Raw genomic sequence first — 55359 nt, forward strand, 5'->3', positions numbered from 1 at the left:
CAAATGGATCGGAGATGAAGCATGTTCTTCGCTGAGGCCGAACTGGACTACCCGGCCACCCAGAAGCTCGGCTGGCTGGCTACCGTCGACGCAAACGGAGCACAGCAGAACAATCCGGTGTCCTTCCGCTGCAACGGCGGGCTCGGCGCCACCGACATCGGCGGACACGCCATGGGCGCCAGCCGGAAATTCCGGAATGTTCGAGCCAACGACAAGGTCGCCTTCGTCGTCGATGACATCGCCTCATTCCGCCCATGGTGCGTCCGGTGCGTCGAGATCCGTGGTCATGCCGAGGCGCTGTACGACCAGGAGCCGCCGACGCCGGGTTTCTCCGGCGAGATCATCCGCATCCACCCGCACCGGATCATCAGCTTCGGCCTCCAGGACGAGGACACGACAACATCCGAAGCCGGGCAGTGAGTTTCGGCCTTCCACCCACCATGAAGGGGAGTCCATGACCATCTTGATCACCGGAGCGCGCGGCAATGTCGGACGCCATGTCATCGAGGCGTTGCTCGCCGCAAATGTCCCGGTCCGCGCCGCCAGCCGCGATCCAGCCTCTACCCACCTGCCCGAACGGGTCGAGACGATCGCCGCCGACCTCACAAAACCAGAGACACTGCCAGCGGCCCTGAAGGGCATACGCAAGGTGTTCCTCTACGCCGAACCACAGGGCGTCGATGGGTTCGTCAACGCCGCCAAGGATGCCGGAGTCGAGCAGATCGTACTGCTGTCATCCTCATCGGTCGTATCGCCGAACGCCGCCTCGAACCCGATCGCCCAGCGGCACCTCGCGGTGGAACATCCCATCGCCGACTCCGGCATACCCTCAACATTCATCCGTCCCGGCGCCTTCGCCACCAACACGTTGCAGTGGTCGGCGGCCATCCGCGCCCACCGCGCGGTACACATTCCCTACCCCGGTGCCCACACCGCCCCGATCCACGAACGCGACATCGCCGCAGTGGCGGTGTGTACGCTGACCGATGCCCGCCATCAAGGCGCAAGCTACGTCCTGACCGGACCCGAATCGCTGTCCCAACAGCGGCAGGTGGATCTCATCGGCAAAGCGATTGGTGAGCCGATACGGTGCGAGGAACTCTCGCCGAAACAGGCACACGAGAAGATCCCCGATGCGCTGCTGAGGTACCTCGCCGCCACCGACGCACGACCTGTGCCCGTGAACACGACCGTACAGGAGATCACCGGCCAACCCGCACGCACCTTCGCACAGTGGGCACTCGACCACACCACAGACTTCCGTTAACCCCTCGAGCTGAAACCACGCCTCAGGAGGGGAGCGCGGTCACCTGATCCGTTCGGAATACATATCACTCAGGCGGCGTTCTCGGCTCGTCGCTCGACGAACGCTCCGCGTTCGAAGCGGGCGCCCGCGCGGACCAAGGCGGCAAGTTGGGGGGCGTTGACCGCGCGCCTGCGGGCCTGTGCGTACTTGATCAGCTTGAAGACCATGGCCAGCCCTGCGGCCCGACTGCCGGCACGGTTCGGCGGATGACCGCGCATGGAGACAGATCACCGACCTGCTCGGCCCCTCCACCGCCACTCAGCCGAAGCTACGGAGCGCGCTGTTCGCGGCAATGGCGAAGATTCCCGGCGTTGTCGCTGACATGATGTTGCCCCGGTCTTGTGGACACACGAACTGATCGCTCGGGACGATGGGTCCCGGGAGGGGTTCACAAGTGCCGATGTCACGACCGCCGTATCCGCGGGAGTACCAACGACAGTTGGTGGAGCTGGTGCGGGCCACCCAGTTCCGGATCGACTGGGCCGCCGAGTTCGAGCCGACGGCCCAGTCGATCCGGAACTGGGTGGCCCAAGCCGACCGCGATGACGGCCGCCGCAAGGACGGGCTCACCAGCGCTGAAAAGGACGAGCTCGCCCGGCTGCGCCGCGAGGTCCGTCAGCTCCGTGAGGTGCGGGAGATTCTGAAGAAGGCGGCGGTTTTCTTCGCGTGAATGCCACGATCGTGCCTGTTCCCGGTGGGTTCGCTCGTTTCTTTGCTGCCCCGGCAGGTGCTGGTGGCTTGTCCCGATGTGCGACCCGCCTGGGACAGTGTCATGGGTGCACATGTATGCATCAAGAAGTTACGCCAGGCCTCGAACCGTTCCTTCGCCGGAAATTCATCGCTATTAAACACAGCCTCAGCCAGCATGCCTTTACCTGCCCTCGGAATCTAGGTATATCGACCGCCTCACAGTCGCAAGGCGATGGTCCTACCGGCCTCCAGGGCGAGGGCGCGCATCAACAGCACGGCGTGGTCCTACAGTTCGCCGTTGCCTGTGGGCGCCCCTAATTCGGCCACCCCCATGCGACCATGACCAGCCCCCTTGAGCCGTCGGGCCGACCCCGGGAACCCAGCGCACCCCCTCTCCGTCCCTGGGTCAGCCCCTCCCCTCGGATGGGTTCAGCCGCCTGGTGTCGACACGTGCGGGTCCGCCGGAGCGGGGGCGGGGCCGGGTTCGTGGTGGATCCCCGCCTGGCGGAACGTCAGCTCGGTCTGCACCGCCCGGATCAGCACCTCGTCGCGGCGTGTGGCTGCGCGCAGGTAGGCGACCACATCGCCCAACTGGCCGACGGTCATGCCCCGGATCGGCGTACCCGCCCAGCGCGGCAATGCCGGCTCCTGGTTCTGGTCCACGGCATCCCCTCCCCCGGCTCTCGCGCCCAAGACCCCGAGGTACTTCACCACCGCCCGCCGCGAGACGGGAAGTCGTTCGACGAGCGTCGTCGCGGTGGCCTCGCCCTGTGCGGCGAGCAGATCAAGCAGCCGGCGTGGCACCCAGCGCTGCCGGCCGCCGCGACGACGCTACGACGTTCGCCCGTCATGCCGATGACTCTTCGGCGCGCTTCTTGAGCGCGTCGAACGACAAGGACCAGCCGCTGGTATTGAACTTCACCGCCTGGCGGCGCAGCTCCTCGGATCCGGCCAGCGACGCGAACCCGCTCTCGACGACGCGGATCCGCGTCTTGTCCCCTTCCAGGGACAACGTGAACTCCACCAGGGTGCTGTTTTCCTCGCGCAGCTCTTCCCCTGGAAACGCGCTGGCCCAGCGGTACGCCAGGTACGACGACGGATCGACCTTCTCCACCCGCACCGGGAAATCGCCGAACTCGGCGTTTCTCGCCACCACCGACTCGCCTTCTTTGGCCACCCTGCCGGGCAGGGTCGACTTGTCGGCTATCCAGAACCCGGGTTCGGCCACCAGCGACCAGACCCGCTCCAGAGATGCCGTGATCAAAATGTCGCGTTCGATTCGATCCTCGCTCATAAGGAGACTCCTTAACGGTTGACGTAAGACCAAGGGCGCAACCCCAGGGTTGCGCATCAATTCCTTCAAAAGCAACCCTAGAGTTGCACTCTGCTCCTGCGCTAATTCATCTGGCCGTACACTTCAAAGGCCGGTCGAACGGGCAACAAATTCCACGCATCCATCAACACACGCTGGCGCCGCGGGCGGGGTCGGCTCTGTCACGCGACCAGATGACTCAAGCGCCGCGAAGTGGTAGCGAAAGTTATGAGTCGAGTTCGGCGGCCCCCGAGGCCAGCACTCCCGCCTCCAGGACACATGCCCGCAACCGGCGGGCCACAACCTGCTTGGCGGGGAACTGCCGGGTCACCGGCAAACCTTTCGACATACGGGGTTGCGGATCCAGTGAATCGACTCGATGCCCCGCTGGTCTTGGGCGAACACGGCCAGGACGCCAGCATGTCGGACGGACAACGATGGCCTGTCAGGCCGAGAAGGTTCTGACTGGACACCTTGTCCCTGTCGAACTGAGAGGCCATCGCGCTGCCCGGCTGATACCTGTTCAGTCGACGATGATTCCGCCGGTCAAGTTGGCTACGGTACCCGTCATGGCGGCTGCCTGATCGGAGGCAATGAAAACGGCGACATCAGCGAGCTCCGCCAGTGTCGTCGCGCGCTTCCTGTGCGCCATACCGGAGACCGAGGCCGTGAATTGTTCTTGCGTGATCCCATGCGCCTTGGCATGAAGACCAAAAACGACGTCGATTGTCGATGTCTCCTCCATGCCCGTCGTGCGCAGGCAGACGGAACGGACGCCATACTGCGCGTACTCGGCCGAGAGCTCACGATTGAGCGCTTCAAGCGCCGCCCATGCCGGCCCCATGCCACCAAGCAACGGCACACCCAAACGGGCCGGCTCCGGCGTGTTCATCAAGATCACCCCACGCCGCTGCTCGATCATGCGGCGAGCGGCCGCCCTTGCGGTCACGAAATGAGCCTGTGAATAGGTGGTGATCGGCAGTGTGAAGCTTTCCACCGAGAGCTCGGTGAGAGGGATTCCCTGCATGCCCTGCTGCGGAATCCCGATGGCGTTGAACGAGACATCGATCGTCCCGGCCTTCTTCACCACGGCGTCAAGGTGACTCTCCACTGCATCCTCGTCGAGCGCGTCGACCTCGGCCGCCTCAGCCACTCCGCCGGCAGCGGAGATCTCCTTCGCGAGCGCGTCGACTGCGCCGAGGTCTCGTCCGGTCAGAAAGACACGTGCGCCATCGCAAGCGAAGGCGCGGGCCACGGCGCCACCGACCGCTCCTCCGGCTCCATAGATGATCGCGTTCTTATTTTCCAGAGACATTACGTTCTCCAATCACCGCCATGGCGGCCGTTATCCTTGACACTCAGCGTAGAATCGAATTTTCCTTCGGATACTGCGGTATGTATGCCCTCCTGTCCGCACTGCAGCGCGCGCATGCTCGACAGGGCACAGAAACAGGCATTGGCACCGGCCTGCTCCGAGGCGGCCACCGATCCTCGGCCTCTTGGCAGAAGTGGCCGCACCGTCCTCTTCCGGGCGGCGTGGGCGACCGCGTCGAGATCGGGAGTTGACCAGAGTTTCGGCGGCATCGAGACGACACTGGTCTGCTCTGCGTGACGCAGAAGGCGATAGATTTGATCGCCGCCCTGGCTCCGGCGCAGCCCGCACGGCCGCGCCGGTGCCATCGGCTTCTTTTTGCTTATGAGGCGGTGCGTGCCATTTTGGCGATCTCCGCGTACTGACGCTCGAGCGCCTTCGCTGCGCCGCTGCGCCAGCTCTCAGCCATGGTCTCAGCCATCGAATCGGGGAAGATGTCCTCCTCTTCCTTCTCCACCCCATCGAAGATTCCGCGGGCGACGGCCTCCGGCGATGCCTTCGGTATGTCGGCGTCCCGGCTCATATCGGTGTCCACGGGGCCGGTAAGGACGGCATGAACACTCACGCCCCGCTCGGCCAAGAGTGCACGCAGCGACTGCGTCAGGTTGAACAAAGCCGCCTTGGAGATCGAGTATGCCGGAATGACCGGGAAGGGAGCGAAGGCGTTGACCGACAGGTTGTTGACGATCACTCCCCCAGAACGTGTCAGCAACGGCAGGAACGCCTGGGTAACGTCGTAGGTGCCGAAAAGGTTGACGGCGAGGTGCTGCTCGAGGACGTGACGGTCGCTCAAGTCGTCGTAAAGCGCGATGCCGGCATTGTTGATGAGGATATCGAGAGACTCGACCGCATCCACAGCCAGCCGAATCTGGCCCCTGTCGGTCACGTCCAGGGTCACAGGCGTAACGCGCCCATCCGGATGGTCCACAGGGGTACGCGTACCGAGGTACACCCGGCTCGCGCCTCTCCTCAGGGCCTCCTCGACCAACGCCTGCCCAATACCGCGGTTACCGCCGGTAACGAGAACTGCCTTGTCTGCGATTGTCGCCATGATGACGATCTCCTTTTCCCATGCGGGGTATAGGCCGGACACGCCGGGATGACGCGCCTCGGCCGGGTGTTCCAACCCGAGGCCCCAATGAGCGGCGGAAGCCCCGCCTACATTGCAGCCCCGGTCTCCAATCCGAACGTGCATCCGCTAGTAACCACGGACACACCAGCCCTACGAGCAAGGACCTAGTTCCCCACTCGCGTAGCCGCCCGGTCTATGTCGCGAGTTCGGGCGCGAGCCCGAAGATTGGTACGAGGTCCGGATTCATGAACGCGGTGATGCGACTGATCCGGGTCCCGATCAGGGTCAGCACCTGGATGCCGTATGCCTCGTATTGGCCGTCGCCAGTGCGTTCGTAAATGACGAAGGCGGGTTGACCGTTGCCGCTCGTGGGGACCAGCCGCCACAGCTCCCTGCTCAGAACCCGGTTCGCGAGGAACCCGAGGACGGCGGGCCGGCCGGTGAACCAGGTCGGGATCGGCGGCATCTCCAGCTCGACGTCGGCGCGCAGCAGGTCCACCAGGGCGTCGGGGTCGGCGCGGGTGAACGCGTCGACGTAGTCGTCGAGGAGGGCCCGCCGGGCCGCCTCGTCCGGCTCCGCGAGGTCGTCCTGCACCGGTCCGGCCTCGGCCAGCCGAGCCCGGGCGCGGCGCAGGGCGCTGTCCACGGCCGCGGTCGTGGTGTCCAGCATTTCGGCGACCTCGTCGGTACGGAAGGCCAGCACGTCGCGCAACGTGAGTACGGCCCGTTGCCGGGCGGGCAGAAGCTGGAGCGCGGCGATGAAGGCAAGCCGCACTCCGGTCCGGCCGGCCACGATCGCCGCCGGGTCTCCGGCGGCGAACAGCGCGTCCGGTGCCGGCTGCAGCCACGCCACCGACGGCTCGCTTTCGGCCACAGCCACCCGGTGATCGTCCGAGGGTGGGCCGAGCCCCGACGGGAGCGGCCGCCGGGCGCGCTTCTCCAGCGCCGTCAGGCAGGCCATGGTGGCGATCTTGTACAGCCATCGCCGTACGGAGGAGCGGCCCTCGAACCGGCCGAACGCCCGCCACGCCCGCACGTACGTCTCCTGCACCAGGTCCTCGGCGTCATGGATCGAGCCGAGGATCCGGTAGCAGTGCGCGAGCAGCTCCGGCCGGAACGGCTCGGCCAGGGCGGCGAACTCGGCGTCCGACGGCATCGCGGATTCTCCCAGGGGTATGCTGCTGATCACGATAGGCAGGGGTCAGTCGAGCGGGCGCAGCCCGGCACCGGCGATCAGATAGGCCGGAGCGCTGTCGCGGTCGCCGGTGAGGTCCACAACCGTCTTAGCGACCTGCTCCGGGGTGAGGATCGGCTGCAGGCCACGGGTGAAGGTGTCCTGGTCAACGCCCTGACGGGCCGCATAGTTGGCGACCGCCTCCGCCCCGAGGCCGGTTGCCGGCGTCAGCTGCGGAAGCAGCGCGACGAAGCGGATGTCGAGCCCGGCCCTGTTCGACTCCTCGGCGGCGTAACCGCTGATGTACCGGATCGCGGCCTTGGCGCCGGCATACCCCCCGCTGAGCGGGGACCCGGCCACGACCGCCCCACTGGACATCGCGAGGACCACACTGCCGGGCGCTAGCGGCTCGAGCAGCGCCGCCCGGGTCCAGGTGAAGACGTGCCGGGTGTCGACGTGCCAGTTACCGCTGAAGGTCTCCCAGGTCTGCTCATGCACGGGCGCCATGTGCGGTCTGGCCCCGGCATTGAGGACGAGCAGGCCGGGGCGGTATTTGCGGATCACGCTCTGCGCGAGCGCCTCGTCGGTAGCGTCGGCGGCGACGGGGGTGAAGCCTTCTCCGAGTTCCTCACTTACGGCACGTAGTTCCCGCTCGTCGCGGGCGATGCCGACGACGCCGGTGCCCGTGGCGACGAGCGCGGCGGCGATCGCGCGCCCGAAGCCACGGCCGGCACCGGTCACGACGGCCATCTTGAAGGAATCGGACATCAGACGCTCCGAGTGTCGTGGTCGAGTTCAGTCGGTATCTAGACCAGCCGCTGATGGAGAATCCGTCGCCGCAACCCGCACCAGATGAGTGATGTGGGTCACAAAGACGCGGCCAGTTTGGATCCGACGCTCTCAGGGCGCCGCGGGTTCGGCCTTCCATGCGTGGGTGCAATATCCGTTGGAGTCACCCGCGTCCGCGGTGATCAGTAGCCGCCTCGCCTAAGGGCAGGTCGGCTGTTCTATGCCGTTCCACCAGCGGCGGATGGACTCGGTGGCGAACGCAGCGGTGGCGTGGTCGGCGCCGACGTTGCCCCAGCCGCTATCAGCGGTCAGGTCGTAGATGCCGTACGGGTGGCCTTGCCGAGTTGCGGGTCAGGGAATTCATGGGTGGCGACCGTGACCGCAACAGGTTGAAGAGCCCCATCGTGTGCTTCACCCGCGGTCAGGAACCGGGTGTTCTTGAGGACGTCTTGGGCGGAGGCCACGGCCGCTTCGTCGTCACGCGGCGGCGGGCGCCGATTCCGCAGTGGTCGTGAGTTGCATGGCGGTGCGACGGGTGATTCGGGGCGCCAGGGCACCCACTGCGAGAGCGGCGGCAGTGCCGGCGATCGCGCTGAACCACCACACCACCGCAGCGCCGGCCTTGGCGTAGACGATGGTCCCCACGGCCAAGGCGGTGAAGCGCGATATACCCCAGGTCCGTTGGAAACTGCCCTGGTAGCGGCCGCGGGCGTCCGCCGGGGCCAGACTCGCGCTTGAGTTCCGGCCGGATTGAAGACGTTCAGGTAGCCCGTCCGCAAGGCCGTCTCGGTGAGCATGTCCATCAAGGGCACGACGCCCCACCGGTCCCGGATCACCGCCTTCAACCGGCGCAGGTTCCGCGGCTCGGGAGCGACGTCCAGCGGCGTCAGCTGGATCGCGCCCGCATTCCTGCGTTCGGCGATCCTCAATCAGGTCAGGCTCTTGCCGCCGAGGGCGTCGTTCAGCGCCGACAGCCCGGCGTCCATCTCGGAGCGGAGCTGGGTCGACGAACACGCCGTCCGCCGCGCGATAGTCGCAGACTACCTCGTGCACAACGGACGGCCAGGCTCACCCGACGGTGACCACACCCTCATCGTTCACGCCTCCTGCCGGCGCGAGTACCACAATCGCCAGCACAGGAGACCAGCGCTTCGCCCTGAACCGCCCTCGCGGCTCGCTTGAGCTGCTTGCGGTGAAAGTCGCCCGAGCAGTTCTGAGGGGGACCGGCGGGGCAACCCGCCGGTCCTACCCGACTGACCCGGGAGGTGCTGGGGAGGGTGGCAAGCGGCCCCGACAAAGCCGGAACGTGTCAGATGGGGCGGGTCCGGCGAGCGAGACGGAGAGGTATACGCAAGGAACCGGTGTTTGAAGCCTCCTAAGGTGCCATCAGCTCGAACCTGGCGGATCTGGGCTATCGTCTGGAAGCGCAAGCGAGGACCGACCAACTGGCATGTCTTTACCTTCATCGCCGACAAACCGGTCGCGTCGTTGAAGCGGAAGATCAAGACACTGACCTAGACGTTGTCGCATCTCGATTACAAGATCGCGCTGATCCGGACCAACCAGATCCTGCGCAGCTGGGCCAACTACTTCAAACACGCGGTCGCCAAGCACACCATGGCCCGCCTGTACACCTTCGTCTGGTGGCGGATGGTCCGCTGGGTGATGCACCAGCACCGCATGACGTGGACGGCCATCCGGCGATGGCTCGGTACTGCGCAAGGACGCTGGAAGCCCATCACCCTGGATGGGATCACGCTGTTCGACCTGAACACGGTGCCGATCACTCGGTACCGCTACCGGGGCAACAGCGTCCCCTCTCCTTGGCCGGACGCCCTGACAGGCCCGATCCGAGCGGCATGATCTTGTGGAGAGCCCGGTGCGGGCAGATCCTAACCCGCTGCCCCGAGCTCGAAGCCGCCGCCGGACACGTCCGCGGCTTCGCCACGATGATGACCAACCGCCACGGTCACCTACTCGACCACTGGATCACCACGACCGCAGCCGGAGACTCACCCCACCTGGCCGCCTTCGCCACCGGTCTGCGCCGCGACCATGCCGCAGTCACCGCCGGCCTGGCCCTGCCCCACAGCAGCGGCACCGTCGAGGGCACCGTCAACAAAATCAAATTCCTGAAACGCCAGATGTTCGGCCGCGCCAACTTCGACCTCCTACGCGCCCGCGTACTCCACTACAACTGACCCGACACCACGCTCCGTCACCCGATCACCGAGATTGGGCCAGCGCCAGAAGAACCGGCGCTCTTCAAACTCGATCATCACCGGCCGTCCGCACGCCGCCAGATCCCGCAGAACGCGTACCGGCTGTGCACCCGAGCCGACGACACACCACACTCCGGACACGACTCCTCCTGTGTGGTGGTTCGCGCCGTGATCAGCACCGCGTCGCCGTGATCCTCGACGCCTTGGACGTGCAGGTCCTTGAGAGCTGGGAAGAGCAGGTGAACGCAGCAGGCTCCCTCGCCCGCCGTCGAATGCAGCACAATGACCCCACGGCCGCTCGTTGATGATCAGGTTCTCGACAGACCAGATCGTTACCGAGCGGCCGCTTCTATGAGCGGCCTGTTACGGAATCGCGGGGCGTGTCAGCAAGATCGTGTAAGTCCGTGATGTGCCAGGTTGGCGGGGGTCATCGCCCCCGTCGGCCGGACAGGAGATCACGTGACGGATGACGCGAACACCCCCGAGCAGGATGGGGTGGCCCCGGATCTGGTGGTCAAGGTCGCTGAGGAGCTGATGGCCTCCTCCGATGCCTCCGGCGCCCAGCTACTTGGCGAGGACGGGTTGTTGACCCAGGTCACCAAGGCGGTGCTGGAGCGGGCGCTGTCGGTGGAGATGACCGAGCACCTCGGCTAGTGCGCCACGAGGCGCTGGTTGACCTTGCAGCGGTGGGATTCCGCTGTCGGTGGCTCGTCGTAGCGGGCCGCTTGAAGCAGGAGGCAGCCTGATCTCGGAGACGCGGGTGAGGGTGGGAGCAGCCTTGACAAGGCCGGGACGTGCCAGGACTGCCAGATGGCTCGGGTCCGGTTTGCGAGATGGAACGGTGCACGTGAGGAACCGGTGTTGTAAAGCTTCTCAAGGTGATCACCAGGTCAAACCTGGCGGATATGGCCTGGGTTGGCGGTGCGTACCCGCTGCGTGTTGGCGTGGGTGGGGAACTCCTGGAGCCGGTCGTAGCCTTCCGGCCGGGAGGTTGCGGGGAAGGTCTACGGCGTACCCGCAGCGAGGCCGCAGGGGCAAAGCCGGGCACCTCCTCCATCGAGGGGTCGCCAGTGAACGTGGGAACGATTCGGCACTGCTCCGGTGTCCGGTCAGACAGGCCGGGGGGTGGGATAGGTGCGTCGTCGACCGAAGGTGCCGGGTCGGGCGGAGCCGTCGTAGTACTGCGAGGCCGGGAAAGCCGGTCACATGGGGAAGGACGGCAGCGAGTTCGTGCAGTAGAAGGACTGCAAGGCCAGGAGGTCGCCGGTGAATACCGGTGAACCGACCGATCCGGACCCGTATTGGGCGGAGCGGCGGGTACTGGGGATGCAGACGAAGCTGCACCGGTGGGCCGGCGAGGATCGTAATCGCCGGTTTGATGATTTGTTCAATCTGGTGACGGACCCGGATTTCCTGCTGATCGCGTGGGAACGGGTCCGCGGCAACACCGGGGCACGCACGGCCGGGATCGACGGGCGAACCGCCCGCGATATCGAGACCGATCCGGGCGTGTTGGCGTTCCTGGACGACTTGCGGGATCAACTACGGTCCCGCACGTTCCGGCCGGTGCCGGTCCGCGAACGGATGATCCCGAAATCGGGAGGGAAACTCCGGCGGCTCGGCATACCGACCATGGCGGACAGGGTCGTTCAGGCATCGCTGAAACTGGTCTTGGAACCCATTTTCGAACGCGACTTCCAGCCGTGTTCGTATGGGTTCCGGCCGAACCGGCGGGCGCACGATGCTCTGGCGGAGATTCACCACTTCGGCAGCCGCAAATATCACTGGGTGCTGGAGGGGGACATCGAAGCGTGCTTCGACACCATCGACCACGCGGCCCTCATGGACCGGGTGCGGCGCAGGATCGGAGACAAACGCGTGCTCGCGCTGGTGAAGGCGTTCTGCAAAGCCGGGATCCTCACCGAACTCGGCGAACGTCAGGAGACCAGGACCGGTACTCCCCAAGGAGGCATCCTGTCGCCGTTGCTGGCCAACATCGCCTTGTCCGTGCTGGACGACTACTTCGTCGGCGTGTGGCGGGCGAGCATGAAGGACGGCAACGCACGGTTCCGGCGTCGGCAGAAGGGACTGGCGAACTGGCGGCTGATCCGCTACGCGGACGATTGGGTCGTGATGGTCGCTGGAACCCGTAACGACGCCGAACAACTGCGGCAAGACATTGCCGATCTCTTGGCTCCGATGGGGCTACGGCTCTCGGAGGAAAAGACCAAGGTAGTCCACCTCGGGGAAGGGTTCGATTTCTTGGGCTATCACATCCGGTGGCGTCGCAAGAGGGGAACCAGCCAACGCCACGTCTACACCTACCCGTCGAAGAAGGCTCTGAGGAGCATCAAGACGAAGGTGCGGACGTTGACATGCCAGAAAGCCCATCCTGACCTTAAGGCCCTGCTCCTCCGGGTGAACTCGGTGGTGCGGGGCTGGTGTCACTACTTCAAGTACGGCAGTTCCAGCGGAACCTTCGGCTATCTCAACCACTATCTGTGGTGGCGAGTCGCTCGGTGGCTCCGTAAACGGCACGGCCGCTTGTCGTGGAAACAGATACGACGCAAGGTATTCACCGACGGATACCGGATCGTCGCGGAAGGGATCGAATTGTTCAACCCGGCAATGGTCGCCACCGTGCACCAACGCTGGCGGGGATACAACATCCCGACACCCTGGTCAGAACGAACAGCGTCCCCAGCGGCATGAACGCGTGGAGAGCCGGATGCGGTGAAAGCCGCACGTCCGGTTCGGGCGGGCGGTCTGGGGAAACGGACCGGTGGCAACACCGGCACCGCGCCCCAGGCCGACCCCACTGACAAGCACGACCCGGCCGGCAACAGCAGCGGGAACTCCCGGAACGGAACCTCGGGCAAGAAGGTCCTGACCGGTATCGGCGCCGTCGAGGTCGACGTGCCGCGAGACCGCAACGGGGACTTCACCCCGAAGATCGTGCCCAAGGGCGCCCGCAGGTTGTCGGGATTCAACGAACAGGTCCTGTCGCTATACGCACGCGGGATGAGCGTGCGTGACATCCGCTCCCACCTGGCCAAACTCTACGGAGTCGAGGTCAGCCCCGACCTGATCTCCAAGGTCACCGACGCGGTCACCGAGGAGATCACCACCTGGCAGAACCGGCCGCTGGAGGCGGTCTGGCCGGTCATCTACATCGACGCGCTATGGATCAAGATCAGAGACGGCCAGGTCGTCAACCGGCCGGTCTATGTCGCGGTCGGCGTCGACCTGGACGGGGCCAAGCACATCCTGGGGCTGTGGATCGGCAAGGACCCCGGCGAGGGCTCCCGCCAATGGCTCACCGTCTTGGGTGAGTTGAAGGCCCGCGGCATCGACGATGTGTGCATCTTGTGCTGCGACGGGCTCACCGGCCTGCCTGAGGCGGTCAACGCCGTCTGGCCTCGGGCGACTGTCCAGACGTGTGTCATCCATCGTGGCCGCCAAGAATCAACATGCTGGTTTTCCGGGGCCGGGATGCTCTGGGGGTGTGTTGGTCGAGGCGAGGAGGTCGGCGGCCGAGGTGTAGCGGTGGTCGGCGGGGGTGATGGCGGGGTGGTGGCTGTCGAGGATGGGCAGGACGTCTTTGATCGCGTTCCAGAGGGTGCTATTGGAGATGTCGAACAGTTCGGCGAGGGTGTTGAGGGTGCAGATTCGGCGTTGGTAGAGGATGGTGGCGAGGATCCGGTCGGCGTCGGTGATCTTCTGGCGGAAGACTCCGCCGCGGGTGCCGGGGCGTCGGTTTCCGCCGCGTTGGCGGTGGCGGCGCTGTTCGATCGCGGCGGCGTAGGGCACGATCAGTTTCTCGAGCAGGGTGTCCAGCGCGTCGCGGCTCATGCCGGTCAGACGTGGGTCGGTCAAGGCGTGGCGGGTCGGGTGCGCCGGGGGGTGCGCGGCAGGGTCGGTGCCGGTGGCCCAGGCGCGTAGGTCGTCTGCTCGGGTGAAGTAGCGGACGACTGTCGGGGTGATGCTGATCTTCTTCTCGTCCAGGAGCTGGCGGGTGGCTTTGATCGCCTGGCCGATCGTGACCGGGTTGATCCCGAGCAGGTCACACAGAACCTTCTGCGGGCAGAGCTGCCGCAGGTAGATGACGGTGATCAGGACCTCGTCGGAGTTCGAGAGCAGGGCTCGGCTGCGGCCGGTGGTGGCGACGCGTCGGCCGCCGCGCAGTACGTAGCGGTGTTGCTCGGCCCGGGCCTGCTGGGCCGGGGCGAGCCGTGAGCGCAGCGCGTGGAGTTCGTCGCTGCTCATGCCGGTCAGGCGGGGGTCGGCGAGCATCGCGAGGGTTTGGGCGCGGGCCGTGGCTCGCTGGTCTGCGCGCGGTGGGGCGGCGGTGCCGCCTGCCGGGGCGATGCTGTAGTTCCAGGCTCCGTGTTCGGGATGCGCGGTGATCGGCAGGGCCTGGAGTTGGTCGCGGCTGACTGCGATCCCGGTCGGGTAGGAGCCCGGGTCGAGGACGGCTTCGACCTTCAGGCCGGTCGAGGTGGTGGTCGCCGCGATCGTGCCCAGGACGACCTGATGGCTGGTCAACGGCCGTCCGCGCCAGTTCATGGTGATGTGGGAGAACAGCCGGTGCTCGATCTTGTTCCATTTCGAGGTGCCCGGCGGGAAATGGCAGACCGTGACCGTCAACCCGCTCTCGGCGGCGAACGCGGCCAGCTCGGCCTTCCAGAGCCGGTAGCGGTAGCTGTTCGACCCACCCGCGTCCGCGGTGATCAACAGACGGGAAGCGTCCGGGTAGTCCAAGCGTCCGCGTGCCTGCCACCAGCGGCGGATCGAGGCGACCGCGAACGCCGCGGTGTCGTGGTCGACCCCGACGTTCACCCAGCCGGTGTTGGAGGCCATGTCGTAGATCCCGTAGGGGACCACGGTCTCGACGTTCGGGCCGGCCCAGAAGCTGTGGTCCTCGACCTGCACCGGCCGGCCACGTGGCTGCCATTCCCGCCCGTTCATGGGCAACAGCCCGAGCTGCTCCTTCTTCTTCGCGTCCACGCTGATCACCGGCTCGCCCGCCGCTTGATGCTCCTTGACCTGCGCGTTTATATAGCGGAACTGTGCGTCTCGATCAGGATGCTGATCGCCTTCCAAAACCTTGGCGGTGCCCTGCAGGCTGAACCCGCTCTCCTTCAGCAGCCGGCCCACCGTCGGCGCGGCCACCCGATGCCCCCGGCGCGTGAGTTCGGCGGCCAGATGCCGCAGCGACTTCGTCGTCCACCGCAGCGGCGATTCGGGATCTCCGCGCTCGTCCGGCTCGACCAGTGCCATCAGCGACGGCAGCAGAAGCGGATCGACGGCCTCGGCCCGTAACCGGCCCCCGCCCGTCCGCCGGACTCGCCCATCGGGCAGCGGATCAGCCCCGGATTCGAGTTCGAACACGCCCTTGCGGACGGTGGTCTCGCTGACCCCGGCCACCCGCGCGACCAGCCGAACACCCCCATGCCCCAGCAGCCGGGCCTCGGTCGCCAATGCCAGACGCCGCTGACGCTCGTTCAGATGCGGCAACAACACCGCGAACCGCGCCACAAGCTGATCGCGGACCTCGCCCGGGATGGCCATACCGGCTCATCGAACCGGAAACCGAGAAGCACCGTGTTGTTTCCTTACAAGTCCATCTGATCCGGGCCTCGCTCCGGCTGGCCTCCAAGAAGGACCACTCCAAGCTGGTCCCGGCGCTGCGGGCGATCTACACCGCCCCGACCGAACAGGCCGCCGCCCAGGCACTCGAGGACCTGGCCGCCGGCGATCTGGGCCGGCGGTATCCGGCGATCGAACGGTCTTGGCGGGCGGCCTGGAGCGAGTTCACCCCGTATCTGGCGTTCCCACCGGAGATCAGGAAGGTGATCTACAGCACGAACATGATCGAGTCCATCAACGCCCGGCTGCGCAAAGTCACCCGCAACCGGGGCCATTTCCCGACCGAGCAGGCCGCCCTCAAAGTGCTCTACCTCGCGGTGACCGAGCTGATCGAGCCGAAGACCCGCGACCGCAACCATGTCGCGCCACACTGGAAGACGGCGTTGAACGCCTTCGCGTTGTACTTCGAAGACCGCCTCACCATTCAGTAGAACCAGGACTTACACAAGATCGCGGACACGCCCGAATCGCGATCAAGGAAGCGTCGGGTCAGACTCCCTGGACTCACACCGGGTCAACAAGGCACCGAGAGTGGGCCCGATCGGGTGAGGATTCGTCAGCGGGCAGCCGGCTGACTGTTGGTGGTGGGGCGGTCCTGACGTTGTGGCGTGGGTGTGGGGGTGTGTTTGACGGTCAAGATCGTGGCGATGGCGAAGGCTCCGGCGACGAGAGGGACGGCGAGGGGGCCGGAGAATCCGAGGGCGAGTCCGCCGACGGCGCCCGCCGTCGCGACGCCGAGGAATTGGGCGGAGAAGTGCAGGCCGAGGGCCAGCGAGCGCTGGTCGGGGGCGAGGGTGGCCAGGCGGGTCTGCTGGCTGATGCCACCAGACCACCAGGCCGCCCCGAAGACGAGCATGATCGGGAACGCGACGACGGTGCCGGCCGCAGTGTGCGCATGCAGGCCGGTCAGTACGGCGATGAGGGCGATCATCACGGTCACGATGAGCAGGGCGACCCGCAGCACCGGGGCCAGTGCGCCTCGGGCGAGGACGTGTCCGATCACGCGGCCGCCGATGAGTCCGCCGGCGCCGAAGACGACCATCAGGATGGCGACGCCGGTGCTGTCCGCCCCGGTCGCGGTCCCCATGACCGGCGACAAGTAGGTGTAGACGGTGTAGGAGGCCAGGAACAGTCCGAACGTGGTCGCGAGCGCCCACCGGATCGGCCGGTGCCCCAGCAGCGCGAGCCGGCCGCCGGTCCGAGCTGAGGACACCGGCACCTCGGGCAGGAACGCCCCCACCAGAAGCGCGCTGAGGATCGCCAGGCCGGTGACGAACAGGAACGAGGTCCGCCAGCCGAACGCGGACCCGATCACGGTGCCGATGGGCGCGCCCGCGGTCAACGCCAGCGCGTTGCCGGTGGCGGTGACCGAAATCGCCCGCGGCAGCAGTCCGGGAGGGGTGAGCGCGGCGGCCGCGGCGGCGGCCGGCGCGAGGAACAGGGCCGCACCGCCGGCGGCGAGGATCCGCGCGATGATCAGCACGGCGATGTCCGGCGCCAGCGCGGCGAGCAGGTTCGCCGCCGCGAAGAACACGGCGGCGCCGATCAGCAGCCGCTTCGGTGGGACATCGTGGAAAAGCCTGATCAATGGGGGTCCGCCCAGGGCGTACGCCACGGCGAAGATGGTGACCAACTGGCCGCACATGGCGACGGAGGTGTGCATGTCGCGGGCCACGGCGGGTAGCACTCCCGCGATCACATAGCCCTCCGTGCCAACGGTGAAGGTACCCAGCGCGAGGAGGTAGATCCGAGGATTCAGCATGGACATAGATCTAACGGTACAACGATTCTTGAACCTTTGGAGTAGCCTGAAGGCATGCGTGATGCTTTTCATGCCGATCCGGCGGATGTGACCCTGGCGTCCGCGATGAACGGGCTCAGCGACCCACTGCGCCTGCAGATCGTGGCCCTCCTGGCCCGCAATGGTGAGACCGAGTGCTCGGTGATTTATCGCGCGCTGGGGATCAGCAAGTCCAACGCGTCCCACCATTTCCGGATCCTGCGCGAGTGCGCGCTGCTCCGCCGCACCCACCATGGGCAGCAACAGAGTGCCCGACTGCGCACGGACGAGTTCGAGGCCCGGTTCCCCGGCCTGCTCGGCGCCGTGCTCGACAACATCGAGTACGACCAAGGCCGTTGAACACCACCGGTTGATGCTCAGATGCTGGGACGTAAGGCGAGTGGATCAGGTGGGCCAGCCGGTGGGATGTGTACGCCTGCCCACACCTATCGAACACCGCCTCCCTGCTGCTGCCGGTCTCCAAACCTGACCAACCTGTTGGCGTTTGGGCTCACACCGAGTCACCAACATCACCGAGATTGGGCCAGAGCCAAAAACGCTCATCGTATGCGCCAACTGCCACGACACCATCCACGGACGGCACTCCACCGGGACAACCACGCAGTAATCACCGGAGAGCCCGTTGCTCGGAACGGGCACGGCGGGTTCGGGAGGGGGCCGTCCGGAAAAGGACCAGAACACTGGCACCTCGCTGGACGGCCTACCTCGCTGGTCCTGGTACTCGGTGAGAACCTTGCGCAGATGCGCGGAATTGACTATGAGGATCCGGTCGAGGCTCTCGCGGCGTACGGTGCCCACCCAGCGTTCCATGATCGCATTCATACGCGGCGCCCGAGCAGCGGTGCGCACGATCCTTATGCCCTCGCCGCGGAACACCCCATCGAACAACGCGGTGAACTTGCTGTCCCGATCGCGAATCACAAACTTGAAGGCCCCTGCCCGCTCCCCCAGGTCCATCAACAAGTTCCTGGCCTGCTGGGCGGCCCAGCCGGCGGTCGGATTCGCGGTGACGCCCAAAACATGCACACGGCGGGTGGCGTGTTCGACGACCGCGAAGCAGTACAGCCAGGCGAGGCTGATCGTATCGACGTGAAGGAAATCACCGGCCAAGATCCCCTCGGCCCGGTGCGGAGGCCAGCGGCTGGTCGTCAACGACGCCGTGCGGATCGATGATGACGGCAAGATCCACCTGACGGGGTGAAGGCGATCGAGGAGCCGCCGTCCCTGGTCGACCTGCGCAAGCGCACGGCGGCGATCCTGCCGCGGGTGGATCTGCCCGAGGTCATCTTGGAGGTGATGTCGTGGGAGCCGGGCATCGCCGCTGCGTTCACCGCCGCCTCCGCCGGCCGCAGCCGCCTCGAAGACCTGGATGTCTCGATCGCCGCGTGCATGGCAGCGCACGCGATGAACGTCGGTTACCGGCCGATCGCGAAGAAGGGCGTGCCGGCGCTGGAGTGGGCGCGGCTGTCGCACGTGTTCCAGAACTACTTCCGGCCCGAGACCATCGGCCCGGCCAACGCCCCGATGGTCACCCGGCAGACCACGCTCGCCCTCGCCCGGGCGTGGGGTGGCGGGATGGTCGCCGCGGTGGACGGGATGCGGTTCGTGGTGCCGGTCCCGGCGTTGTTCGCCCGCCCCAATCGTAAGTTCTTCGGCCCTACACGCGGGATGACCTGGCTGAACGCGATGAACGACCAGGGTATGGGCCGGGGCGCCAAGGTCGTGTCCGGCACAGTCCGCGACTCCCTGCACATGGTGGATGTCATCTTCGGCCTGGACGGCGGGGAACTTCCAGAGATCGTGGTGTCCGACACCGGCTCCTACTCCGACCAACGCTGAAGCCGACTACGGGCCGCTGAACACCTTCGCCCGCGGCAAGATCGACCTGGCCCGCATCCGCAAGCACTGGCCCGACAGCCTGCGCGTGGTGGCCTCGATCTACACCGGCACGGTGCGGGCGTACGACGTGGTGACCATGCTGCAGCGCGACGGGCACCCCACCGCGCTGGGTGAGGCCTTGGCCGTCTACGGGCGGATCTTCAAGTCCCTGCACATCCTGGCCTACATCGACGTTGATGAGGCCTATCGCCGCGACATCAAGCACATCCGCAACCTGCAAGAAGGCCGCCACGATCTGGCGCGCCGGATCTGCCACGGCAAGAAGGGCGAGCTGTTCCACCACTATGAGCGCGGCCTGGAAAACCAGCTCGGCGTGCTCGGCCTGGTCCTCAACTGCGTCGTGCTGTGGAACACCGTCTAGCTGAATGCCGCGATCGAGCAGCTGAAGGCCCAGGGTTACCCGGTCCGCGAGGACGACGCCGCCCGGCTCTCACCGTTCGTACGCAAGCATCTGAACGTCCACGGAACCTACTCTTTCGCCCTACCAGAGCTGGCATCCGGCGCCATCCGCGAACTACGCGACCCCGATGCCCCCGACGATGAGGACGAAGGCTGATACGGCGACGCCAGGGCCAGGAGTCGGTGCTGAGGCCCTGGTAAGACGCACGGCAGGGGAACGGGCAGGCGCCCGTCGGTAAGGAAGCTGTTGTCAGCCGCCATCTGAGGCGTTTCTGCAGGTGGACGGCATCAGGAACGTGTCGGGGCTTGGAGTGATTCGGAACTAGATCCGGCGTTAACGAGGTTGCCGCAGGTCAGCCCTCTTAGATCCGGTCACGCCTGACCGCCGTTGACTCGGATGGTCTGGCCGGTGATCCATCCCGCGCCGGGTTGGCAGAGCAGCCCGACTGCGCCGGCCACGTCGGTGGGAGTCCCGAGGCGGCCGAGCGGTGACATCTTTCGAAGCCGGTCGATCAGCTCGGCGGTCTTGCCGTGGCGGAACGCTGCGGTGTCGATGGGGCCGGGTGCAACGACGTTGACGGTGATTCCGCGCCCTCCCAGTTCGTGGGCCAGCGTGCGGGACACCACCTCTACGGCGGCCTTGGTCGCGGAGTACAGGCCGTAACCAGGGAGGGTCAGCGCGGTGGCCGACGAGGACAGCGTGATGACGCGGCCGCCGTCGGCCAGGCGCGGCGCGGCCTGTCGGCAGGCCAGGAACACGCCGCGAAGGTTCACCGCGACGGCGCGCTCGAAATCCTCGTCGGTGAGGGCGGTAAGCGGACCGAAAACCCCCACTCCCGCGTTGTTGACGAGGATGTCCAGCCGTCCGAACTCGGCCCATGCGGTGTCGAAGAGCCGGTGAACCGCCGCAGGATCGGCGATGTCCGCGGCGATCACCAGACTCTTGCCATCCGCCGCGGCGACCGCCTCCGCTGTCACCTCCGCCGCCGCTCGGTCGGCCTGGTCGCGGTGGTTCACAACGACTGCCGCGCCCATGGCAGCGAGGTGCGCGGCGATGGCGGCGCCGATCTCGCCGCCACCGCCGGTCACCAGCGCGACACGTCCCTGCAGGTGCCGCACGATGGACATCACCGGCTCCGCGCGTCCTCGGGGTCGGTGGGGTAGTCGGTGTAGCCCTCGGCCCCACCGCCGTAGAAGGTGGTGGGATCGGGTTCGGCCAGTGGCCTTCCGGCACGGATTCGGGCGGCCAGATCGGGATTGGCCACATAGGGACGGGCGAAGGAGATCAGATCCGCGCGGCCGGCCTGGAGCGCGGCGGCCGCCGACTCGCCGGAATATCCGCCGCCGAGAACGAGGGTCCGCTGGAACGTCTGCCGGGCCTGGGCGGCGAATGCCGGGTCGTAGCCGCCGGGCGCGCCGACGGCGGCCTGGTCTGCAAGGGTCACGAACGCGACATCGCGATCATTCAGCTCATCCAGCAGCCGCAGATACAGCTCGGGCCAATTGGCCGGCGGCACGATGCCGTTGATCACACCACCAGGCGTCAGCTTCACCCCCAGCGGGAACCCTGGCACGGCCGCACCGATCGCTTCGACCACCTCCAGCAGGAACACCGACCCCCGGCCATACCGATCGGAACGCGTGTTGGCGGCGCTGAGGAACTGCTCGACTAGGAACCCGTTGCCGCCCTGGATCTCAACCCCGTCCAGGCCCGCCCGCCGGGCATTGCGGGCCGCCGCCACGAAGTCCCCGACGGTCTCCTCGACCTCCCTGGTGGTCAGCGCGCGCGGCGTGCTGGCGGCAACCATGCCGGGGGTACCGTCGTCGGTCAACGCGAAGACCTCGGCCTTGGCGGCAGCGTCGGTGATCCCGGGCGGCGAGGCCTGGCCCGGCTGCAGCGAGGTGTGCGATACCCGCCCGCAGTGAATCAACTGCGCGACGATACGCCCGCCCGCCTCGTGCACCGCCGCACTCACCCGCTGCCACCCGGCCACCTGCTCACCGGTGTAAAGCCCCTCCGTCCACAGGTATCCGGTGGCTTCCGGGGAGACGTTCACCGAGCCCGTCACGATCAGCCCCGCCGTGGCGCGCTGCGCGTAATACTGCGCGGTGAGCGCCGTGGGAACGCCCGACTCGGGCGCACGGCTGCGGGTCATCGCGGACATGACGATGCGGTTGGGCAACTCCAGCGTGCCGACCTTGGCCGGTGTGAACAGCGACATGGACTCTCCTCCTAATTACGAACCTAACCGGATCGTATCATTTCATGCGCGTCGTCTGTCCAACCCCCTCGACGGATCTGGTTCACTCAAGGCATGACCTCGACCTCGCCGACAACCCGCCCCGGCCGGCCCCGCAGCGAGCAGACCCACCAGGCCATCCTGGAGGCCACGCAGGAGGTCCTGCGTGAACGCGGCTATGGCGGGCTGTCCCTCGACGAGATCGCCCGCCGGGCCAAGGTCGGCAAACGCACCATCTACCGATGGTGGTCATCTAAGGGCGCACTCGTCGCCGAGGCGTTCCGCGAGGACGCTACCCGCCGCCACCCGACGGTTGACACCGGAACCGTCCGCGGTGACCTGCTGTCCTACCTGAGCACCCTGTTCGCCGAGGTCGCCAACCCCGGCAAGAAGGCGGCGCTGAGCTCGATGATGGCCGAGGCGCAGACTGGCGGCGACTTCGCCGCCGACTTCGCCCGTTTCATCGACGACCGCCGCGCCCTGGTACGCCACCTGCTCGAACGCGGCATCCAACGCGGCGAACTCGCCCCCGACACCGACCTCGACCTGGCCGTGGACGTGCTGTTCGGCCTGTTCTGGTACCGCGTGCTGACCGGCGATCGCCCCCTCAATCCGACCGTCGCCCAGACCCTCGTCGACGGCCTGCTCCACGCCACCCGCCCGACCTGAACCGCCACTCATTGACAGCGGTGGCAGGACGCCGACCGTCACCTCATCTATCGCGGATAGCGTCAAACTTTCTGCGCTACTTGCCGAAGCGACCAGGACGAACACCCCGCCACGGCGAGGGCGACTCACATTGCTTTTCTGCGATAATGAAAAGGGGCCGGGGGCCGATGGGGAACGTACGGCCGATCACACCGCCGACCGCGATGGGAATCGGCCCGGCGATCTTCGCCTACCTCGCCACGCTGTCCGGGCCGGAGCAGCGCGGCACCCGGACGGTCTACGGCTCCACCCTGCGGGCGCTGGCCGCCGAGCTGTCACCCTCCTTCTCCGGACACCGAGACCAGCGTCGAGCGGCTCACCGACTGGTTCACCGCCCGGTGGGCGAACCGAGCGCCCGCGACCTAGAACCGCAACCTCGACGCCCTGCGCGCCGCCGCCCGCTACTGGATCGACCAGGGCTGGATCATCGCCGACCCGACCCGTCGGCTACGCCGCCGCGGCCGCGCCCCCCGACCTCACCCGCGCCATCTCCCGCGCCGACGTCGAGGACTTCCTGGCCAGGGAAGACCTCGAGTTGCGGCTGAAGTCCTGGCCCGGATGTTGTACGAGACCGCCGCCCGGACGTCGGAGGTCCTCGCCCTCGACGTCGAGGATCTGAACCTGCGCAACCGATCCGCGAAGGTCCGCCGCAAGGGCAACGCCATCGATGTCATCGTCTGGCGGACCGGAACCGCCCGCCTACTGCCCCGCCTGACCGGCGGCCGCACGCGTGGCCCGCTGTTCCTCACCGGCCGCAAAGCGCGCGTTCAGCTCGCCGCCGCCGACCTGTGCCCGGAGACGGAGCGGGCGCGGTTGTCGTACCGGCGGGCCACCGAGCTGTTCACCGCGGCGACCGCGACGTGCCCGGACGGGCCGTGGACGCTGCACCAGCTCCGCCACAGCGCCTTGACACACGCGGCCGAGGACGGCGCGAACGCCTCCACCCTGCTGGCCTTCTCCGGGCACACCAACGTCGCCAGCCTCGCCCGCTACGCCCGTGTCTCGGCCGAGGCCCTATCGCGCTGGCAGCAGCAACGCGACCCGGACCGCCGCCGCTGACCTGCAGCCGACAGAAACACCGAAACGATGGTTGGCGCTATCTCCCTACTGTGCGGCCCGCGCTATCGCCAATGAGCGTTCCGTTGTTCCCGACGGGCCGATTCTCAGCCGCCATCTGCAACACCAGTTCGCGGATCGTGGGGCGCGCCGGCGGTCGACCGGGGTGGGTGCGTTTGTAGGTCCAGCGCCGCTTCACCAGGTCGGGCTGCCAGCGAAGCACCGTGCCAGGTGTGACGAACAGCCCGATCCGCCGGGATCGGGCAGCAATCGCGCCAGCGCTGCGATCACGGCCCCATCGACCCACGACGGCCGCGGACGTGCGACCTGACGAACAACACCGCCAGCTGATGCCGCAACACCAAAATCTCCGCATGCTTGGAGGCGTCCGACCGCGCCAGCTGGGCAAGCCAGCCGAGAAGACGGACGAAGATCAGGTAAAGCGGTCGTAGCGCCAGTTCTCACCGAGTACGAGGACCACTTCAACGCCTACCGGCCACACCGCGCACTGAACCAGGCCAGCCCGCTCAGCCCGTTACCTGACCCCATCGGCGCCGACATCAAAGTCATCCGACGAGACCGACTCGGTGGTCTGATAAACGAATACTCCCAGGTCGCATCGGGTCGCCGAGTTTCCAGCACCCACACGCCCGCTCGCCCTCCTGGGACTCACATGATCATGCGACTACGCCGAAGCCATGGTCGTCCGCAGCGCGGTGCACAGGATGCTAAGCACGTTGTGGACTCAGCGCTAAAGACACCGATCTAGCTGACGGGGATCCTTGGAGCTACACGGAAATCGCATCGGACTCGTGTCATGGAGCTTCATACTGCAGCCTCGATTGAGAGGAATCGACGGCTGTTCGCGTTCCCGTCCATGCGTCCGAACCGTAACGAAGGGAATCGCCATGAAAAGCAAGATCGGCATCGGCCTCGCCGCCATTGCGGTAACGGCCGGCACGCAGATCGCGGTCGGCGCTAATTCCGCCTCCGCCGCACCGTACTACCTTCTGAAGAACGCCGCAACCGGAAAGTGCGCTCAGTACTCACTCACAACCATGCCATCGGCGATCAAGATGGTGACGTGCAGCTCGTCCAGCGGATCTCAGAAGTGGTTCCCGGGTTCAAACGTCATCATGGCGGGAAACACCGGACCCGCACAGTACTGCCTGGGAGTGACCTCGACCGCCAATACGTCGTTCGCGTCTACCACCGTGCTCATCCCCTGCAGCGGTGCAAGCGGTTACAAGAAGCTTACCTACAGCGGCGTCGGCTACGGCAAGATCATCCTTAACGGCTGTTACATGGGCCACTACGCCTCCAGCGACACCTGGTCCTCCTGCTATTACAACGCCGGCAATTACACAAAGTGGAACTTCATTTCCGTCTGACATAGGTGGGTGCGCGGCGCAATCGAGGCCACAAGATACTCCAGCTGTAGATCGTGATCTTGCGGGCGGACCTGGAGGCTAATTCAAGAGCGCCTGCTTGGTTCGGTAGCTTGAAGGTCGTCGGGGCTATTTTGTCCACGGCTTCCACGAATCTTGGTGGATTACTTAAAAACGCAGGCATAGTAACAGCCCACACCCTTTGATTTTCGTTGCAGAAGCGAAAATACGAAGGGGAGGTGGACGGTTGGATCTCGATGTTCTCACGGGCCCGCCGGCGGGTGAAACGCGTTCTGCTGGTCTCGCGCTGCGCGCAGTTGTGCGGGCCCCGGAGAAAGGAAGGCAGACGCCCAGCGGCGCTGGGTGTGTTCCGGTCGATCATGATGGTCGTCTGTCTCATGCGCAAGAACATCCCCCAGGAGATGGTGGGTGCGACCTTCGGTGTGAGCCAGTCCACGGTCAGCCACCGCTGGGACCTGCTCTGCCCGATTATCAAACGGGCGGTGGCCAGCTTCATCCCGCATCCTCGCACTTCGCCCCATGACTTTATGACGCTGGAGGCCCCCTGAGCGGCGATCTCGACCGGCTTCGACAACCCGTCAAGATCGCCGCTCAGGGCACAAACCCCGGTCACGACACGCACCGTCACCAGAGATGGGGACTTCGTCTACCAGACCATGATCCGAGACTCGGTTACCTCTCTGATCTCAGCGGCTTGACACAGAGAGGTGTCGAACGATTTTCCTTAGCAGTCTCGTCCCCTGGGGTCGCGACGGATCGCATCGCAAAGATACGGTGGTCTCTTGGCGGGATGTTGTAAGCGGCCCGGAATGCGCGCGTGAAGTCGGCCGCGTGGGTGAAGCCCCAGCGGGTGGCGATGACGTGGATGGGAGTGGCCGTCAGGGCAGGGTTGGAGAGGTCGCGGCGGGCGCCTTCCAATCGCTTGCGACGGATGTAGGAGGTCACGGTATCGGCTTCGGCCTGGAAGAGCCGGTACAGATAACTACGTGAGATGTGGTGCGCGGCTGCGATATGGCTTGGACTTAGGTCGGGATTGTGTAGATTCCGCTGGATGAAGGACTTGATGCTCAGCGTCAGCGCCCGCGTGCGGGTTTCCGGGGCCAAGGAGGCTTCGGCTGCCAGGGTGTGGGCGAACAGGGTCGCTACCAGATCGACGAGGACGGTGGCCAGGCGCGGACCGTCGGCAGGCTGATAGTGGGCGGAGTCCGCAGCGACCTGGGTGATGAACTGGGCCAGCAGAGCGCCGATGCCCTCCCGTCCCGACATGGGCCGCCCGATCACCTGATCGACCTTGCTCCTAGGCAAGGGCAGCAATGCCTTGGGGATATCGACACCCACGGACGAGATCGGCCCTTGGCCAGTCCAAATCTCGTGCGGCCGCGATGAGTCGCTGGTATGGAAATCAAATGCAGTGTACAAAGTCTCCTGTCGTTCCCACGCAACTCCCACCTCCCCTTTCAGCACAAGAGAGACATGATATGTCTCGGGATCGGACTGGCGGATCAGATCGAGCGTTCGCGCGACATTCAATTGCTGGAACGTCGTCGGCCATATGACCGCAGCGCCTACTTCGATAACCCGCTTTTGAGCCTCGAAGTCCGCAGCGCACTTACTCGCTAGCGCCATGGGTGCACATGTACGCATCAAGAAGTTACGCCAGGCCTCGAACCGTTCCTTCGCCGGAAATTCATCGCTATTGAACACAGCCTCAGCCAGCATGCCTTTACCTGCCCTCGGAATCTAGTGCCGCGTCATGCAACGTGATCGTGTAACCGGTCCAGGTGCGATTGGATGATTCGGGAGCGAGGTCGCGTTTGGGCTTAGCGCGGGCGTTGCGCCAGCGGACGTAGGCGGCGATCGCCTCGCCACTGCGGCCGTTCATGGGCCAGGCCGGTTCGCGGCAGTGTGTTGGGTTTCGTAGGCGTGCATCGCCGCCCGCAGCCGGGCAGGGTCGGTGTCGGTGAGGATGAGCCCGGCGGGTGCGGGCCATCGTGGCCAGGCTCGGAAGAGACGGTGTTCATAGCTCCACAGCACCAGCCAGTTGGGGGTGGCCTGGTCGAGCCGGGACGCCTCGATTCGCTGGGCGGTGTCAAGGATGCCGGTGCGGATCCGCCATGCCAAGGGTGGTGCTCCTCGCCGGTGCTGCATCACAGCGCCTCGTGACCGGCTGGCTCGGACAGGACCGTTACCACCCTGCCGGCCTTCTGCACGGCGATTTCGATGTCTTCGGCACCCTGCCGGACCCCGTTCCGCGACCGCCGGCCATCTCGGGGAGCGATGGTTCCCCCAACTGCCTCAGGTGCGCTTCTTCGGCCTGGTGGCCGCGCGTCTCCTACGGCCGAACTCCTGCGCCTGCCCATGTCCGCGGGCGGAGTCGTCCTGGGCATTTCCGCCATGACGGCAATGTCCCGCTCGGCACGGCGCGCCTCGTCAAGGGCGTATCCCGCGATGAGCTGCTGCGTGACCTTGGACCCGGCGTACCTTCCGCCGACCGGTGAATCGTTGATGGCAGCTCCGCTGCTCACCACCACCCTGCGGTCGACCAGGCGGAGAACCTGTGGCTCATGCTGGTCAAGCACGTTACTCATAACCGTCCCCTTTCGCTGCGTGTCCGTGGTTCCCGATCGGCTCACGACCGAGACGGATTGTGAAAGTTGCAATCGGCGAAGACCAGCCACTTCAGCTCTGCTCAGAGCCGTGGGCGTCCGCGGATTGCGCGGCGCTCGATCGAGGTCGCGGATTATCATGCGGCCTCCTCGCCGCTAACGGCGAGGGGGATGTCGCCGTGTGCGGGCGAGTCGAGCCCGGGTTCGGGGTGGCTGCGCCCCGGAAGGGCTGCTGCGGCGACGATGCCGATTGCCGAGAACGCGGCGCCGACCCAGACCGCGGTCTTGAAGTGGTCGATGAACGTACTGGATGAGGCGTAGACGCCGGGGTGGGCGAAAACGGTGGCGAGGATCGCGATGCCGAACACCCCTCCGATTTCGCGGAGGGAGCTATTGGTGCCGGACGCGATACCGACTTCCAGGGGCGAGACCGATCCCACGACGGCGTTGGCGACAGTCGGGAAGCACAGGGAGATCCCGACGCCCGCGACGCCGAGCGCCACGGCGAGTTCGGTGTAACCCATGCCCGGTTCGGCGATGGCCGCGATCCAGCCCAGCCCGATGGCTTGCAGTGCCAATCCGAGGAGCATGAATGGTTTGTTGCCGAACCTGTCCGCAAGCGCGCCGGCGAGCGGAGCTACCAGCATGGGCGCACCGGTCCACGGCAGGGTGCGCAGGCCTGCGGCCAGCGGCGAGTAGCCGAGCGCCGTCTGCAGAAACTGCATCATCAGGAACAGCACACCGAACAGCGACGCGTACATGAGGAAGCTGACGCCGTTGGCGGCGTTGAACCCACGGGAACGGAACAGCTCCGATGACAGCATTGGCGTCGTGGTTCGCCGTTCCCACCCGAGGAACGTCGCCACGAGCGCACCACCGAGCAGGAGCGCGCTGATCGTTTCGGCGTTTCCCCAGCCAATGTCGCCTGCGCGGATCAGTCCCCAGGTGATGCCCAGGAATCCGGCGCCTGCCAAGAGCAGTCCGGGGATGTCGAGTTGTGATCGGGGACCATGGCTTTCGGTCAGCTGCGACGCGGCGAGCGGAATCAGCGTGACGCCGACGGGCACGTTGAGCCAGAAGATCCAATGCCAGCTGATGCCGCCGACGATCGCACCACCCACCACAGGCCCCAACGCGACCGCCAAGCCGGTAATGCCACCCCACAATCCGATCGCGGCACCTCGTTTCTCGGCTGGGAACGCCTCGCTGATCAAGGTCAGTGTCATCGGCATCACAATGGCGGCCGCTGCGCCCTGCACACCGCGTGCGGTGATGAGCGCGCCCACACTTGGCGACAACGCCGCCGCAGCGGAGGCGATCGTGAATCCGCCAAGGCCGATCACGTACATTCGTTTGCGCCCATACCGGTCGCCGAGGGCAGCGCCAGTCAGCAGGGCAACCGCGAACGCCAGATTGTAGGCGTTCACCGTCCATTCGAGGTCGCTGAGATTGGCGTTCAGGCTTTCCCGAAGAGCGGGCAGGGAGTTCGCGACGACGAGCGTGTCGAGCGCGGTCATGAAGACACCGAGCGAGGCGAGGACGAGCGTCCAGCCCCTGTGGACAACAGGCGGGATCACATCGGTAGGCAAGGGATCTCCCGAGGTATTTTATGATGTAATCAAAGAGACGAACCATGAATGCGAATCAAGGCCAACCCACTTCACCGAACGCAGCGCCTGAGCGTTCCAGCCTCGACTCTTTACTACGTTACGAATTGCGCCGTGAACGCTATGCGGATGCCAACCGCCGTCGCCGACCTGGCGAACTATACTGCGGCCAATGTCGGAATGATGAAGGCGAGACGCCAGTTATCCTGCCGATAATCTAGCGTCTGACTCGACGGATCCGCGGTGACCACAGATGATAGCCAGTGGCACGAAAATGCTGCGTGAATTTGCGCCTTGTCGATAACGTCGAGGGTCAGTGGCGTGACGCGCTCATCTGGGTGGGCCAGGGGCCGGCGCGCACCGGCGTACACCCGCTTCGCACCTCTGCTCAACACCTGCTCCACCAGCGCCCTCCTGGTGCCGCGGTTGGCTCCGGTCGCCAGAACCGCTCTGCCTGCGATCGTCATACCGGTACGGCTCCTCTTTCTGGGTCGCGACTCCCGGATCGTCCGGACTGTCTATGAAGTAGACCCGGCGACGTCGGGAAATTGGGCGCTCGTCGACCGCCCAGTTCGTGGCCTGGCCGGTGTCAGTCCATGAAGATGGACCAGGAGGACGATAGACGTGACGCGGGGTGCGAGCAGTGAGGACCGAGCTGATCGCCAGGGCGCGGGCCCGGGACGGCGACGCGTTTCGTGAGCTGCCCGAGCCGTACCGCCAGGAGGTGCATGTGCACTGCTACCGGATGCTCCGGGCGCTCCAGGACGCCGAGGACGCGGTCCAGGACACGCTATTGGCCGCCTGGCAAGGCCTCGGAGGGTTCGGGGGACGGGTCTTGATCCGTGCATGGCGCTACCGAATGGCCACCAATCGGTGCCTCGACGCGCTTCGCTTGGCCAGCCGACGCCCAGCCAAGGAGTAGGACATGCCCGAGGTTGAACCGCCCGAGCCGACGCGGCTCGGCGAAGTCGTATGGCTCGAGCCTTTTCCCGACGCCCTTCTGGAGGGCGGGATCAACGTACCGCTCAGCCCGGAAGCCCGCTACGAACAGACCGAATCCATCTCCCTGGCCTTCGTGACCGCACTGCAGATTCTGCCGGCTCGCCAACGCGCCGTGCTCATCCTGCGCGACGTCCTCGGCTATCACGCCAATGAGGTCGCGGACATGCTCGACACGACCGTCGAATCGGTTGCCGGCGCCCTCAAACGAGCCCGCGCCAACCTGCAACGCCGCCTGTCAGCTAGCAATCGCGAACCGCCTCCCCCACCGGACTCACCCGCCGAAAGGGCCCTCGCGGCGAAGTTCGTCCAAGCCTACGAGTCCGGCGACATCAACGCACTCGTCGCCCTGCTCACCAACGATGTCCGCGTCTCGGTGCCACCGATCCCACTCGAATACCAAGGCCGCGACACTGTGGCACGCTTTTACTCAAGCATCATCCGCCGAGGTCGGACATATGACTTCGTCCCGACCCGAGCGAATGGCCAGCCGGCATTCGGCGCCTACTTGCGCATGCCCTCCAGCGGGATCCGCCGCGGGACCGGCATGCTTGTCCTCACTCTTACCGGCGACCAGATCTGTGCCATCACGTGCTTCGACAACAGCGTGCTTCCATGGTTCGGGCTACCACGATCACTTCCTGGCTGACCAACGAACTCCCCGAACATGCTCAACACCGAGACACAACACGTTTTTGCGAGGGTCGTAGGTCGGCGGCGCACCTCGGAGCATGTTGCCTTGCGTGAATCTGGCCATCGAACCGAGCCATAGCCATCCCATTTACCCGCTCAAGCAAGCCTGGTTGAGCCCGGTCAGCGGGCTAAGCCAGGCATCTCCCACGCAAACTTGAGAGGAGGTGACCAGGAAGAGAATCGCCGTTGCGCTCACCCGCCCGCTTGGCATCAACAAGGGCAGGATGGGCGGCCGCTACTTGTGGGTCTGATAGTCAGCGAATGGCAGAGCCACCGCTCAGCCATTCGCCATCGCTACGCATCGTGGCCCTCCACGCGACCGCCATGCGGGGTTCTGGTCGCGGCCCAGATGATCGCGCAGCCCACCCAGGAGACCGGTACCGCCCTGGCCGCCCGCCACGAAGCGATCCGCACCGCCGGAGCTGCGCTACTCGCCCGTGCTCAACGCGAGGGCAACGCACCCGCGGAGCTCGACATAGCGGATCTCCTCTTGCTCACCAACGCCATCGCCTGGGCCAGCGAACAGGCCCAACAGATCGCCCTCTCCTCGCCCTGATCAACACGGGCGTTCCTCACCCCGCGCCATCATGAGCGGCCGAAGACAACGTCTCCCACGACCAGACCCTCAACGGCCCAGGTCAAGCAGTCCCTCAAAACGAGCTACACCCATCGGCAACGGACGCGACCTGCTGAAACGCCCTGCGGATGTGGCTGCGGGCCATGGCCAGACACGCAACCGCCATGCGCGACCGGTCGCGATTCAGATGGCCGGCGAGCCCGTCCTAGGAACCAGCACCGCCCCGACCGCCTGCTAGGAAACCATGCGCGCCGCCGGAGCCGCATTGCTCACCCACATCCAATCCGACGGCGCCGCACCCGGAGAGGTCGACATCGACGATCTCCTCAAAACTTGTCAACGCCGCCGCTTGGGCCAGCGAGCAGACACCCGAATACGATGACCTCCTGCACTGAGGGTTTCCACTACGCGCTGGTCTCACAGGGCGCTCTCCACGGCCGTCCCTGCCCGGCCACCGTGGAGCCTGTCTGTGATCATCATCGGGATCGACCGCACCAACTCTCCCTCACCGCGGTCGTCGTCGATGCCTCCGGTCACCTGGTTGGGCAGCGCCGGTTTGTCGTCAACGCCGGAACCTTCGGTGAGCTGATGAAGTAGACGCAAGCCTGGCCACAGCGCCAGTTCGCCGTCGAAGGCGCGAATGGTCTCGGACGTGGCATCGCGCAGCGGTTGGCCGCGGCCGGTGGTAATCGCCGGTCCGGACGGCGCGATCGTGTGGGTGTCTGAGCCTTTGCCCGGCGCGGTGCATGACCTGAAAGCCGCCCGGCTCTGGGGCATCATCGGCGAGCTGAAGCGCGCCGGCCTCATCGTCTTGGCCTGCAAGGGCTAGATCAGCGCAGGTCAGCACATCGAGACCCTGTACAAGGGCCGAGGCAAGCCCGAGTCCCAGAAAGCCGCCAACCGCTCCCACGCCAAGCTCCGCGGACCCGGCGAACGAGCGAACACGCAACTCAAGACCTGGAAGATCTTGACCAAGCTTCGCTGCTGCCCCCACCGGGCCGGCCACCTCGCCAAGGCCATCCACGTCCTACAGACCCGAGAAGGCCGACCGGCCGTTCTACTCCGGCAACACGAGAAACACGGGATGAACCTGCAACTCGGTCCATCGGGATCAGCGTTCCGTCGAGCACCACGTAGAGCAACCCGTCGTTCTTCGCGATGTCACCGACGTGGCTGAGGATCTTGGCGGCTAGGGCGGTGCGGAGGCCGTGGATTTGGGTGAACGTGCTGCCGGTGGCGGCCAGGGCATCGCGGGTCTGGGCTTCGTTGTCTTTGAGCCGCTGGTCGATGCGTCGCAGGTCGGCCAAGAGATCGCGGGCCGGGTCCCGGCGGCATGCCTGGGTGGCGGTGGTCGGGCGGACCGTCCGGAGCAGCGCGGCGGCCTTGTCGGCGGACAGGCCGGTGGGTGCGCCGCCGGGGATGCGGTCCCGCAGGAACCCGTGCAGCCGGTTGAGGAGCCGGGCGCGTTCGTAGGCCAGGTCATCGCGGCGTTCGGACAGCAACCGCAAGATGGTCGTCTGGTCTTCGGGGGCGACGACGCGCAGGTCGGTGCGGTGCAGGGCGTGAACACGTGGTCGATGTGCCGGCGACGCTGTCGGTGCGGGCCCGGCTGCTGACCACCGGCGGAGGCCGCAAGACCGATACCACCGACGCGCTCAGCGTCGCCCAGGTACCCGCGAACAGATCCGTGAGGGATGCCGGGCCTTCGTCGGTCTCGGAGCGGTACTCCTTGTCGATGCGGACCCAGGGCAGTTCCTGCCTCCACCGCGCCAGTTCGTCGCTGCGCCGCGTCAGTGCCTTCTCGGCCTCAAGCAGCTCGAGCCTGGCCGCAAGCCACTCTTCACGTGCTCCGATCTTGTGACTGGTCATTGTTTCCTCTCCTTGTTGTCGTGATAGCAATTGGGCGTTCCCTGTCGCCGATGACGTCTCGCGTCGACGGCGTGAGGCCGGGAATCGACGAGGGCGCGACGCATATCAGGATTCCGAGTCCGACGATCGCCAGCGCCAGTGGCACATCGACGGCGGCTTTCACGGGCAGGAGCTTCTGGGCGAGGATGAGGACGGCTACCACGGACATCCATATGACGCTCATGACGCCCAGCGCCACCAGCATCAGTCCGATGCACGAGCCGACGCAATGCAGCCCGAACTCCAATCCAGAGCGGACGCTCTCGCGGCAGTATCGGCGGAAGTGCCGCTTGACCGGCGAGAACTCGAACACCCCCGCCGCGATCGCAATCACGCCGGCGGTGAAGGATCCGTGCGGCCGGTACAACGCATAGACAGCGATGCCCACAAGTGTCCACACGGCAAGGTACGACCCGACGAACAGCGGCACGGCGAGCACGCGACCACTGGCATGAGCGCGTCTCAACACTGCCGGAGCCGCGCTCGGCAGCATCATCGCCGCCATCATCGACACCCACAGGGCGATGAAGGACGCGAACGGACCGAGCCGGGTCGCAACGCCCATGTCCATCCCGTTCATCTGCCAGACCGCGACGACCCAGGACACGGCGGCGAGCCCTGGTCGCCGTCATAGCGGCCACCGTCGCCGTCGTCCCGCCGCTCGTCCTGGCGCCGGGAGCGCGAGTGCGGCTTCGCGTCCGTACAGCGCCTGATCGCTCCATCGGCTCCTCCATCGATCGAGTCCGTTCGCTTCCCGTCCGGTTGTCCTGTCACCGGCGACCCCCGCCGGCGAATAGCCGTTCTTTCGCGCCGTCCCAAGCCGGCGGGTCGATCTCCAAATTCGGCCGCTAACGCGAATCCCGCTCTGCCGCCTCGGCGACGCGTTTGATGTTCGCCAGCCGCCGATCCCACCCGGCCGCGATTGCGGCCATCCACTGCGCTGCCGCATGCAGCGCGGCGTACCGCACCTCCCCTCCCACCCAGCTGCCGGACCTCAGCTCCCGGGACGTCGGCGAGCTCGTCGTCAAGCTGTTCGCGACCCGCAGGCAGGTGGTCAGGATCGGCCGAGTCGGCAGCTGTCACCCTCCGGAGTGTGCAATGTCAGCGCCCATGGCTCGAGGAAGGTGTTGATCTCCTCGATCAGCTCGCCGTTCAGCGTGAGCACCGCGGTGTGGTGCGGCCGGAACCTGTCGGCTGCGGGGTCCCAGAGGTAGGCCCGGGCGGCGAGCTGGCCGCTCGCGCGGGTCGGGGTCAGCCGCCACGTCAGGCTGCCGCCCAGCGGCCTCGCTGCCAGGGATGCCGCGACCGCCTCGCGCCCACCGCACCACGTCGCGGTCGGAGGCATCGCGATCGTCGCGCTGTCGGTCAGCATGGCCACGATCGCGCCGACGTCGTGCCGCTCCCACGCCTGAACGTAGCCGTCGACGATCTCTCGCAGCCGCGTGTCACCGAGTGCCCGGAGTGTCGCCTGCTGACTGAGCTCGGGGAGATGCTGATCGACGGTTTCGTGGGCGCGCTGCAGCGCGCTGTACACGGACGCCGGGGTCGTCTGAAGCGCCGCGGCGACCTCGGCGCCGGAGAAGCCGAGCACGTCGCGGAGGATCAGCACCGCCCGCTGGCGGGCCGGAGATGCTGGAGCGCGGCGACGAACGCGAGCTCGACGCTCTCACGCTGCTCGTAGCGCGCCTCGGGCCGGCGAGGCCGTCGTCGAGACCGAACCGCTCATCGGGGTACGGCTCGATCCACGTCGATTCGACCAGCGGCTCACCGAGCGGTCGGTGCGGATCGGCCGGCGGACCGTAATCGATCGGCAGCACGCGTCCCGGCCGGCGCTCGATCGCCCGCAGGCAGACGTTGGTCGCGATCGTGTACAGCCACGAACGCAACGAGCTCCGCCCCTGGAACGACGCCAGGCTCCGCCACGCCCGCAAGAGCGTCTCCTGCACGGCGTCCTCGGCATCGTGGACCGAGCCGAGCATCCGGTAGCAGTGGGCGTGCAGCGCACCGCGGTGTGGTTCGACCAGCTCGGCGTAGGCCGTCTCGTCCCCCACGACGGCGGCTTCGAGCAGCTTCGACTCGGTCATTCCCGTCCCTTTCCGAGACGCCGCTTGGGCTGCCAGAGCGCGATCTCGCCACCCTCGCTCGTGGCCAGCACGCTGCGCCACCCCGCCGGTCCCTCCCGCGGCTCGAGCAGCACCGACGCGCCGAGTCGGCGCGCCCGCTCGGTGATCGCCTCGATCTCCTCGACCTCCATATAGGGAAGCCAGGTCGCGCAGGTCGCACCGCACTCCACGATCCCACCGTCGAGCGGACCGCCGAACGCGAGCGCGTGGTAGGAACCCCAGCGAGCCGCGATCCGCTCCGTGCGCCACCGCAGAACCTGGCCGTAGAACGCGCTCGCGCCGGAAGGGTCGTGCGTGTGCAGCTCCAGGTGCACGACGGGGAGACCCATGACCCGTTGCATCTTCCAGCTCCTCTACGTGGATCGGTCCCGCCTGCGGCGGCCCCTGTTCGAAGTGGCTGACACCTGCGTGAGCCGCACCCGAACAGAGCCGCCGCAGGCGGCCCGATAGAGCACTCTTATGCCGAGACCGCGACGATCGCCGCCATCTGCCGCTCCGCGCTCTTCGGCGAGGCGTGGAACTGCTCGCCGAAGGCCACGGCGAACGGGTCCGGGAAGATGTCCTCATCGCCCGCCTCGACACCGTCGAGGATCGCCTTCGCGACGTCCTCGGGCGGAGTCTTCTCGAACTGAGGCGGGAGGTCCTTGGTCATGTCGGTGTCGACCGGCCCCGGGTAGACGCCGTGCACGGTCACGCCCCGAGCCGCCAGCAGCGCGCGGGAGGCCTGGGTCAGCGAATGCAGCGCGGCCTTCGAGGCGCTATACGTGGGCTGGAGCGGCACGCTGGTGAGTCCGGCCGCCGAACCGACGTTGACGATCACACCGCCGCGCTGCGCCAGCGTGTCCGCGAAGCTCCGCAGCATCCGTAGGGCCCCGAAGTAGTTGACCTCCATCTCGCGCCGAGCCACCTCGACGATCGCCTCGTCGGTCAGCTCGGTCGGCTCGAACGCGCCCGCGTTGCTGAACAGCAGATCGACCTCCGTGGCCTGGCGCGCGACCTCGGCGACCTGCTCGGCGTTCGTGACGTCCAACCGCACCGGAACCAGGCGAGAGGCGTAGCGCTCGCGCAGCCCCTCGAGCGTCTTCGGATCACGCGCCGCGGCGTAGACCTTCGTGGCGCCGCGCTCGAGCAGCGCCTCCGTGATCGCGAACCCGATGCCCCTGTTGGCACCGGTGACCAGCGCCACCGACCCGTCGATCCGTGTGGAACCCCGCATGTCTGCCTCCTCTAGTCCCTTGCGTAGATAGAGATCCGAGGAGGCGCCGGAATCCATCGGTCAACGGCCGAGTGCCGCTCCGCGGCTGTGACCTGCGGTAACCCCACCTTTCTCAGACCGGCTTGGTCGCCAGGACACGGACAAGGATCGCTGTTTGCCGGGTGCGCGGTGGTCGCCGACGGCGGCCCGGGACCATGCCGAGTCCGCAGGTCTCTTCGCGGTGGCCGGCAACTCCTAGCGCAATGAGCTCGGCATGACTCGGTCCCCAGCATAAAGCGACGAGATCAGCATCTCCGAGGGCGATCTCATCGGCCGAACGCCGGCCAAGATCCGCTCGCGATGATCAGCAGGCTCCATCGCTCACCGATCACCTCCAACGCGCGCGCCGCCGAGCAGGTTTCGTTCTCGAAGCTCCGAGCGGGCATCTAGGCCCCCCAATTGTACTTGCATCATGCTAGTTTCGTCTTACGTCGCCCTAGCATCATGCAAGTATCCACTGAGGCCGTCGGCGTCAGGTCCGAGCGACACCAGTGGCGAGATACGAGAAAGGACTCCCATGACGTCCATTGGACGGCTTCTTACCGAAGAGCAAGGACGGCTCACCGTCCGGCGGGTGCTCTCAGTCGATAACGGCACGGCGCTGGTCGAGACGACGTTCGAGACGCAAGGGTCGCTACGCGACGTTCACTACACGACCCTGGGCACGATCCAGTCGTTCATCCGTCCCGACGGCACCCTCTACGGAGACTTGAAGGCAGGGCTGCGCACCGACGGCAACGACACCGGCGTCTACCGGGGAATCACCGGCGGCACATATACCGACGGAACCCGGCACGCACGCACGTATCGAGGCGCGATCACTTTCGAGAACGCGGTCGGCGCGTTCGCGGAGCTCAACAGCGTGCTCGCGGTGTTCGAGCTGGATATCGACGACGCCGGCAAGGTCAGCTTCCGCGCTTGGGAGCTGGCGTGAGCACGGCCGGCCCCCGGACATCGAGCCAGGGCGTACGGCCATCGTCGCGGTGGATTTCCAACCCGACATCATGGGGGCGGACGGCGCCTTCGCCCCCATGTTCCACGCCGAAGTGGAGCGAACCAACCTGATCCCGCTCGCTGCCCAGCTGCTGGACGGCGCCCGTACCGCGCGAGTCAAGGTCGTCTACTCCAGGGCCACCTTCCAACCCGGCTACACCGACCTTGTGGCTAACCTTCCACTGTTCAGCAGCATCGCGGAGTCCGGGTGCCTCATCGACGGCACGCCCGGGGCCGCCGTCATGGATGTGGTCGCACCGCACAGGGGCGACGTCGTCTTGGCCCATCACCGGGTCAGTTGCTTCCACGGCACCGAGCTCGACGTCGTCCTGCGAGGCGCCGGCATCGACACAGTGGTCCTCGCCGGCGTCGCCACCAACCTGGCAGTGGAAAGCACCGCACGAGCCGGCGCCGACCTCGGCTACCGGGTCCTCGTGGTTTCGGACTCCTGTTCGACTACCTCCAAGACCGCGCATGACGCATCGCTGGCGTCATTGGCGATGTTCGCGGAGATCGTGCCAGCGGAGAGCCTGCAGGCCGCGCTCGACGAGAATACGCAACAGTCCGTGGGTTCTTGATCCCTTAGGTCGCTCTCGCCCAGGCCTTGGCATATGAGGTCGCGGTATGGCTGGTGGGCGACCAGTTTGATCTTCCTTCATCCCGAAGGTGGCCGACGACGCCGGGCTGTTCGCCGGGTCTGGACGGAAGACCAACGGATCTTCCACTGCTGGTACCGGTCCTGCCGCTGGGCCGACCATCCGTACGACCGTCGTGCGGAGGGTCGGCCGCAAAGCTTGAGCAGCAACGGAGCGGCCAGCGGCGATAGCCGTCCTAACACCGTCGGGTTGCCGCCACGGGCCGTTCGGATGCGGTTCGGAATGGATCTTGGCGGCACTTCCCCGGTGACCTGCGCAGAACCCCGGCTGGGTAGCGAGCACCCACGGTTCCGGCGGCACGGTCACTTTCGATCATCGGTCGTGGCCTGACGTCGCATGTGGGACCAATCCGAAATTTAGCAGCTGCGCTTGTCGATCATGGACTAAATCAGATCGATCGCCCCAGCCCCCAACCGATACTCCGTGAACACGAACTAGCCTGTCGGGTGGCCGGGAGGGATCTCACCTCCCGGCTCCCACAGATCCGTACGTGAACCTCTCGGTTCATACGGCTCTTGTCATCTTGGTCATCAGACCAAGGAGGCTGCTGTCACCCATTTCCAGTGCGCGAACATCCGGGGATACCTCTCGGCGATTCCCCGCATGCACGCGGGGGCTTTGCGTCGCCTCCTCAACCGTTCGTACTTGTCGCGGATCCAGCGCACCAGGTAGGCGTTGACACGCATCAGCAGGGGATACAGCGCCGATCGGTAGAACCGTCCGTAGTACTGCATCCAGCCCGCCAGGATCGGATTGATCATCTTGGCGAGCTGAGCGAAGGTGAACCCGGTCCGACGATGAAGCCGCCAGCGGCGGACTTCCCGGCTGATCTTGTTCAGGGCGTCCTTGCTGATCGCGGGCACGAATGGCAAGAACATCTGGCCGGTCGCGGGGTTGCGCGCCCCGCGCGGGCGGAACGTGAACCCCAAGAAGGTGAACGAGGTGTGCGGATACCTTCCGCGTCGTCTACCGTCCTTGCAGTACACGATCTTGGTTTTGACCGGATGCAAACCCAACCCGACCTGTTCCATCCTGTCGACCAGCGCTGCCAGGACCTGCCGGGCCTGGCGTTCGGTCGCGCAGTGCACGACCGCGTCGTCGGCGTAACGCTCGAACTCCACCGTCGGGAACTCTCGCGCGAGCCAAACATCGAACGCGTAGTGCATGAACAGGTTCGCCAGCACGGGTGAGACCGGAGATCCCTGCGGGGTTCCCCGGTCCCGTTGCAGCAAGGTCCCATCGGGTAGTTGCAGCGGGGCCTGCAGCCACCGCTTCAGATACAACAACACCCAGCGGGCATCGGTGTGAGCCTCCACAGCCTTGATGAGCAGGTCCCACCGGACGCTGTCGAAGAACTTGGCGACGTCAAGATCGATCACCCAGTCCTTGCGCCAGCACCGCCGACGGCAGCGTTCCACCGCCTGCAGCGCCGACCGGTTCGGCCGATATCCGAAGGAGTCGTCGTGGAACACCGATTCCACCCGCTCCCCCAGATGCCGGGCCACCACCGTCTGCGCGACCCGGTCAGCGACACAAGGAATACCGAGCGTCCTCATTCCGCGCGGTATTTCCACCGCCCGCACCGGAGGTGGAAAATAGGTCCCCGATGACATCCGGTTCCAGATCTTGAACAGATTGTTCTTCAGATCGGCCTCGAAATCATCGATGGACTGCCCGTCCACTCCCGGTGCACCCCTATTCCTCCGCACCTCCTGAAAGGCCTTCCAGACCTCCCACTTCGAGATGTCGAACGGCTTGCCCTTCGATTTCAGCTCGCCCATACAGCTCCTCCCGGACCCTGTCCGGTTGACCGAACGAACACAGCCATAGATGACCCGGCCCCTTGGCTCCACCCCCATTACAGAGGCTTCTCAGCTACTACGAACCGGTCCGCCGGCGCGCCCCGCGACGGTACTCGATCCCTCACGGTTTCCTCCGCTTGAGACACTCCCTATCACCGCCCTTACCAGGGCAGCAGTATCAGGACACGCCTTCTCCCGTTCCACGCGGAAGCAGCAGATCAGGCTCGCGTCGTCTACATTCCGGACACCATCTGGCCGGTCAGCGGGCATCCACCAGACTCATCCCGGAACACGGCACACGCCCCGGTTTCGATGTCACCTGTTTATTGTTACGACACTTCAGCGACGATTCGCTTACGCTCGCCTTCCTAATCCCTACTGGCGCCTCCCAGGACGCCTTTTCCTCATCGCTCACCACGACGGTCTTCAGCCAACGCAGGCGGACCGCCCCATAGTAGTGGTGAAGGTCCTGCAATGGGACCGGAGCGAAGGGGCCGGGTTGTTCGTGACCAGTTTGTTCGATCAACTGGACGAGGTCCGGGAGTGAGGTCGAGCGGGGTCGGCCGTACGGAAGACCTGCGAGTGTGTCAGGATTCTTCACTCGTTATTCCCGCCGCGCGCTGGACGAGCAGAGCGCCGAGGATGATCGCGCCGTTGGCCGCGTCGATCCAAAAGGTCGAGATTTGGGACAGCGTCAAAATGTTCGAGATGATCCCCAGCAGCAACACTCCGGTGAGCGCCCCAAAAATCGATCCCTTGCCACCGTTGAGGCTGATGCCGCCGATGACCGCCGCCGCGAATACCGAAAAGATCATATTCTGCCCCTGTCCGGCGGTCACCGCAGCCAGCCGTCCGGCCAGGAGCAGGCCTGCCAGGGCGGACAGCAGGCCCCCGACAACGTAGACCGACAGGATCATCGATGTCACGCGGATACCGGCGGCCCGCGCGGCGATCGAGTTACCGCCGACGGCATATAGCGCACGGCCGTGCCGGTTGTGGCGAAGGAACCAGTGTGCGGCCGCGAAAAGCACACCGGCGATCCATATCGCGAAGGGTAGGCCCAAGAAGGCGGTGTTGCCGAGATAGGTGAACGCGGCAGGCAGGTCGGCCAGGGTGCGGCCGTCCGCTACGCCCAGGGTCGCACCGCGCAGCAGGATGAGCACCGCGAGCGTCACGATGAACGCGTTCAGCCGCAGCCGGGTGACCATGAGGCCGTTGAGCAGTCCGATCAGCGCCCCCACCGCGAACATGATCGCCAGACCGGCTGCAGTGGGCAGCGCGCCCACCCCACCCTTCACGTTGGGCAGCACAAGCCAGGCACCGAGCATCGGGGCGAACCCGATGATCGATTCCAGGGAGAGGTCGAACTTCCCGGTCAACAGGATGAGGGTCTCCGCGATGACCAAGATCCCAAGTTCGGCGCTCTGCTGCAGTACGTTGATCAGGTTGCTGGAGGTGAGGAAGGTGTTGTTGGCTAGCGAGCCGATGAGGACTGCGATCGACAAAGCCGGGACCATGCCCAGTTGAATGGTGAGCGCCCTCCCGGTACGTCTCCCCGGGCGTCGCTGTATCTGCTCGGCCGCAGGCATCGTTTCAGTCTTCGACATCGCTGGTCCCTTCGATCGCGCCAACGAGTTGCCAGTCGCTCCAGCCGGCGTTGAGTTCCGCCACAAGCCGCCCACCGTGCATGACCAGCACGCGGTGGCAGATGCGCAGGTCATCAAGGTCGTCGGAGCAGATGATTACAGTGCTGCCACCCGCCGCTGCTCGGTTGAGTGCGCCGAGCAGTGTGGTTTTGCTGGCGATGTCGACACCGGCGGTCGGCTCGACCGCGATCAGCAGCCGCGGACGCGTTGCCAGCGCGCGCCCGAAGACGACTTTCTGCTGGTTGCCACCGCTGAGTGCGCCGACATGCAGATCGCGGCGCGCAGGCCGGACATCCAGGTCCGCTATGAGCGTCTCGGCGAGGTGCCGACGGCGACGTGCACCGACGACGCCGAGCCTGCCTGCGGAGAGGCGCTCATCGGCAAGGGTGAGGTTGTCGTCGATCCGCATCCCTGCGACCATGCCCGCCTGATGCCGGTCACGTGGAATCAGCGCGATTCCGGCGGCGAGCGCTTTGTCGACCCGTCCGAGGGACACCTGTTCGCCATCGACAAACACCTGCCCCGAGGCCGGCCCCAGGCCGCCGAGGGCTTCGCCCGCCTGCGAGCGACCCGAGCCGACCAGTCCGGCGAGGCCCACGATCTCCCCGGTCGCCGCGGTCAGATCGAGATCGTGGAACCGTGCCCCGGAAAACTTTGACACCACCAGGCGCGGTCGCCCTGAAACCGCGGTCGTCGCCGTCGCCGGTGGTGGCGGGACGTTGCCGACCATCTGCTCGACCAGGTCGGACGCGGTTATCTCGGAGGTTAGGTGCGTGCCGACACGACGGCCGTCGCGAAGCACGGTCACCTCGTCGCACACATCGAATACCTCGTGCAGGTAATGCGAGATCAGCAGGAACGTGATGCCAGCCCGTTGAAGCCGCCGGACGGTTGTGAACAGCCGGTTCGCGGCTGCCGCATCGAGCCTCGCCGTAGGTTCGTCGAGCACGATCAATTCACTGCCGTGGGACAACGCTTTGGCGATCTCCAGGAGCTGGGCCTGCTCGACGTCGAGGTCTCCAGCGCGCGAAGTGGGGGCGACGCGCAGGTCCCACTCCTCGAGGATCTGCGCAGCCTGGAGCCGGGTGCGCCGCCAGTCGATCCCCAGCCGATTCCGGGGAAGCCTGTCGAGCAGGAGGTTTTCGGCCACCGACAGGTCGGGGATCAACATTGGATGCTGGTAGACGCAGGCCACATGCTTGCGCCACCGTTGGGCCGCTCCGAACGGCGCGGGGTGTCCACCGAAGGTCAAAGCGCCACTGTCCGGGCGGTACAGGCCGGTGAGCACTCCCACCAGCGTTGACTTGCCTGCGCCATTCCGGCCGATGAGTCCATGAGTTCGCCCCGAGTGAACGGTGAGATCGACTCCATCGAGGGCGAGTGTCGCGCCGAAGCGCTTGGTGATGGATCTCAGCTCTGCGGCCTGATGGCCCCGCGTATCGCGGGCTGTTTGTCGGTTTGTTTCCGCCGTCATCGTGGTCAGCTCTTCTTGTTGGCCCACAGCGTGGGATCGTCGACGTTACGACTGTCCACGAGCAGCGGCGGAAAGAGGTCGGCGGGATACCCGTCGCCGGTGACCGCGACTGTGCTCCCATAATTCGTGGGACCGGATGCGAGGTTCTTGCCGTCGGCCAGTTCCTTGAGGTGGTCGAAACCGTGGGAGACGAAGGCGCTCACCGGCTGGCTGATGCTGGCGTCGAGCCGTTCGGCGCGGATCGCGTCGAGTGCCGCCGGGGTGCCGTCTACGCTCACTGTCCAGACATGAGCCGCGTCAGCTCGGCCCTTGGCCACGCCGGAGTGCTGGAGGACTTGGTGGACGCTTGGAGCGTAGCCATCGGTATGCATGAAGATTCCGTGGATCTGCGGATTGGCGCTCATCGCCCCGGACACCGACGCCGCCGCCTTTACCGGGTCCCACTGACCTCCGGGTTTCGTGATCACGGTGATGTCCGGGTGATCGTGCTTCATGCAGGCATTGAAGCCCTTTTCGCGATCCTGCGCGGTCGTTGAGCGCATATCGCCCTCAATCTGCAGAACTGTGCCATGGCCGCCGATCTTCTGGGCAAGGTAGCTACACGCCTGCGCGCCTATCTGCTTGTTGTCCACCTGCATGCTGACGGTCGTCTTGCCTCCCGACGGCCCCTGCATCAGCGTCACGACGCGCACCCCCCTGTCCATCGCATATTTGAGGGCAGGTACAATTGCTTGAGGGTCGGCTGGGATCACGAACAGACTCTTGGCCCCCGCGTTGACCAGGTTGCGGATATCGGAGTCCTGTTTGGCCGCGTCACTGTTAGCCGAGGTGGGGGTGAGTGCCGTCAGCCCGCGCTTCCTCGCTTCGTTTTGAAAGATTCGCACCATCGCGGACTGAGCGGGATCCTGCAGGAAGAGCGCGCTGTACCCGACTGGGCCGACCGCCCCACCGGACCGGACGGCGTTTTCTCCGGTGGACGTGGACGAGGTGAGGCCACAGCCTGCGACTCCGGCGATGAGCGCCGCGGTGAGTGCGATGCGGGATGTGCGGTACGAGTGTTGGTGGTGCATGTTCCACTCCGGGTATGGAGGGTGATGGGTGGTAGAGCCAGTGGCGTGCGGCGGACCGCCGCGTGCCACTGGCTCTAAGAGGCCACCGCTCCCTGGTGCGGCGGCGTCTCGTTCAAACGGCGCTCGGCCCGTTATTCGAGGTCGACGTTCAGGGTGGTAATGAACAGTTCCGCGCCGTCCTCATGGGCCACCAAGTCGACCCGGCTGCCCAGTCCGACGGCCAACGCGCCGCCCGCTTCGAGCGGCGTGTCAACATCGCCCGCCTGAATCGAAACGGCACCGGACATCACGAAGATCGCGGCCTCGATCGTGTCACCGACCACGGTCTCGCATACGCCCGGTTCGATACGTACGCGGCGGAAGTCCCTCCAGGGACCGGAGAAGTGACCGGCGGCCGACAGTGTGTCACCCGTCCGGAGGACCGTAACGAAGCCCGCCATCATGCACCTGCCTTCTTGATAGTGTTGTTGTCACTGAGAAGGCTCCGGTCGGGTTCCTCGGTCGGCCGTCGCGGCGGCAGTGCACCGCTGATCGCAGGGGGGAAGACCTCGATGACCACGAACTCCAACCGCTCGTCGCCGGTGTTGCGCACCGAGTGGCTGCTGTTGTGCGGGGTGAGTACGAGGGAGCCGGGGCCGACTTCGTGATTGACGCCGTCGAGTTCCACGATTCCGGTGCCTTGGAGGAAGAACCAGATCTCCTCGGTATGGCTATGGACGTGGAGTCCGGCTTTAGCGTCGGGCTCGAATCCCACCCACTCGAAGCCGTCCCACTCTCCGTAGAGGTGGGAGCCGGTGGCAATCCGCAGCCAATCCATGCCTCCGGCGCCTCCGTGCACGCCGAGCACATGGCCAGGCGTCCGCGTGTCGCCGACGATGATGCTGGACATCTGTTTCTCCTTTCGAGAACCTTTCCTGACCTCGGGTATGTGTCACGCGGAGCCGTGCGCACCGGCCATCAAGCCGGCCAGGTCCTCGGGGTGCAGGAACGAGGGCGGTGGCGGCGGGCCCCAGAGATAGAGCCCTTTATGCCCCTCCCAGATCTGGGGAGACCACAGCGCGTCTTCCACGATGGTGTCCATGTCGCTGTAGTACTCGGCGAAGCTGCCCGCCGGATCGCGCAGGTACCAGAAGAAGTTCGCGCCGATGCAGTGCCTGCCGAAGCCCCAGACGTGGCGGCCGGGATCGGCCTCCAGCATCCGCATCGCGCCGCGCCCGACCTCGTCGACGTCGTCCACCTGCCACGAGGTGTGATGCAGGAAGTTCACTGGCGCGTGCTGGATGAGCAGGTTGTGATGGTCGATGGAACAGCGCAGGAACACAGCGGCGTCCTTGACCTCGTCGCTCACTTTGAATCCGAGGCCTTCGACGAAGAATCGCCGGACGGCTGCGGGCTCGGGAGTGCCGATCACACAATGGCCGAGCTTGCGCGGGGTCACCGGTCCGACACGGTTAACTACGGCGGCGCGCTCCGTGCCACGCTCGAGGCGGCCAGGACCGTTGTAGGCAGTCGGTGGGACCTTCGGCTGGACGAGCCGGGGCAGGACGCGCACCTCGACTCGTGTCCCCGTGACGGGTTCCACGCAGTGCAGGGATGAGCCGAGCAGACGTGTCGCCACGCCCTGGGCTTGTAGTGATTGCCGGATTCGCTGGAGGTCATCGGGGTCGTCGGCGGCGACGACCATTTCGAGCAGGCGCCGGTATGGCGATTGTTCGATCCTGAGCTGTTCGCCGGCGTCGGCGGAAGCGAAGACGTGCGCGGTCTCCGATGTGCCGAGACCGAACTCGGCGTAGAAGGCCGAGGTACGGACAGGATCGGGGACGCCGATGGTCAATGATTGCAAAGCGTGCAGAGCCATGGCGGTTGCCCTCTCAGATCAGGGAACGTACGGTTCCGCCAATATCGAAGGCCGAGCCGTTGATACGCCGGGCCAATGGTGAGACGAGATAGGCGACCATGCTCGCCACATCGTCGGGGTCGGCGATGCCGAGCGTAAGCTGCCGGTCGGCGAGGTAGCGGGACAACGCGGTTTCCCGATCGGTGCCGTAATCCGCTGCCAACATGTCCACCAGCCCGCCCGGTCTGGACCAAAGGCCGGTCCAGACCGGCCCCGGCAGCACCGCGTTCGTCCGTACGGCGGGCGCGAACTCGAGGGCGAGCACCTTGGTGAGGTAAAGTACAGCGGCCTTCATGGCTCCGTAATCGGCCGGAACGACCTCAGGCTGTTTCGCCAGGTCCGAAGCGATGTTGACGACCGCTCCGGCCTTCATCCTGGGCAGCAGCGCCCGGCTGACCCGGACGTAACTCATGAAGTTGAGGTCGAACGTGGCCTGCCACCCCTCGTCGTCGATGTCGGCGAATGCACGGCTCACCGCGACTCCGACATTGTTGATCACGATGTCCGGCGGCCCGGAGAAAGCCTCCACCGTGGCGTCGATCGCACTGGCGACGCCCTCGGCCGCCGACATGTCGACCTCGATTAGCACCGGAGGAAGCCCGTCACTGGTCCACCGGTCCTCGTTCTCGAGCAGGTGTTCACGATCGATGTCCGCGACGGCCAGGCGCACGCCCTCGTCGTGGAGACGGTCGGCGATCGCGAGGCCGATGCCCTGTGCGCCGCCGGTGACGAATGCGGTCTTGCCGCGTAGTTGAAGGTCCATCCCACACCGGTCCCGATTCTTGTGAAGAGTTTTCCTATTGACCCGGACCCGATCGAGTCCGGCCGGGCGATGAAGGTCGGCACGCGGCCAGCCTCAGTCCTTACGGGGTGACCGGGGTCGAACGCGCGCGTCGTCCGGTTACCGCACCCAGGTCCCGCATTTGCCCCGAATTCTTCGGCTGCTCATGGCGACTCCAGTCCCCCGGCGGGCTCACGGGAGGGCTCCGATCCGACCTGGGGGGCGCTCACGACGGAGTTGGACAGACGCCCGATCGAATCTATCTCGACCTCCACCAGATCGCCGTGGCGCAACAGGACTGGCGGAATGCGTTTGAATCCGACCCCTGCGGGGGTTCCAGTCGCGATGATGTCGCCCGGTTCGAGTGTCATCGCCTGGCTGAGATAGGCGACGAGCTGGCCGACCGTGAACACCATCTGCGAGGTGGAGCCGTTCTGTACGAGCCTGCCGTTCACCCAGGTGCGAAGCCGTAGATCGGACAGGTCCGGGATCTCGTCGAGGGTGACCAAATACGGGCCGCAAGGGCCGAACGTGTCGACGGACTTGCCCAGGGTCCACTGGCTGGTGGCAAGCTGCAGGTCTCTGGCCGTGACGTCGTTGAAAACCGTGACGCCGGCAACGTAGTCGAGGGCACGCTCGGCGGTGATCGCCCTACCCCTGCGCCCGATCACTACGGCGAGTTCGGCCTCGTAGTCGACCCGCTCACTCTCGTCGTGCAGCACGATCTCGTCATTGGCGCCGATCAGGCTGTTGCGGAACTTCGCGAAGACCATCGGCTCGGTTGGCAGGGCCAGTCCTGCCTCCTCCGCGTGGTCGCGGTAGTTGAGTCCAATGCAGAGAATCTTGTCAGGGTCAGGCACGGGCGGCGCCAACTGCAACTCGCCCAGTGGGCGGGCGTGGCCCTGCTGGACGAGCCGGTCCGCCGCTGTTTTCACGGCGTCCCGGTCGTAGTCCTGGCCGAGGAAGGCGCGGACGGACAGCGGCTCGCCACTGGAGATCGCATAACCCGCGTGTGTGACTGCCGTACCGAGTTCCACGACATGCCCGCCCAGCGCAATGCCGCCTCGTGTCCGGCCGTTCTCGGTGTAGCTGATGATCCGCATAACAGGAATGCCTTCTTGCTTGAGTTAGTGGAAGGGCTACCACGACGTCGGTGCGTCACTTGTCGGTGGTGAACTGGACGGTGGTGCGGTCCGCGGCCATCACGCTGGTGTATTTCTCGACGACCGCGAGATGCGCGGGGTGATCGAGGTATGCCGACACGTCCGCCTCATTCGCGACGGCGGCCATGACGCCGAAGTCGCCGTTACCCTTGCGAAGTCCTAGATCCTCACCGAACCGGTAGGTCACCAGCGCAGGGATGAGGGTGGGGAGCTCGGCGAGCGCCTCGCGGAGACCGGCGACCTGGGCGGGGTCCGCATCGTCTGCCCATCGGAAAACAGCCAAGTGGATGATCATGAAGCACTGTTCTTTCTGCCGACTTACGCACGGCGGTCACTGCACCACCTTCCGTCACCAAGCCGACGAGGTGGTGCGTTAACGCTGTCGTAACACCATCGCAGCTCAAGGTTCGATCGGTCAACAAAGTTTCGAAAGTTTGCCATTGATTCGATGATCTGATAGTCATAGGGCGTGAGCAAGAGAACGGACACGCTGAACGGAATCACCTACGATCGACTACGAGCCGACATCCTCGCCGGCCGGTTACTCCCCAACGAGCGGCTCAAGTTCGCTGCGCTCTCAGAGCGCTATGGGGCCAGCGTTAGCGTCATGCGCGAGGCGCTGGCGAAGCTCAGCGCGGAAAAGCTCGTGGTGGAGGCGCCCCGGCAGGGCTTCCGGGTGATGCCCCTGTCCCCCGATGATCTTAAGGACCTCACCGCCGTGCGGTGCGACATCGAATGCTTGGCCTTCCGCTACTCCGTCGAGCGCGGTGATCTGGCCTGGGAGAGCCGAGTGGTCGCAGCGCATCACACGCTGGAGAACATCCCAATGACCGTGGATGGTGACCCCGAGCGCTTTAGCGAGGAGTGGGCAACAGCCCACTCACACTTCCATTTGACCCTCTTCGACGCCTGCGGCAGCCCCCGACTGCGCGAGCTCGCCATTTCCCTGCGTGATAGTGCGGAGCTCTACCGCCGCTGGTCACGCCCGCTCGGCAGGGATCACGGACGCGACATCGCCAGCGAACATCGCAAGTTGATGGAGGCGGTCCTCGCCCGCGACGCCGACGCCGTAGCTTCACGGCTGGAGGCTCATATCACTCGCACGACATACGTTCTGCTGGACGCGGTCACCGACACCGGCAGCTGAGCCGAGACGCGCCTTCAGGGGCCGCCTCTCACATTCAACGTTCTCACTTATCGCCGGGAGGGAAGTTTTGCGCGCACTTCAGATCGACAGGTTCGGCGGACCTGAGGTGGTCATGATCCGAGAGCTTCCCGCACCAGATCCGCATGCAGAGGAAGTCCTCGTCCGCGTCGTAGCCAGCAGCCTCAACCCCGTGGACGTCAAAACCCGCAACGGCACCGTTCGCGGAGGCACTCCACCCTTGCCGACGACTCTCGGCTGGGACCTCGCGGGCGTCGTCGTCAGTGCCGGGGACAGTGGCCTGAGTGTGGGCGAACGGGTGATCGCGATGTTGCCCCAGCTCGCCGCTGGGCACGGAGCGTGGGCCGACCTGGTCTCCGTACCAGCCCACGCTCTCGCGATCGCGCCTCTCAATGCAAGCCTGGTCGAGGCGGCCACGCTCCCCCTGCCGGGACTCACCGCCGCGCAGACCCTCGACTGGCTCGGCGTGACAAGCGGTCAGCGGCTGTTGGCCACCGGAGCCGCGGGAGCCGTCGGCGGAATCGCCGTGCAACTGGCGCGAACGCGGGGCGCGATCGTCGAGGCGTTGGTGTCTCGCCCGGCGCACGTGGAGGCCGTTGCCGAGCTAGGCGCCGTGAAGGTTGTGACGGACATCGCGGAACTCGACCGGCGACACTATGACGCGGTGTTCGACACCTGCGGGGCCCCAGTCAGCGAAACGGTCATCGACGGCGGCCGGTACGCCACGATCGCCAGCGAGTACGGCGACCCCCCAGACCTGAGCCACCGTGGTGTCACTACGACGCTGAACCAGGTTACGGTGGACGGGGCTGGCCTGGCGGAACTGGTTAAGCTGGTCAACGCAGGCGATCTGCGGCTACGCCTCGATTCGAGCTTCCCGATCACCGAGATAGGCAAGGCGTTCAAACACCTCGAGAGCCGCAGGCTCACCGGAAAGGTCGCCCTGGTGTTCTAGTGAGCGGCCTAGGGCCTGCTTCGTAGGCAGGTCAGCCAGTTGTTGATGATGGCCATGTTGAGCGTGGCTTCCTAGCGGACGACGCGTTCGCCGTACCAGATAGGTCACGGCACGGCGGCGGGCGGGCAGCCGGGTCATCTTGCCGTGACCCGGCCCCCCAGAACCGGGCGTGCTATGCGGAGATCGACGGTACTCCCTACAGCGATCGAGATCTCGCCGCACTGCCCGACCTCATCCGCGGCCACGAGAGGGGCAAGCTCGTATCGGTGAAGGCCAACCACGGCCGACTCGCGCGGCGCCGCGCACCACGATACGCGGGAACCGGCGAGCGAAGCCGCGTGGACGGCCGAGCTGTCCCATGCCCTCGTTTTCCCCGTCACTGCGAGCGCGAGCAAATGATCCGAGTGAGGAGCACGATATGGACAAAGTGACTACTCCTGCTGCCGCTCTGGCCGGCATCACCGAGGGCGCAAGCATCGCCATCGGTGGGTTTGGTCTCTGCGGTATTCCCTCGACCCTCATCGCGGAGTTGCACCGGACAGGTACCGGTGATCTTCACGTGGTGTCCAACAACTGCGGTGTCGACGACTGGGGTCTTGGGCTACTCCTCGCCGACCACCGGATCGGCCGCGTCATCTGCTCCTACGTCGGGGAGAACAAGGAGTTCGCCAGGCAGTACCTCGCCGGCGAACTCGAGGTCGAGCTCTGCCCCCAGGGCTCGCTCGCCGAGCGGTTGCGCGCGGGCGGGTGCGGCATCCCCGCTTTCTACACCCCCGCCGGCGCGGGCAGCCAGGTCGCCCACGGTGGTCTGCCTTGGCGTTACGCACACGACGGCTCGGTAGCGGTCGCTTCACCGGCCAAGGAGGTGCGGGAGTTCAACGATGCCTCTTATGTTCTGGAGGAGGCCATCGTCACCGACTCCGCCCTCGTGGCCGCGGCAAAGGGCGACCGGCATGGCAATCTCGTCTTTGAGAAGTCGGCGCAGAATTTCAACCCGCTCTGCGCCATGGCCGGCCGGATCACGATTGCCGAGGTCGAGGAGCTTGTGGAGCCAGGAGAGCTCAACCCGGCCGAGGTCCACCTGCCGGGGGTGTTCGTCCAGTACGTGGTGCACGCACCCCGGATCGAGAAGCGAATCGAGAAGACGACCGTGACCGAAGTGACCCGATGAGCCTGACCCGCGTCCAGATGGCCGCACGCGCCGCCGCAGAGCTTCGTGACGGCGAGTATGTCAACCTCGGCATCGGCCTGCCGACTCTGGTTCCGAACCACCTTCCTGACGGTGTCCACGTCGTGCTCCACAGCGAGAACGGCATCCTCGGAACTGGCCCGTATCCCACCCCGGACTCGGTCGACCCCGACCTGATCAACGCGGGAAAGGAGACGGTGACCGTACGCCCTGGTGCGTCGTTCTTCGACTCAGCCTTGTCCTTCGGAATCATTCGCGGAGGACACCTGGACGTCGCCGTCCTCGGAGGAATGCAGGTCTCCGAGAAGGGGGACCTCTCCAACTGGGCCGTTCCCGGCAAGCTGATCAAAGGTATGGGCGGTGCGATGGATCTCGTGCACGGCGCCCGACGCGTCGTCGTCCTGATGGAGCATCGTGCGAAGGACGGGACACCGAAGATCGTTCGTGCGAACACCCTTCCCATAACCGGGCTCGGCGTCGTCGACAGGATTATCACCGACCTCGCGGTGATCGATGTCACCTCGGACGGACTGGTTCTCCGGGAGACCGCACCCGACGTCATGGAAGACGAGGTACGCGCCGCGACGGACGCACCGCTGGTGTCCGGTATCGCGGTGTAACCGGCCCGCTGGTCTGACCACAGGCCAGCGGGTGTGTGGCTCGAAAATCCGATTCGGGGTACTGACCTGCTGGTTGGGTCCCAGTAGTCCTGGCGGAAAATCCAACGGATATGCCGCTGACCTGCAGGGGCTCGGCGGGCACGAGGACCGGCATCGAGCGTGGCGTCCGGATAGCCCTCGTTCAGTAAGACGTTCAGCGGACGACCTATCTGAGACGACGTTCCCGCAGTTCACCACGCCCGAGCTACCGTCTGGCGTCCGTCCGTTGGGGGTTCCGCTAACGGACACCGCTCAGGACGCGGGGCCTCATATCCGGCGGATTTTCCGCCAGTACTACCGGGACCCCTGGTTGGTTGGCGGGATAACAGGGGTGTCGGGCAGGCTGGCTGGCCGAGGTGGGGCCCGCTCGCCGGGTAGCCCCGGTGCATTGCTGCACCGGGGCTACCCCGGGGTCGAACCCAGGAGGAGCCATTGGCGGTACCGGCCAGCAACTTCGGTCTGACCTGCAGCGGCGCGACTTCGGGCCGTTCCACTTCCAAAAGGAAGTGTAACGGCCAAGCCAGTGCATCTCAGTCAGCGGCGAGAAACGGCCACGACCGGACATTCTTCGTTCCGGAAGTCGTTCCGGAACGAAGAATGTCCCGGAGCGACGTACGGCCACAGCTTCCGGAACGCCTTGTTCCTACCGGGTAGAGCTAATGGCTGTTCTCAGGCACCAGCAGACCCCTACCCAGCGAGTGGAGGGCCTTGTGCGGGTCCAGCCCAAGTAAGCCCAAAACCCACATTGAGATGATCTTGGAATCGGCCCGAGGCCGCGTTTCTTGCTTCTTGTGTTCGTTCGGTGTCGGTGAGTTATCCGATTCGTCGGCGCTGTCGGTAGTTGCCCCGCTACGTTTTGTTCGCTGGCGAGTGCGGTGGTTGTCCCGGCGTGCCCGGGGTGTGGTGCTGCACGAGGCGGTGGGATGACTTCGCTTGAGCGGACCGCATATCCGCAGTTCCCGAAGCTGATGATGGCTCGGGAGCGGGACAGAGCCCTGGAAGGGCTGTTAGGCGGTCTTGAAAGTGCTGTGTGGTGGCCGTTGTTCGTGCTGGTGGGTGGCCAGAGTGGGTGCTGGTAGGTGGCCAGGAAAAGTACCGGTTTCCCTTTGCCCGGCTGGCCGTGGCGAAGGCCTCGCCGGGATGGTTGGCAAGGAGTGCGTTCGAGCGCTGGAAGATCGCGCTGCGCCTGGATGTTGCAGGCTGTTATGCAGATCAGCGAGGCAGCCAGAGTCAGCGGCGTGAGTGCGCGGTCGTTGCGGCATTACGAGGACGAGGGCCTGATCGTTCCCGGTCGGTGCAGCAACGGGTTCCGTGATTACTGCCAGTCCACCATCGACAAGGTGCTGGTCATCCGTGAGCTGGTGGAGTCCGGGCTGCCCGTGCGGCTGATCAAGGCGGGCCTGCGTCTCACTGACCAGCCGGAGGCGATGTGCGCGGAGTTCCTGGCCGAGGTGCAAGAGCACCGCGACCGGCTCGCCGCCCGCATCGCCGTCCTCACCGCCCAGCAGGAAGCTCTGGAGGCCTACCTCCGCCAAGCCCGCCGACCCGTTGCTTGACCTTCACGCAAGCGGGAACCTTTTACCTTCCGATGCATGAGCAACGAACAGACGATGCACGGCCTGGTCCAGCACACCCACCAGGGCCCCACCGACCTCCACTTCTCCACCGACCTGCCCCGACTCGTTCCCGAATCCGGCGAATACCTGATCCGCGTCACCGCCGCGGGGATCAACTTCGCCGACGTCATGCAGTCCCACGGGACCTACGAAGGCGGCCCTGAGGCGCCGTATGTGGCAGGTTTCGAAGCGGCCGGAGAGATCGTCGGCACCGGACCGGATATCGAAGACCCGTTTCCTGTAGGCGCCCATGTGGTCGGCGTCGGCTACGGCTCCTTCGCCCAGTACATGGTCATGCCCGCCGCCGGTGTCCTGCCCGTTCCTTCCGGCTGGAGCGACGCAGAGTCCCTCGGACTTGTCCTCAACTGGGCGACCGCGCTGGCCGCGCTGAAGCCACTGGGGGAGATCGAGGCCGGGGATACGGTGCTGGTCTACGCGGCAGCCGGAGGAGTAGGGCAGGCCGCCGTCCGCCTCGCCCGCCACTACGGTGCGCGCGTGATCGCCGCGGCGTCACCGGCCAAGCACCCCGTCGTCAAGGCGCTCGGCGCCGACGAGGTCCTGGACAGTGCGCGCCCCGATCTGGCCGAGGAGATCATGCGCCTGACCGGCGGGGTGGACCTGGTCCTGGAATCGGTGGGCCAGGCCACGTTCGGGGTCAGTCTGGCGGTCGCCAAGCCGTTCACCGGGCGGGTCATCGTGTTCGGTGCCGCTTCCGGCCATGCCGAACTCTCCACCCGCGACCTCGTCTTCACCCACTACGCCCAAGTCAAGGGCCTGCATATCGGAAACTTGGCAGCCGCCGCCCCGGCCGTCTTCCAGGATCTGCTCGCCGAGTTGGAGACGCTCATAGCCGAAGGCGTGTATCCGCCCGGTACCCCCCAGGTCCACGCGCTGGCCGAGGGCCCGGAAGTGCTGCGGCAACTCGAAGCCGGGCAGACCAGCGGCAAGCACGCCCTCGATCCCTGGCGCGAGGGCATCCTGCGGTAAGCGGCTTCCCGGTCCTTGTCCGGGCTTTGCCCGCCACTGCCTTATGTGATGGCTTCCGTCATCGGTCGTCCTCTGCTGAAATCAGCGGGGCGACGCCGCCGCCGTTCTTGGCTTCGCGGAGCCGGAACGATTCGCCTTCGGTGATGATCAAGTACGCATGGTGCATCAAACGGTCGACTGCGGCGGTGGCCATGCTCTTGGGCATGAGGGTGTCGAATTTGTCGGACTTTGAGGCCCTGGTCGATGGCGTGCCGGGACAAGGCCCCGGTGAGATGGCTCTTGCCCGTCCCGGACGGGCCGAAGAACACCAGGGCCTCCTTGCGGCGGGCCCAGTCCAGGGTGATCAGCGCCTGCTGGACCTCGACGTCGATGGAGGACAGCTCGGCTTTCCAGGAGGCGAAGGACTTGGCGTTGGCCTCGAATTTGGCGGCCCGCACCCT

58 protein-coding genes and 7 pseudogenes (1 of these 65 cut by a window edge) are annotated in these 55359 nt (G+C 65.9%); 27 read left to right on the forward strand and 38 right to left on the reverse strand.

Annotation, left to right across the window (positions count from 1 at the left end; all coding sequences use genetic code 11):
* The first annotated feature begins 21 nt into the window (after window positions 1-21).
* Together ACYVF7_RS32810 and ACYVF7_RS32815 are read left to right on the forward strand one after the other, a co-directional pair.
* The gene (locus ACYVF7_RS32810; protein ID WP_460348351.1) at window positions 22-420 is read left to right on the forward strand and encodes a PPOX class F420-dependent oxidoreductase; all 399 of its coding nucleotides are present in this window, start codon (window positions 22-24) and stop codon (window positions 418-420) included.
* Window positions 421-454: 34 nt separating this feature from the next.
* The gene (locus ACYVF7_RS32815; RefSeq protein WP_460348353.1) at window positions 455-1267 is read left to right on the forward strand and encodes an NmrA family NAD(P)-binding protein; all 813 of its coding nucleotides are present in this window, start codon (window positions 455-457) and stop codon (window positions 1265-1267) included.
* Between the two features lie 68 nt (window positions 1268-1335).
* On the opposite strand, the pseudogene ACYVF7_RS32820 reads toward ACYVF7_RS32815, so the two are convergent.
* Window positions 1336-1533 (reverse strand): annotated as a pseudogene (locus ACYVF7_RS32820) (IS256 family transposase); the annotation flags it as partial.
* A gap of 167 nt (window positions 1534-1700) precedes the next feature.
* Between ACYVF7_RS32820 and ACYVF7_RS32825 the strand changes: the two are divergent.
* Complete coding sequence (locus tag ACYVF7_RS32825; RefSeq protein WP_460348354.1) at window positions 1701-1976, forward strand: transposase; 276 nt, start codon at window positions 1701-1703, stop codon at window positions 1974-1976.
* A 449-nt stretch (window positions 1977-2425) separates the two neighbouring features.
* Here the strand turns inward: ACYVF7_RS32825 and ACYVF7_RS32830 are convergent, their stop codons facing one another.
* From ACYVF7_RS32830 to ACYVF7_RS32865, 8 genes and pseudogenes are all read right to left on the reverse strand, one after another.
* Complete coding sequence (locus tag ACYVF7_RS32830) at window positions 2426-2800, reverse strand: hypothetical protein (protein ID WP_460348357.1); 375 nt, start codon at window positions 2798-2800, stop codon at window positions 2426-2428.
* A 43-nt stretch (window positions 2801-2843) separates the two neighbouring features.
* Complete coding sequence (locus ACYVF7_RS32835) at window positions 2844-3290, reverse strand: SRPBCC domain-containing protein (protein WP_460348359.1); 447 nt, start codon at window positions 3288-3290, stop codon at window positions 2844-2846.
* Between the two features lie 541 nt (window positions 3291-3831).
* Window positions 3832-4623 (reverse strand): SDR family NAD(P)-dependent oxidoreductase, encoded by a 792-nt coding sequence (locus ACYVF7_RS32840; protein ID WP_460348361.1) that lies wholly within the window; start codon window positions 4621-4623, stop codon window positions 3832-3834.
* Window positions 4624-5002: 379 nt separating this feature from the next.
* Window positions 5003-5731: an SDR family NAD(P)-dependent oxidoreductase gene (locus ACYVF7_RS32845; protein ID WP_460348363.1), complete on the reverse strand. Its 729-nt coding sequence runs from the start codon at window positions 5729-5731 to the stop codon at window positions 5003-5005.
* 214 nt (window positions 5732-5945) lie between these two features.
* A complete protein-coding gene (locus ACYVF7_RS32850) occupies window positions 5946-6908 on the reverse strand; it encodes a sigma-70 family RNA polymerase sigma factor (RefSeq protein ID WP_460348365.1) in 963 nt (320 codons plus the stop codon).
* A gap of 45 nt (window positions 6909-6953) precedes the next feature.
* On the reverse strand, window positions 6954-7694 hold the full coding sequence (locus ACYVF7_RS32855) for an SDR family oxidoreductase (protein ID WP_460348367.1): 741 nt from the start codon (window positions 7692-7694) through the stop codon (window positions 6954-6956).
* Between the two features lie 141 nt (window positions 7695-7835).
* Window positions 7836-8113 (reverse strand): annotated as a pseudogene (locus ACYVF7_RS32860) (ISAzo13-like element transposase-related protein); the annotation flags it as partial.
* Between the two features lie 79 nt (window positions 8114-8192).
* A complete protein-coding gene (locus tag ACYVF7_RS32865) occupies window positions 8193-8360 on the reverse strand; it encodes a hypothetical protein (protein ID WP_460348369.1) in 168 nt (55 codons plus the stop codon).
* Between the two features lie 876 nt (window positions 8361-9236).
* Between ACYVF7_RS32865 and ACYVF7_RS32870 the strand changes: the two genes are divergently transcribed.
* Both ACYVF7_RS32870 and ACYVF7_RS32875 read left to right on the forward strand, forming a co-directional pair.
* Complete coding sequence (locus ACYVF7_RS32870; protein WP_460348371.1) at window positions 9237-9578, forward strand: group II intron maturase-specific domain-containing protein; 342 nt, start codon at window positions 9237-9239, stop codon at window positions 9576-9578.
* 89 nt (window positions 9579-9667) lie between these two features.
* The gene (locus tag ACYVF7_RS32875) at window positions 9668-9916 is read left to right on the forward strand and encodes a transposase (RefSeq protein WP_460358238.1); all 249 of its coding nucleotides are present in this window, start codon (window positions 9668-9670) and stop codon (window positions 9914-9916) included.
* 77 nt (window positions 9917-9993) lie between these two features.
* Here ACYVF7_RS32875 and ACYVF7_RS32880 read toward each other — a convergent pair whose 3' ends face one another.
* Window positions 9994-10218, reverse strand: coding sequence for a hypothetical protein (locus tag ACYVF7_RS32880; RefSeq protein ID WP_460348373.1), 225 nt, complete (start codon window positions 10216-10218; stop codon window positions 9994-9996).
* Between the two features lie 178 nt (window positions 10219-10396).
* Here ACYVF7_RS32880 and ACYVF7_RS32885 point away from each other — a divergent pair, with 178 nt between their 5' ends.
* The 3 genes and pseudogenes from ACYVF7_RS32885 to ACYVF7_RS32895 form a co-directional block, all read left to right on the forward strand.
* Window positions 10397-10591 (forward strand): hypothetical protein, encoded by a 195-nt coding sequence (locus ACYVF7_RS32885; protein WP_460348375.1) that lies wholly within the window; start codon window positions 10397-10399, stop codon window positions 10589-10591.
* Window positions 10592-11203: 612 nt separating this feature from the next.
* Window positions 11204-12649 carry a group II intron reverse transcriptase/maturase gene (ltrA, locus tag ACYVF7_RS32890; protein ID WP_460347952.1) on the forward strand — a complete coding sequence of 482 codons (1446 nt, stop codon included), beginning with the start codon at window positions 11204-11206 and terminating at the stop codon, window positions 12647-12649.
* A gap of 21 nt (window positions 12650-12670) precedes the next feature.
* Window positions 12671-13336: pseudogene (locus tag ACYVF7_RS32895) on the forward strand (IS256 family transposase); the annotation flags it as partial.
* Window positions 13337-13402: 66 nt separating this feature from the next.
* On the opposite strand, the gene ACYVF7_RS32900 reads toward ACYVF7_RS32895, so the two are convergent.
* Window positions 13403-15508 (reverse strand): ISAzo13 family transposase, encoded by a 2106-nt coding sequence (locus tag ACYVF7_RS32900; protein WP_460348377.1) that lies wholly within the window; start codon window positions 15506-15508, stop codon window positions 13403-13405.
* Between ACYVF7_RS32900 and ACYVF7_RS32905 the strand changes: the two genes are divergently transcribed.
* Window positions 15418-16017 carry a transposase gene (locus ACYVF7_RS32905; protein WP_460348379.1) on the forward strand — a complete coding sequence of 200 codons (600 nt, stop codon included), beginning with the start codon at window positions 15418-15420 and terminating at the stop codon, window positions 16015-16017. The two genes, ACYVF7_RS32900 and ACYVF7_RS32905, sit on opposite strands and share 91 nt — an antisense overlap.
* 125 nt (window positions 16018-16142) lie before the next feature.
* Here the strand turns inward: ACYVF7_RS32905 and ACYVF7_RS32910 are convergent, their stop codons facing one another.
* Window positions 16143-17354: an MFS transporter gene (locus tag ACYVF7_RS32910; RefSeq protein ID WP_460348381.1), complete on the reverse strand. Its 1212-nt coding sequence runs from the start codon at window positions 17352-17354 to the stop codon at window positions 16143-16145.
* Window positions 17355-17402: 48 nt separating this feature from the next.
* Between ACYVF7_RS32910 and ACYVF7_RS32915 the strand changes: the two genes are divergently transcribed.
* Window positions 17403-17726: an ArsR/SmtB family transcription factor gene (locus ACYVF7_RS32915; RefSeq protein WP_460348383.1), complete on the forward strand. Its 324-nt coding sequence runs from the start codon at window positions 17403-17405 to the stop codon at window positions 17724-17726.
* A gap of 45 nt (window positions 17727-17771) precedes the next feature.
* Here ACYVF7_RS32915 and ACYVF7_RS32920 read toward each other — a convergent pair whose 3' ends face one another.
* The gene (locus ACYVF7_RS32920; protein ID WP_460348386.1) at window positions 17772-18497 is read right to left on the reverse strand and encodes a hypothetical protein; all 726 of its coding nucleotides are present in this window, start codon (window positions 18495-18497) and stop codon (window positions 17772-17774) included.
* A gap of 186 nt (window positions 18498-18683) precedes the next feature.
* Between ACYVF7_RS32920 and ACYVF7_RS32925 the strand changes: the two are divergent.
* Window positions 18684-19842, forward strand: a pseudogene (locus tag ACYVF7_RS32925) (Tn3 family transposase).
* Window positions 19843-20057: 215 nt separating this feature from the next.
* Here ACYVF7_RS32925 and ACYVF7_RS32930 read toward each other — a convergent pair.
* A complete protein-coding gene (locus tag ACYVF7_RS32930; RefSeq protein WP_460348388.1) occupies window positions 20058-20813 on the reverse strand; it encodes an SDR family oxidoreductase in 756 nt (251 codons plus the stop codon).
* Window positions 20813-21907 carry an oxidoreductase gene (locus tag ACYVF7_RS32935; protein WP_460348390.1) on the reverse strand — a complete coding sequence of 365 codons (1095 nt, stop codon included), beginning with the start codon at window positions 21905-21907 and terminating at the stop codon, window positions 20813-20815. The genes ACYVF7_RS32930 and ACYVF7_RS32935 overlap by 1 nt, the downstream gene beginning before the upstream one ends.
* A 93-nt stretch (window positions 21908-22000) precedes the next feature.
* Here ACYVF7_RS32935 and ACYVF7_RS32940 point away from each other — a divergent pair, with 93 nt between their 5' ends.
* From ACYVF7_RS32940 to ACYVF7_RS32955, 4 genes are all read left to right on the forward strand, one after another.
* Window positions 22001-22594 carry a TetR/AcrR family transcriptional regulator gene (locus ACYVF7_RS32940; protein ID WP_460348392.1) on the forward strand — a complete coding sequence of 198 codons (594 nt, stop codon included), beginning with the start codon at window positions 22001-22003 and terminating at the stop codon, window positions 22592-22594.
* Window positions 22595-23191: 597 nt separating this feature from the next.
* Window positions 23192-23692, forward strand: a complete 501-nt coding sequence (locus tag ACYVF7_RS32945) for a tyrosine-type recombinase/integrase (protein WP_460348394.1) — start codon at window positions 23192-23194, stop codon at window positions 23690-23692.
* A gap of 905 nt (window positions 23693-24597) precedes the next feature.
* Window positions 24598-25080 (forward strand): hypothetical protein, encoded by a 483-nt coding sequence (locus tag ACYVF7_RS32950; protein WP_460348396.1) that lies wholly within the window; start codon window positions 24598-24600, stop codon window positions 25078-25080.
* 395 nt (window positions 25081-25475) lie between these two features.
* The gene (locus ACYVF7_RS32955; protein ID WP_460348398.1) at window positions 25476-25646 is read left to right on the forward strand and encodes a helix-turn-helix domain-containing protein; all 171 of its coding nucleotides are present in this window, start codon (window positions 25476-25478) and stop codon (window positions 25644-25646) included.
* 124 nt (window positions 25647-25770) lie between these two features.
* Here ACYVF7_RS32955 and ACYVF7_RS32960 read toward each other — a convergent pair whose 3' ends face one another.
* The 4 genes from ACYVF7_RS32960 to ACYVF7_RS32975 all read right to left on the reverse strand — a co-directional run bounded on the left by ACYVF7_RS32960 (window position 25771) and on the right by ACYVF7_RS32975 (window position 29778).
* Entirely contained in the window at window positions 25771-26817 is a 1047-nt protein-coding gene (locus ACYVF7_RS32960) for an AraC-like ligand-binding domain-containing protein (RefSeq protein WP_460348399.1), read from the reverse strand.
* Between the two features lie 159 nt (window positions 26818-26976).
* Complete coding sequence (locus tag ACYVF7_RS32965; protein ID WP_460348401.1) at window positions 26977-27219, reverse strand: hypothetical protein; 243 nt, start codon at window positions 27217-27219, stop codon at window positions 26977-26979.
* 622 nt (window positions 27220-27841) lie between these two features.
* Entirely contained in the window at window positions 27842-29281 is a 1440-nt protein-coding gene (locus tag ACYVF7_RS32970; protein ID WP_460358241.1) for an MFS transporter, read from the reverse strand.
* Window positions 29282-29469: 188 nt separating this feature from the next.
* Window positions 29470-29778, reverse strand: a complete 309-nt coding sequence (locus ACYVF7_RS32975; RefSeq protein ID WP_460348403.1) for a hypothetical protein — start codon at window positions 29776-29778, stop codon at window positions 29470-29472.
* 176 nt (window positions 29779-29954) lie between these two features.
* On the opposite strand from ACYVF7_RS32975, the gene ACYVF7_RS32980 reads away from it, so the two are divergent.
* The 4 genes and pseudogenes from ACYVF7_RS32980 to ACYVF7_RS32995 all read left to right on the forward strand — a co-directional run.
* Window positions 29955-30233, forward strand: a complete 279-nt coding sequence (locus ACYVF7_RS32980) for a sigma factor (protein ID WP_460348405.1) — start codon at window positions 29955-29957, stop codon at window positions 30231-30233.
* A 3-nt stretch (window positions 30234-30236) separates the two neighbouring features.
* Entirely contained in the window at window positions 30237-30959 is a 723-nt protein-coding gene (locus tag ACYVF7_RS32985; RefSeq protein WP_460348407.1) for an RNA polymerase subunit sigma-70, read from the forward strand.
* Between the two features lie 393 nt (window positions 30960-31352).
* A complete protein-coding gene (locus ACYVF7_RS32990) occupies window positions 31353-31559 on the forward strand; it encodes an SbtR family transcriptional regulator (protein ID WP_460348409.1) in 207 nt (68 codons plus the stop codon).
* Between the two features lie 706 nt (window positions 31560-32265).
* Window positions 32266-32622, forward strand: a pseudogene (locus ACYVF7_RS32995) (transposase family protein); the annotation flags it as partial.
* Here the strand turns inward: ACYVF7_RS32995 and ACYVF7_RS33000 are convergent.
* The 8 genes and pseudogenes from ACYVF7_RS33000 to ACYVF7_RS33035 all read right to left on the reverse strand — a co-directional run bounded on the left by ACYVF7_RS33000 (window position 32531) and on the right by ACYVF7_RS33035 (window position 36827).
* The gene (locus tag ACYVF7_RS33000) at window positions 32531-33082 is read right to left on the reverse strand and encodes a hypothetical protein (RefSeq protein ID WP_460358650.1); all 552 of its coding nucleotides are present in this window, start codon (window positions 33080-33082) and stop codon (window positions 32531-32533) included. The pseudogene ACYVF7_RS32995 and the gene ACYVF7_RS33000 overlap by 92 nt on opposite strands.
* Window positions 33060-33449 carry a DUF899 family protein gene (locus ACYVF7_RS33005; RefSeq protein WP_460348411.1) on the reverse strand — a complete coding sequence of 130 codons (390 nt, stop codon included), beginning with the start codon at window positions 33447-33449 and terminating at the stop codon, window positions 33060-33062. The genes ACYVF7_RS33000 and ACYVF7_RS33005 overlap by 23 nt, the downstream gene beginning before the upstream one ends.
* Complete coding sequence (locus ACYVF7_RS33010; RefSeq protein WP_460348413.1) at window positions 33421-34095, reverse strand: DUF2182 domain-containing protein; 675 nt, start codon at window positions 34093-34095, stop codon at window positions 33421-33423. The genes ACYVF7_RS33005 and ACYVF7_RS33010 overlap by 29 nt, the downstream gene beginning before the upstream one ends.
* 447 nt (window positions 34096-34542) lie before the next feature.
* Window positions 34543-35022: a nuclear transport factor 2 family protein gene (locus ACYVF7_RS33015; RefSeq protein ID WP_460348415.1), complete on the reverse strand. Its 480-nt coding sequence runs from the start codon at window positions 35020-35022 to the stop codon at window positions 34543-34545.
* A pseudogene (locus tag ACYVF7_RS33020) lies at window positions 35011-35103 on the reverse strand (sigma factor-like helix-turn-helix DNA-binding protein); the annotation flags it as partial. The gene ACYVF7_RS33015 and the pseudogene ACYVF7_RS33020, both read right to left, overlap by 12 nt.
* A 217-nt stretch (window positions 35104-35320) precedes the next feature.
* A pseudogene (locus ACYVF7_RS33025) lies at window positions 35321-35572 on the reverse strand (sigma-70 family RNA polymerase sigma factor); the annotation flags it as partial.
* The gene (locus ACYVF7_RS33030; protein ID WP_460348417.1) at window positions 35569-35952 is read right to left on the reverse strand and encodes a VOC family protein; all 384 of its coding nucleotides are present in this window, start codon (window positions 35950-35952) and stop codon (window positions 35569-35571) included. The gene ACYVF7_RS33030 and the pseudogene ACYVF7_RS33025, both read right to left, overlap by 4 nt.
* A 116-nt stretch (window positions 35953-36068) precedes the next feature.
* Window positions 36069-36827 (reverse strand): SDR family oxidoreductase, encoded by a 759-nt coding sequence (locus ACYVF7_RS33035; protein ID WP_460348419.1) that lies wholly within the window; start codon window positions 36825-36827, stop codon window positions 36069-36071.
* Between the two features lie 613 nt (window positions 36828-37440).
* Here ACYVF7_RS33035 and ACYVF7_RS33040 point away from each other — a divergent pair.
* On the forward strand, window positions 37441-37800 hold the full coding sequence (locus tag ACYVF7_RS33040; protein ID WP_460348421.1) for a hypothetical protein: 360 nt from the start codon (window positions 37441-37443) through the stop codon (window positions 37798-37800).
* Between the two features lie 40 nt (window positions 37801-37840).
* Window positions 37841-38437 carry a cysteine hydrolase family protein gene (locus ACYVF7_RS33045; RefSeq protein WP_460358245.1) on the forward strand — a complete coding sequence of 199 codons (597 nt, stop codon included), beginning with the start codon at window positions 37841-37843 and terminating at the stop codon, window positions 38435-38437.
* A gap of 608 nt (window positions 38438-39045) precedes the next feature.
* On the opposite strand, the gene ltrA (ACYVF7_RS33050) is transcribed toward ACYVF7_RS33045, so the two are convergent.
* From ltrA (ACYVF7_RS33050) to ACYVF7_RS33095, 10 genes are all read right to left on the reverse strand, one after another.
* Window positions 39046-40296: a group II intron reverse transcriptase/maturase gene (ltrA, locus tag ACYVF7_RS33050; protein WP_460348423.1), complete on the reverse strand. Its 1251-nt coding sequence runs from the start codon at window positions 40294-40296 to the stop codon at window positions 39046-39048.
* 608 nt (window positions 40297-40904) lie between these two features.
* Window positions 40905-41924, reverse strand: coding sequence for an ABC transporter permease (locus ACYVF7_RS33055; RefSeq protein ID WP_460348425.1), 1020 nt, complete (start codon window positions 41922-41924; stop codon window positions 40905-40907).
* Window positions 41911-43464 (reverse strand): sugar ABC transporter ATP-binding protein, encoded by a 1554-nt coding sequence (locus tag ACYVF7_RS33060; protein ID WP_460348427.1) that lies wholly within the window; start codon window positions 43462-43464, stop codon window positions 41911-41913. Before ACYVF7_RS33060 ends, ACYVF7_RS33055 begins: the two co-directional genes overlap by 14 nt.
* Complete coding sequence (locus tag ACYVF7_RS33065) at window positions 43443-44507, reverse strand: sugar ABC transporter substrate-binding protein (protein WP_460348429.1); 1065 nt, start codon at window positions 44505-44507, stop codon at window positions 43443-43445. The genes ACYVF7_RS33060 and ACYVF7_RS33065 overlap by 22 nt, the downstream gene beginning before the upstream one ends.
* 131 nt (window positions 44508-44638) lie before the next feature.
* Window positions 44639-44950: a hypothetical protein gene (locus ACYVF7_RS33070; RefSeq protein WP_460348431.1), complete on the reverse strand. Its 312-nt coding sequence runs from the start codon at window positions 44948-44950 to the stop codon at window positions 44639-44641.
* Window positions 44947-45396, reverse strand: a complete 450-nt coding sequence (locus tag ACYVF7_RS33075) for a cupin domain-containing protein (RefSeq protein WP_460348433.1) — start codon at window positions 45394-45396, stop codon at window positions 44947-44949. Before ACYVF7_RS33075 ends, ACYVF7_RS33070 begins: the two co-directional genes overlap by 4 nt.
* Window positions 45397-45438: 42 nt before the next feature.
* Window positions 45439-46365: a VOC family protein gene (locus tag ACYVF7_RS33080; protein WP_460348435.1), complete on the reverse strand. Its 927-nt coding sequence runs from the start codon at window positions 46363-46365 to the stop codon at window positions 45439-45441.
* Between the two features lie 13 nt (window positions 46366-46378).
* On the reverse strand, window positions 46379-47167 hold the full coding sequence (locus ACYVF7_RS33085) for an SDR family NAD(P)-dependent oxidoreductase (RefSeq protein WP_460348437.1): 789 nt from the start codon (window positions 47165-47167) through the stop codon (window positions 46379-46381).
* Between the two features lie 182 nt (window positions 47168-47349).
* On the reverse strand, window positions 47350-48288 hold the full coding sequence (locus ACYVF7_RS33090; protein ID WP_460348439.1) for a fumarylacetoacetate hydrolase family protein: 939 nt from the start codon (window positions 48286-48288) through the stop codon (window positions 47350-47352).
* Window positions 48289-48343: 55 nt separating this feature from the next.
* Window positions 48344-48631, reverse strand: a complete 288-nt coding sequence (locus ACYVF7_RS33095; RefSeq protein ID WP_460348441.1) for a Dabb family protein — start codon at window positions 48629-48631, stop codon at window positions 48344-48346.
* 186 nt (window positions 48632-48817) lie between these two features.
* Between ACYVF7_RS33095 and ACYVF7_RS33100 the strand changes: the two genes are divergently transcribed.
* From ACYVF7_RS33100 to ACYVF7_RS33125, 6 genes are all read left to right on the forward strand, one after another.
* Window positions 48818-49495, forward strand: coding sequence for a GntR family transcriptional regulator (locus tag ACYVF7_RS33100; protein WP_460348443.1), 678 nt, complete (start codon window positions 48818-48820; stop codon window positions 49493-49495).
* Between the two features lie 112 nt (window positions 49496-49607).
* Window positions 49608-50468 (forward strand): NADP-dependent oxidoreductase, encoded by an 861-nt coding sequence (locus ACYVF7_RS33105; protein WP_460348445.1) that lies wholly within the window; start codon window positions 49608-49610, stop codon window positions 50466-50468.
* A gap of 418 nt (window positions 50469-50886) precedes the next feature.
* Window positions 50887-51639, forward strand: a complete 753-nt coding sequence (locus ACYVF7_RS33110; RefSeq protein ID WP_460348447.1) for a CoA transferase subunit A — start codon at window positions 50887-50889, stop codon at window positions 51637-51639.
* On the forward strand, window positions 51636-52277 hold the full coding sequence (locus ACYVF7_RS33115; protein ID WP_460348449.1) for a 3-oxoacid CoA-transferase subunit B: 642 nt from the start codon (window positions 51636-51638) through the stop codon (window positions 52275-52277). The genes ACYVF7_RS33110 and ACYVF7_RS33115 overlap by 4 nt, the downstream gene beginning before the upstream one ends.
* Window positions 52278-53521: 1244 nt before the next feature.
* A complete protein-coding gene (locus ACYVF7_RS33120; RefSeq protein ID WP_460358248.1) occupies window positions 53522-53872 on the forward strand; it encodes a MerR family transcriptional regulator in 351 nt (116 codons plus the stop codon).
* A 36-nt stretch (window positions 53873-53908) separates the two neighbouring features.
* A complete protein-coding gene (locus tag ACYVF7_RS33125) occupies window positions 53909-54919 on the forward strand; it encodes a zinc-binding dehydrogenase (protein WP_460348450.1) in 1011 nt (336 codons plus the stop codon).
* A gap of 41 nt (window positions 54920-54960) precedes the next feature.
* On the opposite strand, the gene ACYVF7_RS33130 is transcribed toward ACYVF7_RS33125, so the two are convergent.
* Window positions 54961-55359, reverse strand: partial view of an ATP-binding protein gene (locus ACYVF7_RS33130; RefSeq protein WP_460348452.1) — the 3' portion only. The gene runs 291 nt beyond the window's last position; only the last 399 of its 690 coding nucleotides appear in the window; the start codon falls outside the window, past its right edge; the stop codon is at window positions 54961-54963.

This window comes from Actinoallomurus acanthiterrae (assembly GCF_054775715.1).

Coding starts and splice junctions, on each gene's coding strand:
- ACYVF7_RS33055 (WP_460348425.1), bottom strand. CDS start 41,924: ATGTCGAAGACTGAAACGATGCCTGCGGCCGAGCAGATACAGCGACGC.
- ACYVF7_RS33105 (WP_460348445.1), top strand. CDS start 49,608: ATGATCCGAGAGCTTCCCGCACCAGATCCGCATGCAGAGGAAGTCCTC.
- ACYVF7_RS32840 (WP_460348361.1), bottom strand. CDS start 4,623: ATGTCTCTGGAAAATAAGAACGCGATCATCTATGGAGCCGGAGGAGCG.
- ACYVF7_RS33065 (WP_460348429.1), bottom strand. CDS start 44,507: ATGCACCACCAACACTCGTACCGCACATCCCGCATCGCACTCACCGCG.
- ACYVF7_RS32905 (WP_460348379.1), top strand. CDS start 15,418: ATGCCAGACGCCGCTGACGCTCGTTCAGATGCGGCAACAACACCGCGA.
- ACYVF7_RS32875 (WP_460358238.1), top strand. CDS start 9,668: ATGACCAACCGCCACGGTCACCTACTCGACCACTGGATCACCACGACC.
- ACYVF7_RS33005 (WP_460348411.1), bottom strand. CDS start 33,449: ATGACCAGTCACAAGATCGGAGCACGTGAAGAGTGGCTTGCGGCCAGG.
- ACYVF7_RS33030 (WP_460348417.1), bottom strand. CDS start 35,952: ATGCAACGGGTCATGGGTCTCCCCGTCGTGCACCTGGAGCTGCACACG.
- ACYVF7_RS32835 (WP_460348359.1), bottom strand. CDS start 3,290: ATGAGCGAGGATCGAATCGAACGCGACATTTTGATCACGGCATCTCTG.
- ACYVF7_RS32900 (WP_460348377.1), bottom strand. CDS start 15,508: ATGGCCATCCCGGGCGAGGTCCGCGATCAGCTTGTGGCGCGGTTCGCG.
- ACYVF7_RS33080 (WP_460348435.1), bottom strand. CDS start 46,365: ATGGCTCTGCACGCTTTGCAATCATTGACCATCGGCGTCCCCGATCCT.
- ACYVF7_RS32935 (WP_460348390.1), bottom strand. CDS start 21,907: ATGTCGCTGTTCACACCGGCCAAGGTCGGCACGCTGGAGTTGCCCAAC.
- ACYVF7_RS33115 (WP_460348449.1), top strand. CDS start 51,636: ATGAGCCTGACCCGCGTCCAGATGGCCGCACGCGCCGCCGCAGAGCTT.
- ACYVF7_RS33120 (WP_460358248.1), top strand. CDS start 53,522: ATGCAGATCAGCGAGGCAGCCAGAGTCAGCGGCGTGAGTGCGCGGTCG.
- ACYVF7_RS33125 (WP_460348450.1), top strand. CDS start 53,909: ATGAGCAACGAACAGACGATGCACGGCCTGGTCCAGCACACCCACCAG.
- ACYVF7_RS32810 (WP_460348351.1), top strand. CDS start 22: ATGTTCTTCGCTGAGGCCGAACTGGACTACCCGGCCACCCAGAAGCTC.
- ACYVF7_RS33090 (WP_460348439.1), bottom strand. CDS start 48,288: ATGCGGATCATCAGCTACACCGAGAACGGCCGGACACGAGGCGGCATT.
- ACYVF7_RS32945 (WP_460348394.1), top strand. CDS start 23,192: ATGTTGTACGAGACCGCCGCCCGGACGTCGGAGGTCCTCGCCCTCGAC.
- ltrA (WP_460348423.1), bottom strand. CDS start 40,296: ATGGGCGAGCTGAAATCGAAGGGCAAGCCGTTCGACATCTCGAAGTGG.
- ACYVF7_RS32855 (WP_460348367.1), bottom strand. CDS start 7,694: ATGTCCGATTCCTTCAAGATGGCCGTCGTGACCGGTGCCGGCCGTGGC.
- ACYVF7_RS32940 (WP_460348392.1), top strand. CDS start 22,001: ATGACCTCGACCTCGCCGACAACCCGCCCCGGCCGGCCCCGCAGCGAG.
- ACYVF7_RS33035 (WP_460348419.1), bottom strand. CDS start 36,827: ATGCGGGGTTCCACACGGATCGACGGGTCGGTGGCGCTGGTCACCGGT.
- ACYVF7_RS32910 (WP_460348381.1), bottom strand. CDS start 17,354: ATGTCCATGCTGAATCCTCGGATCTACCTCCTCGCGCTGGGTACCTTC.
- ACYVF7_RS32955 (WP_460348398.1), top strand. CDS start 25,476: ATGCGCAAGAACATCCCCCAGGAGATGGTGGGTGCGACCTTCGGTGTG.
- ACYVF7_RS32915 (WP_460348383.1), top strand. CDS start 17,403: ATGCGTGATGCTTTTCATGCCGATCCGGCGGATGTGACCCTGGCGTCC.
- ACYVF7_RS32950 (WP_460348396.1), top strand. CDS start 24,598: ATGAAAAGCAAGATCGGCATCGGCCTCGCCGCCATTGCGGTAACGGCC.
- ACYVF7_RS33085 (WP_460348437.1), bottom strand. CDS start 47,167: ATGGACCTTCAACTACGCGGCAAGACCGCATTCGTCACCGGCGGCGCA.
- ACYVF7_RS32845 (WP_460348363.1), bottom strand. CDS start 5,731: ATGGCGACAATCGCAGACAAGGCAGTTCTCGTTACCGGCGGTAACCGC.
- ACYVF7_RS32985 (WP_460348407.1), top strand. CDS start 30,237: ATGCCCGAGGTTGAACCGCCCGAGCCGACGCGGCTCGGCGAAGTCGTA.
- ACYVF7_RS32975 (WP_460348403.1), bottom strand. CDS start 29,778: ATGACGATCGCAGGCAGAGCGGTTCTGGCGACCGGAGCCAACCGCGGC.
- ACYVF7_RS32815 (WP_460348353.1), top strand. CDS start 455: ATGACCATCTTGATCACCGGAGCGCGCGGCAATGTCGGACGCCATGTC.
- ACYVF7_RS32990 (WP_460348409.1), top strand. CDS start 31,353: ATGATCGCGCAGCCCACCCAGGAGACCGGTACCGCCCTGGCCGCCCGC.
- ACYVF7_RS33110 (WP_460348447.1), top strand. CDS start 50,887: ATGGACAAAGTGACTACTCCTGCTGCCGCTCTGGCCGGCATCACCGAG.
- ACYVF7_RS32850 (WP_460348365.1), bottom strand. CDS start 6,908: ATGCCGTCGGACGCCGAGTTCGCCGCCCTGGCCGAGCCGTTCCGGCCG.
- ACYVF7_RS33075 (WP_460348433.1), bottom strand. CDS start 45,396: ATGTCCAGCATCATCGTCGGCGACACGCGGACGCCTGGCCATGTGCTC.
- ACYVF7_RS33070 (WP_460348431.1), bottom strand. CDS start 44,950: ATGATGGCGGGCTTCGTTACGGTCCTCCGGACGGGTGACACACTGTCG.
- ACYVF7_RS32960 (WP_460348399.1), bottom strand. CDS start 26,817: ATGCTGGCTGAGGCTGTGTTCAATAGCGATGAATTTCCGGCGAAGGAA.
- ACYVF7_RS32930 (WP_460348388.1), bottom strand. CDS start 20,813: ATGTCCATCGTGCGGCACCTGCAGGGACGTGTCGCGCTGGTGACCGGC.